Source organism: candidate division WOR-3 bacterium (assembly GCA_039803925.1).
Taxonomy (GTDB): Bacteria; Hydrothermota; Hydrothermia; order Hydrothermales; family JAJRUZ01; genus JBCNVI01.
This window is the reverse complement of record JBDRZL010000006.1, coordinates 1-57,671: the sequence shown is the minus strand read 5'-3', so window position 1 is coordinate 57,671 and position 57,671 is coordinate 1. Positions and strand designations below refer to the sequence as shown.

53 protein-coding genes and 2 tRNA genes (1 of these 55 running past the window's edge) are annotated in these 57,671 nt (G+C 30.2%); 21 read left to right on the top strand and 34 right to left on the bottom strand.

Going from position 1 to position 57,671, the window contains the following annotated elements:
- Nucleotides 1-597 carry the 3' portion of a hydrogenase expression/formation protein HypE gene (hypE, locus tag ABIN17_04185; GenBank protein MEO0284257.1) on the top strand. It extends 453 nt beyond the left edge of the window, so 597 of the gene's 1,050 nt are visible here — the last part of the coding sequence; the start codon falls outside the window, past its left edge; the stop codon is at nt 595-597.
- Nucleotides 598-736: 139 nt separating this feature from the next.
- Here the strand turns inward: hypE and ABIN17_04180 are convergent, their stop codons facing one another.
- The 6 genes from ABIN17_04180 to ABIN17_04155 all read right to left on the bottom strand — a co-directional run bounded on the left by ABIN17_04180 (nt 737) and on the right by ABIN17_04155 (nt 4,787).
- Nucleotides 737-2,005 carry a hypothetical protein gene (locus ABIN17_04180; GenBank protein MEO0284256.1) on the bottom strand — a complete coding sequence of 423 codons (1,269 nt, stop codon included), beginning with the start codon at nt 2,003-2,005 and terminating at the stop codon, nt 737-739.
- Entirely contained in the window at nt 2,002-2,466 is a 465-nt protein-coding gene (locus ABIN17_04175) for an energy transducer TonB (protein MEO0284255.1), read from the bottom strand. Before ABIN17_04175 ends, ABIN17_04180 begins: the two co-directional genes overlap by 4 nt.
- A 107-nt stretch (nt 2,467-2,573) precedes the next feature.
- Entirely contained in the window at nt 2,574-2,957 is a 384-nt protein-coding gene (locus ABIN17_04170; protein ID MEO0284254.1) for a biopolymer transporter ExbD, read from the bottom strand.
- Nucleotides 2,957-3,631, bottom strand: a complete 675-nt coding sequence (locus ABIN17_04165; protein ID MEO0284253.1) for a MotA/TolQ/ExbB proton channel family protein — start codon at nt 3,629-3,631, stop codon at nt 2,957-2,959. The genes ABIN17_04170 and ABIN17_04165 overlap by 1 nt, the downstream gene beginning before the upstream one ends.
- Entirely contained in the window at nt 3,624-4,175 is a 552-nt protein-coding gene (gene ybgF, locus ABIN17_04160; GenBank protein MEO0284252.1) for a tol-pal system protein YbgF, read from the bottom strand. Before ybgF ends, ABIN17_04165 begins: the two co-directional genes overlap by 8 nt.
- A gap of 132 nt (nt 4,176-4,307) precedes the next feature.
- A complete protein-coding gene (locus ABIN17_04155; protein ID MEO0284251.1) occupies nt 4,308-4,787 on the bottom strand; it encodes an OmpA family protein in 480 nt (159 codons plus the stop codon).
- A gap of 95 nt (nt 4,788-4,882) precedes the next feature.
- Between ABIN17_04155 and ABIN17_04150 the strand changes: the two genes are divergently transcribed.
- The 8 genes from ABIN17_04150 (at nt 4,883) to ABIN17_04115 (ending at nt 10,824) form a co-directional block, all read left to right on the top strand.
- Nucleotides 4,883-4,957: transfer RNA gene (locus ABIN17_04150), tRNA-Glu, on the top strand.
- Nucleotides 4,958-4,967: 10 nt separating this feature from the next.
- Nucleotides 4,968-5,039: transfer RNA gene (locus tag ABIN17_04145), tRNA-Gln, on the top strand.
- 86 nt (nt 5,040-5,125) lie between these two features.
- Nucleotides 5,126-6,622 carry a Do family serine endopeptidase gene (locus tag ABIN17_04140; protein MEO0284250.1) on the top strand — a complete coding sequence of 499 codons (1,497 nt, stop codon included), beginning with the start codon at nt 5,126-5,128 and terminating at the stop codon, nt 6,620-6,622.
- A gap of 1 nt (nt 6,623) precedes the next feature.
- Entirely contained in the window at nt 6,624-7,355 is a 732-nt protein-coding gene (gene lepB, locus ABIN17_04135; GenBank protein ID MEO0284249.1) for a signal peptidase I, read from the top strand.
- On the top strand, nt 7,336-8,271 hold the full coding sequence (locus tag ABIN17_04130; protein MEO0284248.1) for a TIGR00269 family protein: 936 nt from the start codon (nt 7,336-7,338) through the stop codon (nt 8,269-8,271). The genes lepB and ABIN17_04130 overlap by 20 nt, the downstream gene beginning before the upstream one ends.
- The gene (locus ABIN17_04125; GenBank protein ID MEO0284247.1) at nt 8,261-9,007 is read left to right on the top strand and encodes a glycosyltransferase family 2 protein; all 747 of its coding nucleotides are present in this window, start codon (nt 8,261-8,263) and stop codon (nt 9,005-9,007) included. The genes ABIN17_04130 and ABIN17_04125 overlap by 11 nt, the downstream gene beginning before the upstream one ends.
- On the top strand, nt 9,004-9,693 hold the full coding sequence (gene bshB1, locus ABIN17_04120; GenBank protein MEO0284246.1) for a bacillithiol biosynthesis deacetylase BshB1: 690 nt from the start codon (nt 9,004-9,006) through the stop codon (nt 9,691-9,693). The genes ABIN17_04125 and bshB1 overlap by 4 nt, the downstream gene beginning before the upstream one ends.
- 6 nt (nt 9,694-9,699) lie before the next feature.
- Nucleotides 9,700-10,824 (top strand): hypothetical protein, encoded by a 1,125-nt coding sequence (locus ABIN17_04115; protein ID MEO0284245.1) that lies wholly within the window; start codon nt 9,700-9,702, stop codon nt 10,822-10,824.
- On the opposite strand, the gene ABIN17_04110 is transcribed toward ABIN17_04115, so the two are convergent.
- Nucleotides 10,811-11,716 carry a CdaR family protein gene (locus ABIN17_04110; GenBank protein MEO0284244.1) on the bottom strand — a complete coding sequence of 302 codons (906 nt, stop codon included), beginning with the start codon at nt 11,714-11,716 and terminating at the stop codon, nt 10,811-10,813. The two genes, ABIN17_04115 and ABIN17_04110, sit on opposite strands and share 14 nt — an antisense overlap.
- Nucleotides 11,717-11,719: 3 nt before the next feature.
- Nucleotides 11,720-12,253: a macro domain-containing protein gene (locus tag ABIN17_04105; protein MEO0284243.1), complete on the bottom strand. Its 534-nt coding sequence runs from the start codon at nt 12,251-12,253 to the stop codon at nt 11,720-11,722.
- Nucleotides 12,254-12,292: 39 nt separating this feature from the next.
- On the opposite strand from ABIN17_04105, the gene ABIN17_04100 reads away from it, so the two are divergent.
- From ABIN17_04100 to pbpC, 9 genes are all read left to right on the top strand, one after another.
- Nucleotides 12,293-13,993 (top strand): hypothetical protein, encoded by a 1,701-nt coding sequence (locus ABIN17_04100; protein MEO0284242.1) that lies wholly within the window; start codon nt 12,293-12,295, stop codon nt 13,991-13,993.
- Nucleotides 13,994-13,998: 5 nt separating this feature from the next.
- Nucleotides 13,999-15,144 carry an ADP-forming succinate--CoA ligase subunit beta gene (sucC, locus tag ABIN17_04095; protein MEO0284241.1) on the top strand — a complete coding sequence of 382 codons (1,146 nt, stop codon included), beginning with the start codon at nt 13,999-14,001 and terminating at the stop codon, nt 15,142-15,144.
- Between the two features lie 9 nt (nt 15,145-15,153).
- A complete protein-coding gene (locus tag ABIN17_04090) occupies nt 15,154-16,089 on the top strand; it encodes an aspartate-semialdehyde dehydrogenase (GenBank protein MEO0284240.1) in 936 nt (311 codons plus the stop codon).
- On the top strand, nt 16,079-17,314 hold the full coding sequence (locus ABIN17_04085) for a sigma-70 family RNA polymerase sigma factor (GenBank protein ID MEO0284239.1): 1,236 nt from the start codon (nt 16,079-16,081) through the stop codon (nt 17,312-17,314). The genes ABIN17_04090 and ABIN17_04085 overlap by 11 nt, the downstream gene beginning before the upstream one ends.
- Nucleotides 17,311-18,108 carry a nitrilase-related carbon-nitrogen hydrolase gene (locus ABIN17_04080; GenBank protein ID MEO0284238.1) on the top strand — a complete coding sequence of 266 codons (798 nt, stop codon included), beginning with the start codon at nt 17,311-17,313 and terminating at the stop codon, nt 18,106-18,108. Before ABIN17_04085 ends, ABIN17_04080 begins: the two co-directional genes overlap by 4 nt.
- Nucleotides 18,109-18,686: 578 nt before the next feature.
- A complete protein-coding gene (locus tag ABIN17_04075; protein ID MEO0284237.1) occupies nt 18,687-18,896 on the top strand; it encodes a hypothetical protein in 210 nt (69 codons plus the stop codon).
- 207 nt (nt 18,897-19,103) lie between these two features.
- A complete protein-coding gene (locus tag ABIN17_04070) occupies nt 19,104-19,337 on the top strand; it encodes a hypothetical protein (protein ID MEO0284236.1) in 234 nt (77 codons plus the stop codon).
- Nucleotides 19,338-19,373: 36 nt separating this feature from the next.
- Nucleotides 19,374-24,719, top strand: a complete 5,346-nt coding sequence (locus ABIN17_04065) for an MG2 domain-containing protein (protein ID MEO0284235.1) — start codon at nt 19,374-19,376, stop codon at nt 24,717-24,719.
- Nucleotides 24,688-26,985, top strand: coding sequence for a penicillin-binding protein 1C (pbpC, locus tag ABIN17_04060; protein MEO0284234.1), 2,298 nt, complete (start codon nt 24,688-24,690; stop codon nt 26,983-26,985). Before ABIN17_04065 ends, pbpC begins: the two co-directional genes overlap by 32 nt.
- A 12-nt stretch (nt 26,986-26,997) precedes the next feature.
- Here pbpC and ABIN17_04055 read toward each other — a convergent pair whose 3' ends face one another.
- The 4 genes from ABIN17_04055 to gcvPB form a co-directional block, all read right to left on the bottom strand.
- On the bottom strand, nt 26,998-27,198 hold the full coding sequence (locus ABIN17_04055; protein ID MEO0284233.1) for a heavy metal-associated domain-containing protein: 201 nt from the start codon (nt 27,196-27,198) through the stop codon (nt 26,998-27,000).
- A 12-nt stretch (nt 27,199-27,210) separates the two neighbouring features.
- Nucleotides 27,211-29,031 (bottom strand): glutamate mutase L, encoded by a 1,821-nt coding sequence (locus ABIN17_04050; protein ID MEO0284232.1) that lies wholly within the window; start codon nt 29,029-29,031, stop codon nt 27,211-27,213.
- A 64-nt stretch (nt 29,032-29,095) separates the two neighbouring features.
- Complete coding sequence (locus tag ABIN17_04045) at nt 29,096-29,383, bottom strand: hypothetical protein (protein ID MEO0284231.1); 288 nt, start codon at nt 29,381-29,383, stop codon at nt 29,096-29,098.
- Nucleotides 29,376-30,803 carry an aminomethyl-transferring glycine dehydrogenase subunit GcvPB gene (gene gcvPB, locus ABIN17_04040; GenBank protein MEO0284230.1) on the bottom strand — a complete coding sequence of 476 codons (1,428 nt, stop codon included), beginning with the start codon at nt 30,801-30,803 and terminating at the stop codon, nt 29,376-29,378. The genes ABIN17_04045 and gcvPB overlap by 8 nt, the downstream gene beginning before the upstream one ends.
- A 39-nt stretch (nt 30,804-30,842) precedes the next feature.
- Here gcvPB and gltX point away from each other — a divergent pair, with 39 nt between their 5' ends.
- The 3 genes from gltX to ABIN17_04025 all read left to right on the top strand — a co-directional run bounded on the left by gltX (nt 30,843) and on the right by ABIN17_04025 (nt 34,952).
- The gene (gene gltX / locus ABIN17_04035; protein ID MEO0284229.1) at nt 30,843-32,306 is read left to right on the top strand and encodes a glutamate--tRNA ligase; all 1,464 of its coding nucleotides are present in this window, start codon (nt 30,843-30,845) and stop codon (nt 32,304-32,306) included.
- 90 nt (nt 32,307-32,396) lie between these two features.
- Nucleotides 32,397-32,945: a thioredoxin family protein gene (locus ABIN17_04030; GenBank protein ID MEO0284228.1), complete on the top strand. Its 549-nt coding sequence runs from the start codon at nt 32,397-32,399 to the stop codon at nt 32,943-32,945.
- 9 nt (nt 32,946-32,954) lie between these two features.
- Nucleotides 32,955-34,952, top strand: coding sequence for a thioredoxin domain-containing protein (locus ABIN17_04025; GenBank protein MEO0284227.1), 1,998 nt, complete (start codon nt 32,955-32,957; stop codon nt 34,950-34,952).
- Here the strand turns inward: ABIN17_04025 and priA are convergent.
- The 22 genes from priA to folK all read right to left on the bottom strand — a co-directional run bounded on the left by priA (nt 34,929) and on the right by folK (nt 57,492).
- Complete coding sequence (gene priA, locus ABIN17_04020) at nt 34,929-37,043, bottom strand: primosomal protein N' (GenBank protein ID MEO0284226.1); 2,115 nt, start codon at nt 37,041-37,043, stop codon at nt 34,929-34,931. The two genes, ABIN17_04025 and priA, sit on opposite strands and share 24 nt — an antisense overlap.
- A gap of 11 nt (nt 37,044-37,054) precedes the next feature.
- A complete protein-coding gene (locus tag ABIN17_04015; GenBank protein MEO0284225.1) occupies nt 37,055-37,546 on the bottom strand; it encodes a metallophosphoesterase in 492 nt (163 codons plus the stop codon).
- A gap of 127 nt (nt 37,547-37,673) precedes the next feature.
- On the bottom strand, nt 37,674-37,946 hold the full coding sequence (locus ABIN17_04010; protein ID MEO0284224.1) for an HU family DNA-binding protein: 273 nt from the start codon (nt 37,944-37,946) through the stop codon (nt 37,674-37,676).
- A gap of 57 nt (nt 37,947-38,003) precedes the next feature.
- Nucleotides 38,004-38,942, bottom strand: coding sequence for a GGDEF domain-containing protein (locus tag ABIN17_04005; GenBank protein MEO0284223.1), 939 nt, complete (start codon nt 38,940-38,942; stop codon nt 38,004-38,006).
- Nucleotides 38,926-41,010, bottom strand: a complete 2,085-nt coding sequence (locus tag ABIN17_04000) for a hypothetical protein (protein MEO0284222.1) — start codon at nt 41,008-41,010, stop codon at nt 38,926-38,928. The genes ABIN17_04005 and ABIN17_04000 overlap by 17 nt, the downstream gene beginning before the upstream one ends.
- 6 nt (nt 41,011-41,016) lie before the next feature.
- Nucleotides 41,017-42,081: a type IV pilus twitching motility protein PilT gene (locus ABIN17_03995; GenBank protein ID MEO0284221.1), complete on the bottom strand. Its 1,065-nt coding sequence runs from the start codon at nt 42,079-42,081 to the stop codon at nt 41,017-41,019.
- A 123-nt stretch (nt 42,082-42,204) separates the two neighbouring features.
- Nucleotides 42,205-43,959, bottom strand: coding sequence for a type IV-A pilus assembly ATPase PilB (gene pilB, locus ABIN17_03990; protein MEO0284220.1), 1,755 nt, complete (start codon nt 43,957-43,959; stop codon nt 42,205-42,207).
- 3 nt (nt 43,960-43,962) lie between these two features.
- The gene (locus ABIN17_03985; GenBank protein MEO0284219.1) at nt 43,963-45,807 is read right to left on the bottom strand and encodes an ATPase, T2SS/T4P/T4SS family; all 1,845 of its coding nucleotides are present in this window, start codon (nt 45,805-45,807) and stop codon (nt 43,963-43,965) included.
- Between the two features lie 27 nt (nt 45,808-45,834).
- On the bottom strand, nt 45,835-47,028 hold the full coding sequence (locus ABIN17_03980) for a nicotinamide-nucleotide amidohydrolase family protein (protein MEO0284218.1): 1,194 nt from the start codon (nt 47,026-47,028) through the stop codon (nt 45,835-45,837).
- Nucleotides 47,025-47,618: a GTPase domain-containing protein gene (locus ABIN17_03975; GenBank protein MEO0284217.1), complete on the bottom strand. Its 594-nt coding sequence runs from the start codon at nt 47,616-47,618 to the stop codon at nt 47,025-47,027. Before ABIN17_03975 ends, ABIN17_03980 begins: the two co-directional genes overlap by 4 nt.
- 6 nt (nt 47,619-47,624) lie before the next feature.
- A complete protein-coding gene (locus tag ABIN17_03970; GenBank protein ID MEO0284216.1) occupies nt 47,625-48,113 on the bottom strand; it encodes a roadblock/LC7 domain-containing protein in 489 nt (162 codons plus the stop codon).
- Nucleotides 48,110-48,706, bottom strand: a complete 597-nt coding sequence (recR, locus tag ABIN17_03965; protein ID MEO0284215.1) for a recombination mediator RecR — start codon at nt 48,704-48,706, stop codon at nt 48,110-48,112. The genes ABIN17_03970 and recR overlap by 4 nt, the downstream gene beginning before the upstream one ends.
- On the bottom strand, nt 48,699-50,717 hold the full coding sequence (ligA, locus tag ABIN17_03960; protein MEO0284214.1) for an NAD-dependent DNA ligase LigA: 2,019 nt from the start codon (nt 50,715-50,717) through the stop codon (nt 48,699-48,701). The genes recR and ligA overlap by 8 nt, the downstream gene beginning before the upstream one ends.
- Entirely contained in the window at nt 50,710-50,988 is a 279-nt protein-coding gene (locus ABIN17_03955; protein ID MEO0284213.1) for a hypothetical protein, read from the bottom strand. The genes ligA and ABIN17_03955 overlap by 8 nt, the downstream gene beginning before the upstream one ends.
- Nucleotides 50,985-51,635: a deoxyribose-phosphate aldolase gene (gene deoC / locus ABIN17_03950; protein MEO0284212.1), complete on the bottom strand. Its 651-nt coding sequence runs from the start codon at nt 51,633-51,635 to the stop codon at nt 50,985-50,987. Before deoC ends, ABIN17_03955 begins: the two co-directional genes overlap by 4 nt.
- Before the next feature lie 17 nt (nt 51,636-51,652).
- A complete protein-coding gene (locus ABIN17_03945; GenBank protein ID MEO0284211.1) occupies nt 51,653-52,258 on the bottom strand; it encodes a class I SAM-dependent methyltransferase in 606 nt (201 codons plus the stop codon).
- 1 nt (nt 52,259) lies between these two features.
- Nucleotides 52,260-52,979, bottom strand: coding sequence for a prepilin peptidase (locus ABIN17_03940; protein MEO0284210.1), 720 nt, complete (start codon nt 52,977-52,979; stop codon nt 52,260-52,262).
- A 22-nt stretch (nt 52,980-53,001) separates the two neighbouring features.
- Nucleotides 53,002-54,291 (bottom strand): sensor domain-containing diguanylate cyclase, encoded by a 1,290-nt coding sequence (locus tag ABIN17_03935; protein ID MEO0284209.1) that lies wholly within the window; start codon nt 54,289-54,291, stop codon nt 53,002-53,004.
- Nucleotides 54,288-55,538: an adenylosuccinate lyase gene (purB, locus tag ABIN17_03930; GenBank protein MEO0284208.1), complete on the bottom strand. Its 1,251-nt coding sequence runs from the start codon at nt 55,536-55,538 to the stop codon at nt 54,288-54,290. The genes ABIN17_03935 and purB overlap by 4 nt, the downstream gene beginning before the upstream one ends.
- A complete protein-coding gene (gene gmk, locus ABIN17_03925; protein ID MEO0284207.1) occupies nt 55,535-56,149 on the bottom strand; it encodes a guanylate kinase in 615 nt (204 codons plus the stop codon). Before gmk ends, purB begins: the two co-directional genes overlap by 4 nt.
- Nucleotides 56,142-56,993, bottom strand: a complete 852-nt coding sequence (gene panC / locus ABIN17_03920; GenBank protein ID MEO0284206.1) for a pantoate--beta-alanine ligase — start codon at nt 56,991-56,993, stop codon at nt 56,142-56,144. Before panC ends, gmk begins: the two co-directional genes overlap by 8 nt.
- On the bottom strand, nt 56,971-57,492 hold the full coding sequence (folK, locus tag ABIN17_03915; GenBank protein ID MEO0284205.1) for a 2-amino-4-hydroxy-6-hydroxymethyldihydropteridine diphosphokinase: 522 nt from the start codon (nt 57,490-57,492) through the stop codon (nt 56,971-56,973). The genes panC and folK overlap by 23 nt, the downstream gene beginning before the upstream one ends.
- Between the last annotated feature and the right edge of the window lie 179 nt (nt 57,493-57,671).

The window sequence follows — 57,671 nt, the reverse complement described above, 5'->3', positions numbered from 1 at the left end:
GTTAAAATTGGATACGAAAAAATTGAAGAGGGAGACCTTTTAATAGTAAATGGACCCATTGGACTTCATGGTTTTTCAATTCTTGTTTCACGGGAAAATATTGAAATTGAAAGTGAATTGAAAAGCGATACAGCACCTTTAAATGAATTATGGGAAAAATTATATGAAAATAAAATAGAGGTTCACTTTATGAGAGACCCAACAAGGGGAGGTGTTCAGGGAGTTTTAAATGAAATTGCAAGGGAATCAGGTTTTGATATAATTCTTTTTGAAGAAAAAATCCCTGTTACAGACGAAGTAAAAGGACTTTCTGAAATACTTGGGATAGATCCACTTTTAATGGCAAATGAGGGGAAAATGATATTCTTTGTAAAAAGAAAAGATGCAGAAAAGGCAGTTGAAATATTAAGGAAATGTGAGAAGGGAAGAGATAGTGAAATAATAGGTGAAGTAAAAGAAAAAAAACATAAAGGCATCCTTAAATTAAAAACAAAATTAGGTGTTACAAGAATTCTTGATATGCCCTACTCTGATCCTTACCAAGAATCTGCTGATTTTCATCTGTCCCATAAACCTGTCTCATTGAGACACTTTTAAATATAAAAAATCCTCTATTTTAAAGGTTTTTAATTCTGGAACAAAATTTGCATTTTATGAAAACTCTAAAAGGAGGTAAAGTTATGAAGGGATTAAGTAAAAAAACTGGGGCAGGAGGGGGCCCTGGTTTAGAAGGAAATTACTTTAGTATACCAGACCAGTAGGGAAAATGGCAATTTCCAAGATCTGTTAATTTTTTTACATTTGAACCATCTATATTCATTACATAAACATCATTTTTTCCCTCTCTATTAGAAACAAATACGATATGAAGACCATCAGGAGAAAAACAGGGGTCCTCATTTACCCCTTCATATGTTAATTTATAAACTTTTTCACCAAAATTATCAGTCAGATATATTTGATTTTTGCCTTCATCATCAAGTCCTACATATACAATATAATCACCTTTTGGAGAAAAATTGGGAGAAGTATTATAACTTGTCTCATAAGTGATTCTCCTTAAATTCAATCCGTCTCTATCCATAATAAAAATATGAGGAGAACCCAAACGATCTGATACAAAAGCTATCTCATTTCCATTTCCTGAAACAGAGGGAGATATATCTATAAAGGGGGAAAAAGTTAGTCTCTTTAACTTTTTATTTTCAATATTTAAAATGTATATTTCAGGGTCTCCATCTTTTGAAAGGGTTACACATAACTCTTTTGAATTTGGAAAAAATCCACCAGGGAGAAGAAGATTTTCACCTTGTAATAAAAGAGAACTTTTATTCTTTTCAAGATCTATTAAATAAATACCCATTAAATCCCTTTTTATATATGTGGAATAAACTATCTTCTTACCACAGAAAGAAACTCTTGGGAAAAGCTTTTTCTCACCAGAAGAATTTATCTTACTCAAATTATAACCATCATAATCCATAATATAAAGTTCCCTACTTCCATTTATATCACGGGTAAAAACAATATATGTTTCAAATATTCCCTTTTCACCTACTAATTTTTCCACAACAAAATTACTGATTTTATGAGCTAATTTTCTTTTTTCCAGGTTCAAAGAAAAATTCTCTGACGCTACTTTTTTCTCAAGAATAACATCTAAAAGCTCAATAATTAAACTGTTATTTCTTATATCTACCTTAGACCTTAAAAGAATATTTGTTCCAAGTGTTCTCCAGAAACCAAAATCAGAATAATGCTTTTTTTCTATAATATCCAGATTTAAAACAGTTAGAGTAAAATAAAGGGAAAATTCAAGATCACTTATTACAACTTTCTCTATCTCCCTTAAATTCATCTTAAGTTCATCAGAAATTTCTTCAAAAAAACCAAAGGGGAAAATACCTATATCAAGTTTCTTAAATTCTCCACCTTTTAATTTCAAATAAACTTCACCTTGTGAAAATACAAGAACTGGTAAAATAAAAATTATTAATTTTTTCATGGAACTTCAAATTCAAGATAAACTCTTAAAAATTCCATATTCATCTCTATAGGTAATGGGGGAACTTTTTTTGTCAGAACAACTGCTCTGTATGCTGATTGGTCAAAAATTGTGTTACCTGAAGTTTTTTCTATCTTTATATCCTTTATACTTCCATCCTTTAAAATAACAAAGAAAATTGTTGTTCTTAAAGTATCTCTGTTTACATATCCATAACTCCAATTTTCACCTATTTTCCTTAAAAGAATATCAAAATAATAGGAATAAGGCATATCTAAATTTATCTTTGCTTTCCCCCCACCTTTCAATGGAAGTTCTTTCAAAGATTCCTTTTTTACTTTTTTCTTTTGCTCTTTCTTCTTTGATACCTTTTTAAATTCTTTTACTTTTTCAACAACCTGAGGTTCTTCAGGAGCTTTCTCAATAAATTTACTTTCACCTTCTATTTCCTTAAATTCCATATAAAAAACTGTGGGAGATAAAGAAAATTTTTCTCTTTCCTTTTTTAATAAAAGAAAATTAAAAAAAATAATATGTAAAAAAAAGGAAATTAAAAACTCCCTTAACATTATCTTCTTGGTTCAATTATAAATCCGAGTTTTTCAAAACCCTTTTCTCTTAACTCACCAACAAACTCCATAACAAAGCCGTAAGATAAATCCTTATCAGCCTTTATAAAAACTCTTTTTTTACCCTTCTTTTTAAGAAGTTCAAGATATAAAGGGAGTTTTGAAAATTCAACCTCTTCTTCTCCTACAAATATTTTTTTATCATTCCTTATTGTTATTGTAATTTCCTCATCCTTTATTTCTTCCACTTTTTTTGACTTAGGTAAATTTACCTCAAAACCTGTTTGAAGAAGTGGACTTGTTATCAAAAATATAACAAGTAATGTTATACTAACATCGGCAAGGGAGGTTATATTTATTTCTGAAATATATTTTCTATTCATTAACTAAAATATATGTATTTTTTAAATTTTATTTTCATCTCAGCAAGAAAATTATTGCATAGTGAATCATATTTCTCTATCTGATTTATAAAATAATTGTGAAAGATAAGTGATGGTATAGCAACAAGTAAACCTGCTATTGTTGTTACAAGAGCATCAGCAATTCCAGGAGCAAGAACACTTATATGGGCAGAACCGGTTCTCTTTATCTCAAGAAAGGATTCCATAATTCCCCATACAGTTCCAAGTAGTCCAAGGAAGGGGCTTACACTTGTTATTGTTGCTAAAATTGGGACATATTTTTCAAATTTTTTTATTTCCCTTTTATAAATATTATCAATGTTATCAAAAATAATTGAAAGGTAATTATTTTTTTCGTCATTTTCTTTAATTTTATTAGCTTCATTTTTAAGTTCTTTAAAAATTAAAGAGGGTAAAATCTCTTCTCCCAAAAAGAGAGGGTTTTTTTCCATTAACTCTTTAAAACTATAATTTTTTAAATTATTAATAAATTTTTTTGTTTTATTTTTCAAAAATAAAAATTCAAAAAATTTTTTAAAAAATATTGCCCAGGAAATAACTGAAAGAAAAAAAAGTATTATAAGGATTAATTTTGCAAAGGGACTTGCGGTCTTAAATCCCCTTACAATAATATCAAGATTTAAATTACTCATTTTCTAAAAACTTTAACCTTTCACCTGCCCTCAATGCCTCTTCAGAATCAGGAAACTTTTTTATAATCTCCTTGTAATAAAATTTAGCCTTTTTTATATTTCCTTCCTTTTCCTCTAAATCTGCGAGTTTCAAAAGAGATTCTTTAGACCTTTGAGAATTTGGATAGCTTCTAACAATTTCTTCAAAATTTAACCTTGCCTTTTCTCTGTCACCGAGTAAAAGGTAGGAATCACCAAGAAAATACTTCGCATCTATAAGAAGATCACTTTCAGGAAATTTCCTTATAAACTCCTCAAATTCATCTTTTGCCAAATTATATTCACCAAGGGTATAATCTCTTAAAGCTTGAGAATAAAGAAAGGATTCTTCATAAGACCGAGATTTTTCCTCACTTTCAATCACTTTACTTCTTGATTTTCTGATAGAGTTTTCTATATCAGAAAGTCTTGTTTCAAGGGATAAGAGCTTCCTTTCAAGAATTTCAAGTCTATATGTTATATCTGCCTTTAATTCTTTTATTTCCTTATATTCCCTTCTCTGCAAAGTATCAATTTTCTGAGTTCTTACATAAATTTCATCAATTTCATCCCTAACTCTATTAAGTTCGTTTCTGAAATTCCTTATAGAAGCACATTGATTTAAAACTAAAAATAAAAAAATTAATCTTTTAATTTTTTATTCTTTTACCTTAAATTCAGCTCTTCTGTTAATTGGTTTATTATTCGGGTCTATAAGCCTTGTTTCACCATAACTGACGGTTGAAAGCCTTTTGGGATCTATTCCAAGTTTTATTAGGTAATCTCTTGCAGATTTTGCTCTTTTTTCACCAAGACCCATATTGTATTCCTCAGTTCCTATATCACAGGTATGTCCTTCAATTATTACATTAACCTCAGGATAAGCCTTTAAGATTTCAGCATTCTTTTTAAGAATTTCAGCATCAAGAGGTCTAATATCATATTTATCAAAATCAAAATGTATTGTTTCAAGAATAAAAGGAGGTCTTTGAGGTGTTTCTTCTTTAATTTCTTCTTTTACTTCTTCAACCGGTTTAGGAAATTCTTCTTTAACAGGTTCAGGCTTAACCGTTTTTCTTGGTGCACACATAAATAAAATTGATATAGCACCAGCTAAAAATAAGAATTTCTTTGTCATAGTTCCTCCTTTGTTGTTTTTTATTATAACATTTCAAAATTCAATTTTCAAGCCAATTGATTTTTTAAAAGAGAAACTTTATAATTAATAAAAAAGGCGCCATCGTCTAGCAAGGTCAAGGACACCTGGTTCTCAGCCAGGAAACCCGGGTTCAAATCCCGGTGGCGCCAGTTTATAAACTGGGGGATCGTCTAATTGGCAGGACGTCTGGCTCTGGACCAGATAATCGGGGTTCGAGTCCCTGTCCCCCAGTTTTTAATTGGAACCTAAATTTAATTTTTAACGTCTTAAAGACAAGTATAGTTAAAGGTTCAAATCCTCTAAAAATTTTAATTAAAATGAAAAAGATTTTTATTGCTTCAATAATATCCCTTTTTGCAGGCTTTGTTATTGCAAGTATTTTACTTTTTAAACTTGAAAAAGCAAATAAACTGGAAGCAGAAGTAAAAACATCTGAATCAGAAAAAAACCAAAATATAGAAATTTCAACAAGTTCAAATTTTTCTTTTTCTGAACTCGCAAAAGATGTTATACCAGGTGTTGTTAATATAAGGGCTACAAAAAAAGTAAAACTCCCTACATTCCATTTTGAAGACCCATTTTTCAGGGAATTCTTTAAAGATTTCTTTAAATTTCAGCCACCAAGAGAGCAGGAATATGAAACAGATATTTTAGGTTCTGGTTTTATTTTCAGGAAAAATGGAAATAAATATTACATTATGACAAACTACCATGTAATCAGAGAAGTTGACAAAATAAAAATAATATTATGGGATAAAAGAGAATTTGACCCTGAGGAAGTAAAAATTGTAGGAAAGGATAAATTAACAGATATTGCAGTTCTTGAAGTGGAGTCAAAAGATGAATTAACTGTTTTAAAACTGGGAAATTCCGATGAAATTGAAATCGGTGACTGGGTGATCGCAGTTGGAAACCCATTTGGATTAAACGGAACAGTAACCTTCGGTGTAGTTTCAGCTAAACACAGATCAGGAATAAACTTACCCGGCGGAGAAATTTATCAGGACTTCATACAAACTGATGCTGCTATAAACCCTGGTAATTCAGGCGGACCTCTTATAAATATGAAAGGAGAAGTGATAGGTGTAAACACAGCTATAACCTCTCCGACTGCTGGAAATGTGGGTATAGGCTTTGCTATTCCCATAAATATTGCTAAAAAAACTGCAGAACAGCTTATAGAAAAAGGTGTTGTAAAAAGAGGTTATCTTGGTGTAAGGATACAGGAAGTAAGTTCAAGTATTGCTGAAAGGTACAAATTAAAAAAGCCTATGGGAGCACTTGTAACAAATGTGGAAAAGGGAACACCTGCTGAAAAGGCAAAAATAAATGAAGGTGACATAATTATTGAAGTGGATGGAGAACCTGTAAAGGATGTAGAAGATTTAAGGCTCAAAATCGGTTCCCATTTCCCTGGAGATAAAGTAAAAATTAAACTTATAAATAAAGAAGGAAAAGAAAGGGAAGTAACAGTTACCCTTGCTGAACTTAAAGAAGAAAAAATAGCAAAAACTCAAGAAGAAAGAGAAGAATATACCTGGCTTGGAATGAAGGTTGAAACAATTGATGAAAGATTAAAGGATAAATATGGAATTGAAGAAGATGAAGGTGTTGTTGTAGTTGATATTGAACCTGATTCTCCTGCTTATGATTCTGGAATTAGAGAAGGTGACCTAATTGTAAAAGTTGAAGATATGAGAATAAAAGATTATGAAGATTTTGAAAAAGCAAAAGAAAAATACGAAAAGCAAAAGGTAATTTTATTCACTGTGATGAGAAAGGGAATTAAAACTATTATAGCAGTTAAAAAGTAATTTGGATAAAAAACCTTTAAAAAAACATATTGAAGAATGGTTATGGGCTTTTATTGTTGTATTCTTTGTAATTAGACCCTTTTTTCTTCAAGCTTACAGAATACCATCCGGCTCAATGGAAGATACCCTTTTACCAGGTGATTTTCTTTTTGTTTTTAAACCAATATTCGGATTTGAAATTCCTTATACAGAAATAAAGTTTTTTCAATTTATAAAACCTAAAAGGGGTGATATTGTTGTTTTTAGATACCCACTTGACATATCAAAAGATTTTGTTAAAAGAGTAATAGGTTTAGAGGGTGACACAATAATGATAAGGGATAAAAGAGTATATGTTAACGGTAAATTACTTATTGAAGAATATGCAATTCACAAGGATGAAAGAATAATACAGTCCCCTTACAAGTTAGATAACAAAGTATTTATTGAATATTTCCAAAAAGAATGGGAAAGAAGAGTTTTTATTGATGATATAAATCTAAGGGATAATTTTGGACCTATTGTTGTTCCACCCAAAACATATTTTGTTATGGGGGATAATAGAGATTTTTCTTCTGATTCAAGATTTTTTGGACCTGTTCCTGAAAAATATTTAAAAGGTATCCCATTTTTTATTTATTTTTCCTGGGATGGAAGTGTTCCTTTTTATAACATATTTAAAAGTATAAGATGGAATAGATTGTTCCAGTTCCCTTTTCTATGGAGAAAAAGATATGAGATGCAGAATATGTAAGGAAAGAGCTGTCATAAATATAAGAACACATAACTTACCGCTCTGTAAAGAACACTTTTTAGAAAGATTTGAGTCTGAAACTAAAAGAATAATTAAAAAATACAAAATGATAAAAAATGAAGATAAGGTAGCAGTTGCAGTTTCAGGAGGTAAAGATTCCCTCTCCCTTTTATATGTTCTTCATAAACTAAAATACAATGTACTTGGAATACATTTAAACCTTGGTATATATAGTGAAAATTATTCTTTAAATTCTGAGAAATTTGTTAGAAATTTTCAAGATAAATTTAATATACCAATTTTAATTTATGATATAAAGAAAAATCAGGAAAAGGGAATTGAAGACCTTATTAAAAATAGATGGAAAGAAAAACCCTGTTCAGTTTGTGGTATGGTTAAAAGATATTTAATGAACATTCTTGCACTCAAAAATAACTGTAATGTTTTAGCTACAGGACACAACCTTGATGATGAATCAGCAAGACTCTTCGGAAATATTCTCTACTGGCAGGAAGAACATATCGAACATCAGGAATTGGTTTTAAAAGAAGAAGAAGGTTTACTCAAAAAAATTAAACCCTTTATTTTTTTCAGTGAAAAGGAAATTGCCTTATATGCTATTTTAAAAGGAATTCCATACATAAGGGATGAATGTCCTTACTCAATTGGTGCCAAAACTTTAAAATATAAAAGTATTCTAAATAATCTTGAAAATGATTCACCGGGAACAAAATTGAGATTTCTTAAGGGATTTTATGAATTTAAAAGCAAAATAAATAAAAATGATTTAAAAAGTTTTAAGGGAACAAAAAAATGCAGGGAGTGTGGAATGCCTACAAAAAGAGATATATGCACCTTTTGCACAACCTTTGAAAAACACCCTTTTAAAATTGAATTAAAGGTAAATGAAAGATAAAAAAATTTTTGTGGTAATACCTGTTTTCAATGAAGGTGAAACTCTTTATAGAATTATCGCAGAAACAAAGGACATTCTACCTGAAGCAAATATAGTTATAGTTGACGATGGATCAGATCCACCCGTAAGACTTATAAAAAACCCTAAATTGATTCTTATAAGGCATGATGAAAATAAAGGTTATGGCTATACTTTAATAAATGGCATAAATTTTTCAATCTCAGAGGGGGCTGAAATAATTCTAACAATAGATTCAGACGGACAGCACTTTCCAAAAAGAATACCTGAATTTTTGAAAAAAATTGAAAAAAATGATATTGTCTCAGGAACAAGATATCATCCCCTTTCCCTTAAATTATCAGAACCTCCATTTGAAAGGAAAATAATAAATAAAATAATAACAGAAATTTTAAATGAATTAACAGGTTACAGAATCACTGATTCCTTCTGTGGTTACAGGTGTTATAGAAGTTTTATATTTGAAGGATTTTACCCTGAGGATAAAGGTTACGGATTTCCACTTGAATTATGGTATCACATTTACAAACACAAATTTAAATATGATGAAATTCCAGTTGAACTTTATTATCCTGTCAAAAGGGATTTTCCAAATGAAATAAAAGACTCTGAAGTTAGATTAAAATACTACTTAAAAATAATAGAAAAAAAATTTAACAAAAAAATTATTAAAAAGGGAATTGAGCTTTTTAAAAAATATTTAAAAGAAAAAGTATGAAAAAAACTATAATTGCCTTTGGTGCCCATCCTGATGATGTGGAACTCTCCATAGGTGGTTTTATTGCAAAACTTTCAAGAAAAGGGTATAAAGTTATAATATGTGATTTAACAAATGGTGAACCAACACCCTTTGGAAATCCCGAAATAAGAAAAAGAGAATCAGAGGAAGCAGCAAAAATTCTTGAAGCAGAAAGAATAACCCTTGACCTGCCAAACAGGTTCTTGATGGATTCTGTGGAAGCAAGAATAAAAGTTGCAGAGGTTATGAGAGAATTTAAACCTGAAATAATATTAACTCATCATGGAGAGGATCAGCATCCTGATCATATTGAAACAAGGAAAATTGTTCAGGCTGCAAGATTTTATTCAAAATTAACAAAAGTGGACTGGAAGGGAGAGCCCTTTTATCCGCCAAAACTTCTATTCTTTCACGCCTCCCATAAAAGAAAAATTTTTCATCCTCATTTAGTTATAGATATAACAGATACTTTTGAAATAAAAATGAAAGCATGCGATGCCTATAAATCCCAATTTGGTTTTTATGAAGAAAAAAGAAAGGAGTTTTTAAACATAATAGAAATATTTAATAGATTTTATGGAAGACTAATAGGTGTAAAATACGGTGAAATTCTTTTTATTGAAGAACCTCTTCCTATTAAGAGTTTTGATTTTCTCTTTGAGTAATAAAAAATGGAATTATATAAAATACCTGAAAAATCTGGTGAATTTATAATTGAACCTTTAAATATTGAGAAAATTTTAAAATTATGTGATGAAAATAGAAAAAAAAGAGAGAAATTTAAAAAATTTTTTGATTTTGAAATTAAAGGTGAGTTTATTGTTTCATCCTCCCATCAAACAGTTTTTTATCATCCAGGAATATGGATAAAACCCCTCTTTATGACTGAATTAAGAAAAAGAGGAATAAAAACAAGATTTTATGAAAATGACATAGACGGGACTGATAGAATTTTTTTTTATTATCCTGATAAAGAATTTAATATAAAAAGAGAATTTTTATTTTACAGTCCTTTTAAAATTGCCCTTGAATATATTGAAAGTAAAGAAATTGAAAAAAATAAAAGTCTAATCAAAAATTTTCTTGAGAAACTCCCTGTAAATCTAAAAATAAGAGCTGAAAAATTTTTTCAAATTTTTTTAAAAAATCTTGAAACAAAAAAATTTTTTTCAGAAGCCTTTTCAAATTCAAGAATTCAATTTGAACAAGAAGCACTATATGAAAACTTTTTTCTTTCAGATATCTTAAATTCAAAAGAATTTTTTTCCCTTTTTTCCTATTTTTTTATTAACGCCGATAAAGTTTATGAATGTTATAATGAAGCAATAATTGAGTATAGGAAAAAATTTAATATAAAGAATAAAACTGAACCAGCCCTTCTTTTAGAAAAAAAGAATGATTTAATAGAACTCCCCTTTTTCTTAAATTTAAAAGAAAGATTTAGAATTTTTAAAAAGAAGGATAATCTATACACTGAAAAATTTGAAATTTATCTTGGTAGGGAAAAAGAAGATGTATTATTTAACTCAATTACATTACCAATAAGACCAAGAAGTTTAATTTTATCAATGTATTATAAAATCTTTGAATCTGACCTTTTTTATCATGGCATTTCAGGTAAAAATTATGATAGGGCAACGGATATTTTTATAGAAAAACTTTTTGGAATTTCCGCACCTGTTACAGGAGTTATAAGCTTAACCCTTTTCTTAGAAAATATAGAGAGAAGGGATTTCCCTTTTTTCTTTTTTGAAAAAGAAAAAATATTAGATTTAATAAACTCTACTTTTTCTTAAAAAGTTTAACCCTAACATTTTCTGGTTCCAGTTTTATTACACTCACATTATCTGGAAGCCTCAATTTGGGTTTAAGAAAAAATTCACCTTCTGAAAAATTCAAAGCATTTACAATTACACTAATATCCTCTCTATTTAAATTTCTCAAAACAGATTCAGGTCCCTTTAATCTTAAAAACAATTTTGAAGGTTCAGTTTCAATCATATACTCTTTTGGAGCTAAAACTATATAAGGGATATTTGTAAAATCTCTTTCTTCAAGTCTTTCTATTTCTACATAAACATCTATTGAATCAGGTGAGATATTTATAACTTCTGAGGGTTTTAAAAGACTAACCTTTTCTCTAAAACTTTTTTCTCTTTTTTCCACTGACACATAATTGGTTTTTATACTATCTATATTTTTTAAAATTGAAAGAGGACCTGTTATTCTTACATAACCTTCAGCTTTTTTTAACTTAATAGTAAAACCAGATCTTGGATTTCCTGTTATCATTGCGCTTACAGGAACTTCCTTCTCGGATTTTTTATCAAATCTTAAATTTAAAAAATCCTGTTTGAATTTTATTTCGTTTATTTTTACAAAATGAGGTATTACGAATTTTATATCAGAAGTTTTATAGATATTTTTACCCCTTTTGGGATTCTCAAGATTAATTAAAAATTTGGGTCTGAAAAAATTAGTAAAGATAAGAGACCTACCATCTGCTACTACTTCCACCTTTATTTTTTTAGGGGGAGGTTCAAGAAAAGTAAGAGAATCAGGAATACCTTCATAAATTACTTCAAAATCTCTTTCCACCTTATAAGTTTTACTGGTAACAGAAAAAAACCAGATAAAAATTCCAAAAACAAGAGAAATTAAAATTTCTAATATATCTCTTTTTTTCATTAATTATAAAAACTCTTCAAAATACTTACAGGTTTCTAAGTTTATATCACAGAGATAAACTTCTTTAATTGAATCTACATCCCTGATGAGAAAATCCTTAACTTCCTCAACTATTATTTTAGTTCCCTTTTCTTTTGGAAAACCGAAAATACCTGTTGAAATAGCAGGAAAAGCAATACTTTTTATTTTTTTATCTTCACCAAGTTTTAATGCGCTTCTAACAGCACTTTTTAACTTTTTTTCCTCATCACCCTCACCCCACTTTGGACCAACGGCATGTATTACATATTTAGCCTTCAGTTTTCCTGCACTTGTTACAACAGCACTTCCTACAGGACAATATCCAATTTTGTTACTTTCTTCCTGTATAATTTTTCCACCTTTTTTCACAATAACTCCTGCAAGTCCTCCCCCATGTTTCAAGTACTCATTCGCAGCATTTACTATTGCATCAACTTCAAGTTCAGTAATATCACCATGAAAAACATATACTTTTCTTTTATTTATTTCTTTCTCCTTTAAAATTTCAGGGGTCATTTTTTAATTATATACCATTTTTAAGTTAAAATTAAAAATATGGAAAAAAGACTTTTACAAGATGAAAAAGAATATTTGAATAAGATGATTAGAATTGCTAATAAAAAGGGGGTTTGTTTAAAAATTATAGAAGATGATGAAAGAGGTAGAATATTTATAGTTGCAAAAGATTGGCCTGGTCTTCAGGATGCAATTTCAACAGCAATACATGAAAGGGGGTTTAATCTTAAGTTCTTTATGGGATTTGTTCTTGAGAAGGATTTAGCCGGTATAATTGCAGAGGTAGATATAAGAGATAAAAAAATAAGAGAAAAGTTTAACAAAGAAAAGGAATTTTTAAAGCATTACTTACCTGATATTGCTAAATTTGACCCATGGATGAAAAGTTTAATTGATTCAACAGCTTCAAAATTGAGAATTTTCAGAGAGGTTTTAAGAATATTAAGAAAAGAGGTTAAAAAGAAAAAATTGATAAAGGAAATGGTCCTTGAAACTGAAAAATTCTTTTCTTCAAGATCCTGGGCTTATATAGGAGACAGAAAACCTCAGGATTTAGCTCAACAGATTTTAATGCAGATTGAACTTAGAAACTTAGTCAAGGAAAAAGGGGGTATTCATGTTCATATTAAAAATTTCAGAACAGTTTCAGAGGAGTTAACTGGTATTTTCATAGCAGGTCCAGCAAGAGAACTTTTTTTAGATCAGGTTTTGGATGTTTTAAGGGATATAATACCTGATTTTAGAAGGAAGTTTGAAAAAGTCTTCACAGAAGAGGGAGTTACTGTTATAAGACTTGAAATTCAAACACCAGAGGAAACATGGTATCCTGAAGAAAAACATCTTTTAATTGAAAACTACTTAATTGAACATCTTAAATTAAGAAGAAGAAAAATATTGAGTGAAAGAATGAGAATAAGTCCTGAAATTATCGGAAGAATAATAATTCCATCTCTTATTCAAGAAGCAAGAAATACAAAAATACCACAGATTTATATTTCTTTAACGGGTATAACTGAAGAAAACTACTACTTTAAAATAATGGGAGTTGTGCCAAGAAAAGAGGAAGGTTCATACACCGATGATATTATAAAGTTCCTTGATAAAGAAGAAGGCATAAGGGTTTTATCTTCAAAAGCCCCGACCTTTTCCCATGAATTCGAAATAATAATTATTAATATATGTTCTGAAACAATTATATATGATACACCGGAGGATGTTTATAAGAGGTTAAATGAAATTTTAAGGGAATTAATAGGATCTTTCAGGGATTTTGATCAAGGATTAAGAAATATAGAACAGACAAAATTTAATCAACTTGAAGAAAAAATGGCAGGTTCTGGTATTGAATCCCATCTTTTAAGGAGACTCTTTTATTCCTTAGATGAATTTTTCAGAGTTCAAGCGGAAATAGATGATCTTTTCGTAGGTTTTAAAATATTCTGGGACAATATTAATAAATATATTAGTAAACATGAATTTATATGCAATTTGAAAAATGCAAAAAAAACCTCAATAATAACTTTCTGTGGAGAGCATTCAGAAAAGATATTTGAAAAGATTCTTGATGAATTCAGAGGAAAAGAAATTTCTGCTTTGAGATTTGATGACCTTGGTTTTATTGCTTATTTAATATTTTTATCTTATAATCAAAAACCTTTAGAATATGAAGAAATCTACAAAAAACTGAAAAAAATCTGCGAAAATCTTTTAATAAAGGTTCAAATCCCTGAAAAAGTGTAAAAGAAATGAAACTACTTGAATATCAAGGAAGGATTTTATTTGAAAAGTATGGAATCCCTGTTAAAAAGGGAGATGTGGCAAAAACACCTGAAGAGGCATACGAAATTCACAAAAAAATAGGAGGGGAAGTGGTTATAAAAGCCCAGGTTCCGGTTGGTGGAAGAGGAAAAGCGGGTGGAATAAAAATTTCCGATTCACCCGAAAAGACCAAGGAACTTACAGAAAAAATACTTTCCTTAACTATAAAATCATATCCAGTAAAAAAGGTTCTTGTGGCTGAAAGTGCAAAAATTAAAAAGGAAATGTACTTATCTCTTACACTTGACAGAAAAAGTTCTAAAATTCTTTTAATGGCAATTAGGGAAGGTGGAATTGAAGTTGAAGAAATTGCAAGAGAAAGACCCGAAAGTATTTACACAGATTTTATACCAGTATTAAGAGGGATATCACCATATCAATTAAGAAAGTTTTCAAGTTTTCTTTTTCCTGATAACAGTAATTTAAGGAAAGAGGCTGAATCAATACTTTTAAAAATGTATAAATTATTTAGAGAATGTAATGTAAACCTTGTGGAAATCAATCCTCTTGCTCTCTGTGATGATGGGAAACTGTGGGCTATTGATTCAAAAATAATCTTAGATGATAATGCTTATTATAAATATCCTGATTTTGTTCCAGAAAGGGACATGGATTACGAAAACTTGAAAGAATTTGAGGCAAAGGAATACGGATTATCCTATGTTAAACTTAACGGGAAAGTTGGTTGTGTTGTAAATGGTGCTGGTCTTGCAATGGCAACCATGGATACCCTTAAAAAATTTGGGGGTGAACCCGCTAATTTCCTTGATATAGGCGGTTCATCATCCCCTGAAAAAGTAAAGGCTGCTATGAGAATTCTTCTTTCTGACACAAATGTAAAATCTGTATTTTTAAATATATTTGGAGGTATAACAAGATGTGATGATGTAGCAAATGGTCTTGTTAGTGCTTTTAAAGAGTTAAAACCCAATGTACCCATTGTAATAAGACTTACAGGAACAAATGAAGAGGAAGGAAGAAAAATAATTGAAAATTCAGGACTTAAACTTTTTACTGCAAAAAGCATGGATGAAGGAGCAAAATTAGCAGTTGAAATGGCTGAGAAGATGTAAAACTTATTTATGAAAATCTGTGTCCTTGGTGCAAGTGGACTTGTTGGAAAAACTCTTTTAAAAGTTTTAGACGAGAGAAAATTCCCCTTTAAAGAAATCATTCTTTTTGGAGGAGAAGAAAAAGAAATAAAAATAAATGGAAAAGAATTTAAAATAGAAAAATTTGAAGGAAAATTACCTGAATGTGAACTTTTTTTCTCCTGTCTTGATACAGATGAAGCAACTCAAATTGTTCCCCAAATAGTAAAAATGAGAAAAAGAGTTATTGATAATTCTTCAGCCTTCAGACTAAAAGAGAATGTCCCCCTTGTGATACCTGAAATAAATATAAATGTGCTGAAAAAGGAAGACCTTCTAATTGCAAATCCCAATTGCTCCACAATTCAACTTTTACTTTCAATTTCCCCATTTTTTAAATTCGGAATTAAAAAAATTTTTGTATCAACATATCAATCGGTGTCAGGGGCAGGTAAAAAGGGGCTTTTATCTTATAATTATGAAAAAAAAGGTGAAATATATAAGGAAAGCCCTTTCCCTTATAGGATTTTTGAAAACCTATTTCCTTACATAGGAGAAATAAAAGAAGGTGAAACTGTTGAAGAAAGAAAAATAAAAGAAGAAAGTAAAAAAATTTTAAACAGAAGGGATATAGAAATTTACCCCTTATGTGTAAGAGTTCCTGTTCCCTATGTTCATTCCCAGTCTGTTTTCCTTGAAATTTCAAAAAGTTTAAAAGAAGAGGAAATAATAGATGAAATTAATAGTAAAAGTTATTTAAAATATGAGGAAATTCCCTCCCCAATTAATTATATAGATAAAGATATTGTTGGAATAGGAAGGATAAAAGTAAATGGTAAAATTGTTAAATTTTTCTCCTGTATGGATAATTTAAGAAAAGGGGCTGCAACCAACGCAATACAAATAGGAGAGTATTATGTCAGATAAAAAATCATACGGAGATAAGGTTCTTGAAATATATTTCAAAGAAATATCAAGGTATCCGATTCTCCCTCCTGATGAAATAGATGAACTTGTGATAAAAGCACAGAAAGGAGATAAAATTGCAAAAGAAAAAGTTGTTCATTCTCTTTTGAGAATGGTTGTCAGTATAGCAATGAAGTATAGAGACTTTGGAGTACCTGTTCAGGACTTAATAAATGAAGGTAACCTTGGTCTTTTAAGAGCAATTGAGAAATTTGACCCAACTAAAAAAGTTCACTTTATAGGTTATGCTCCTTACTGGATAAAACAAGCAATAACAAGGGCTCTTGATGAACAATCCACAACTGTTAGAATTCCCTCAGAACATAGGACAGCAATAAGAAAAATAAAAAGAGCCGAAGAGGAACTGGGTTTTAAAAGAGGGGAAATAACAGATGAGGAAATAGCGAAACTAACAGGTTTACCTCTGGAGGAAATAAAATTTGCAAAATCTATAATCAGTCAGGAATTTTCCCTTGACCAACTGACAATTGAAGGTGAAGAAAAATCTTCATGGGAAGAGATAGTAGAGCAAAAATCCCTTCCATCACCTGAAGTGGAATTTGCTGAAGAAAAGAGAAAATTGAAAATAAGAAGAATATTAAATAATTTACCTTTAAGAGAAAGACTTATAATTTATCTTTATACAGGCACTGAATTTTCCTGCTACGAGATACTGAAAATAGTTAAGGAATATATGAAAATGATGGGTTATGACTTTAATCCAAAAGAATTAATAATTGATACAGTCCACAAAGTTATAAATGATTCTCTAAATGAGCTTAATAAATTAGGTGAGAGATGTTATGATTTCCTTAATAACCTTAAAAAAACAGGTGATCTTGAATTATGGAAAAAAATTGCTAAAAATAAATCTCTTATTGAAAAAATATTTCAATCAGATAAAATTGATATAAAAGAAGCTGTTCTTATTCACAGGTTCTGGAAATATATAGAGGATGATATAGAAAGAAAAAAGATCTTCCTAAAATGGACAAAAGAGGTTTTACCAGAAAAAGATAAAAGAAACGTATTTTTACTTTACTTTGCTCTTGATTCAGGTTATCCACAGATACTTGAATTTATAGGAGACTTATTAAACATCTCAAGAGAAAGGGTGAGACAGATAAAAGAAAGAACAATGAAAGAACTTAAGGAAAAATTTAAAAAGGAAAAAGTCGAAATTTGAAAATAGGATTTTTTCAGTTTAAACCTTATTATGGAAATAAAGAAAAAAATTTTGAAATAATAAAAGAAATAATAAGAAAAAGTAAAGCTGAACTAATTGTTTTTCCGGAACTTGCTACATCAGGATATCTTGTTCCTGATAAAAATTTTTTAGAAAAAAACTCCTTTTCTGTTCCTGAAAGCAAGGAATTTGAAGTTCTTTTAAAAACTGTCAAAGAAACAAGAACAGGTTTAGTAACAGGTTTTCCTGAAAAAAATAATGGAAAATTTTATAACTCTGCCTTATATATTTTACCTGATGGTAAATATGGTGTTTATAGAAAAATACATTTATTTTATAAAGAAAAATTATATTTTGAAAGGGGAAATAATCCTCTCGATGGTGTATTTGAATATAAGGGATTTAAATTTGGAATAATTATATGTTTTGATTGGTTTTTTCCTGAACAGATAAGGTATTTGACACTTAAAGGTGTAAATATGATTTTACATTGCGCAAATCTTGTTTTACCATGGTCACAGAGGGCAATGAGAATTTATTCTGTTATCAATAGAATTTTTACTTTGACATGTAACAGGATTGGAGAGGAAAGTTGCGGGAAGGAAAAGTATATCTTCACAGGAAAAAGTCAGATTGTTTCACCCTCGGGTAAAATAATAGCAAGAGCAAACTCTAATAATGAAGTTTTAAGGGTAAAAGAAATAAATTTAAAGGAGTCAGAAGACAAAAATATAAATGAATACAACAACATATTTGAAGATATAAAAAATTTCTTCCCCTATAACATATTTTAAAAAAACTTTTAAATGAAAAATTTTAAAAAGATATTAGATAATTTGAAAAGTAGATTAAAAATACTTAAAGATTAAAATATGAGAAAGAAAAAAAGTTTAAAAAATAATGATAGAGAGGAAAAATTGAGGGAAATTATCAAATTTTTTGAAAAATATGGCGACAAGGCAACAAAGGATGCTTTTGGAGTTTAGAAGGATTGCTGTATATTTATGGAAAAAGAAATTTAGGGAATCGCAAAGGTAAAATAGAATCCCTTATTCCTAAATCAAAAGCACCTATAAGGAGAAGACAAAGACTTTTTATCCTGAAATAGTTGAATTTATAAAAAGGAAAAGGTGGAAAGTGTACCAGAATGGGGCAGGATACTTTGAAAGTGCTTCTTGATGAATTTTGTAAGGAAAGAAAAATAAAATCTCTTTCTGCATCAACTATTAAAATACCAAATCCAAAAGCAAAAATATCTTTTTATGGAAAAACGGGTAAAGTAAAGGTATATTTTCTGTGCAGCTCTTTTAAAGACGAATTTTGGTTTTGCTTATGCTTACAAATCTTTTAGAGGTGAAATGCAAAAGATTTTATGAAGAAATTTTTAAAGGTTCTCCCTTTTAAAGTAAAAAGGGTTCAGAAGGGTAACGGAAGTGAGTTTGCTGGAAGCTTTGAAAAATTCTTGCGGAGTAAGGGAATTATACATTTCTATAATTACCCAAAAGACCCACAAAGTAATGCTTATGTTGAAAGATTTAAAGAGGACTATACAAGAACATTTTGTAGGAGGCACTCCTTATAATCTTATTGAGCCAGAAAAATTCAATGTAAACCCCATAAATCTTTAAATAATTTTTCTCCCCTTGATTATTTTTTAAAAACATATATTAATAATCCTTATCAGTCTAAAATGTTATGGTATTCTACATTATCTTGACAAAAACTTTTTTTTTAATATAATATAAAAATTATTTCAAAATTAAAATTAAAACAAAAAGGAGGTTATAAAATGAAAAAAATGGTAGCAATGCTATTAGCGATAATAGGGCTTTATGCCCTTGAAGGTAATCAATCTGGTATTCCGGAAAAAATGGTGAAAAGCTGGACGAATGATTATATAGGATTTGAAAAAAATCTTGGGCAGATTCAGAATTTTAAAGGAGAATTTGCAAAAGAGGTTCTTTTAAGGGCAAAACTTCCTGGACTTGGTATATTCATAACAGAAAATGGTATTCTACATTAAATTGAAAAAATTTAATTAAGAATTGTAAAATTTACTATGAAGGATAAAAAAATTTTTTTTATTTTATTATCGTCATTTTTTATTTTAATAATTTTGGGTATATCGCTTTCGATTATCCTCTCAAAACCTGGAAAAGAAAAAAAAATAAAGGAAAGTTTAATAAAGGTTCAAATTGAAACTCAGGGGGAACTGGATTATATTCCTAATGAAATACCTGTTCAATTTTCCAGAAAATTCTTAGGGGCTGAGGGAATAGTTATTGAAGAGGAAGAAATTAATAATTTTATCCAAATTGAACCCTTTATAAAGTCCTATGGAAAGTGGGTATCTGAAAATACATTTATAATTTATTTTTCAGAAAGACCTGAACTTGATAGAGATTATACTTTAAAAGTATTAAAAATCCCTCTAAAAACTGAGGTAGAATCAATAACTCCCATTAAAATAAGTTTTAAAACACCACCTTTTAAAGTTTTAAATGCCTCTCTTCTCTCAGTTGAAAATAAAAAGGCAAGTGTAAAACTTGAATTTAATGAATCTCTAAATATTAAAGAAATACTCAATAAAGAGATAAAAAAATTTTTAAAAGTTATTGATTCAAAAAATAATGAGGTTGAGATTGTTGATATACAAAGAGTTCAACATAACCTTGAAGAAATCCTCTTAACCTTTTCTATCACAAAGGCACCAGAAAAGTATAGATTAGTTGTTTTAAAAGGACTTAAAAGCACAAGAGGTTTCCCTTTAAAGGAAGATTACGAGTTTGAGATTCCAATTGGATTTCATGAAAATCCAATAAGTGTCTTGTCTTACAATGTAGAAGAAATAGAAGAGGGATTTATGATTACCTTTAATCTTTCAGCTCCAGGAGAAGAAAAATTTAAAATTATTAATAAAAACCTTTCGGCACTAATAAGAATTAATCCGCCAATTTCTTTTAAAGCACAAACTTCTCAAAATTACATATACATTTTAGGGAATTTCAGCCCTGATAGGGAATATGAAGTAATTCTTAAATCAGGAATAAAGAGCGAAAAAAGTGCTCTTTTATCTGATTATAAAGTTAAAATAAAAATTCCCGAGAAAAAGGAGGTTCTTCAATTTCTTTACAGGGGAAGGTATTTTGGGAAAAAAGGAGATTGGAAGCTACCTTTAAAAATTTCACAAATAGATTCTTTAAAAATGGATATAGTTTATGTGCCACCCCAGAATGTTCTTTTCTGGTATTCAAGAGACTGGGGAGAAATTTATTCTTTTAGAAGCTACGGAGAGGAAGTAGTAAAAAATTATAAATTAGAGGTAGAGGAAAATAAAAAATTGTTATGGATTGACCTTAAAGATTTTTTAAAGGAAATTGAAAAGGGAATTTATTTAGTTGAAGTTTTTGGAAAAACAAAGAAAAATAGATTCTTAAGTGATAGAATTGTTGTATGCATATCTGATATTTCCCTTATAGTAAAGTGGAGTGATAAATACATATATGTATGGGCACTTTCATCCTCAACCCTTGAACCTGAACAGAATGTTAATATTGAAATAAGATCAAGTAAAAATTTCTTAACAGGTAAAGGTATAACAGATATTAATGGTTTTTGTAAAATACCTATTTTAAAAAAGGAAAGAGAACCCTATATAGTTTTTGCAGAAAAGGATAAGGAATGGACATACATGCATATTCCTTCCCTTAGGTTAAAGAAAGAAGAGTTTGAAATATACGGAGAAGACCCTTATATTCCTTATCTTGCCTATATTTATCCTGAAAGAAATCTTTATAGACCAGGTGAAGAAATTCATTTCGCAGTAATTGTAAGAGAACCAAAAACCTTTAAAGGAGTTTCAATTCCCCTTAAAGTTATTATCAGGGATCCGAGAGGTAAAAATGCACTTTCCTTAACCGGTAATACAGATCAATCGGGTATTGCTGAATTTTCTTTCCCAACAACTCCTGCATCACCAACTGGAAAGTATATGATTGACCTTCAAATTGGTGATAGAATCCTTACCAACAGTTATGTTTTTGTTGAAACTTTTGTTCCAGAAAAAATGAGTATAGATATTAAGATTCCTGAAAAGATAAATATTTACGAAAAATTCCCTGTAAATATAAAAGCAGAATATCTCTTCGGGGCTCCTGCTTCTAATGAAAGTTATTCAATCTGGATAAAGGCAAGTGAAATTGAATTTAAACCTTCAGGATATTACGGATACTCCTTTGGAACTATAAAAACACAAGATAAGGCTTTACCCTATTATCAATCAGAAAGAATTTATGGAAAACTTGATGAAAAAGGTGAAGCTGAAGTTTTTATGCAAATCCCAAAGGATATTATCTTTTACGAACCTATCAATTTAGATATCAGTGTGGAAGTTACAGAAGGGGGAAGCGGCAGGGTAAGTTCAAAAAGTTTAAGTAAAATAATTCATCAGAGACCCTTTTATATAGGGCTTATTTCAGATGTAAAAAGAATAAGAGAAGGTATCCCTGTAAAAATAAAGGGGGTTCTTTTAAAACCTGATGGCTCCTTTTATACAAATAGAACAAAACTTACTTACAGAGTTTATATGTTAAAATGGTCTTACAGCTATTATTACTACGAGGAAGAATATGAATACTATGAGGGTGATGGTTACTGGGAATCGAGATTTCTCAAAATACCTGTTTCAGAAGAAAAGGAAATAATTGCTGAGGATGGAAAATTTTCTTTTACCTTTACTCCACAAGCATCCTATTATGATTATCTTATTGAGGTTTCTGATGAAAAAAATCTTGCCTTTAGTGAATTAAAAATATCAGGGTGGGGTTGGTGGTATGAGGAAAGGGAGGTTGTGGAATCACCTGAAATAATTCCTATAAGCGTCGATAAAAAGGAATATGATGAAGGTGAAATTGTTAATGTTGAAGCACTTTTACCCTTTGAGGGAAAAATTTTATGGACAGTGGAACTTGATTCTATTTATATTAGGGAAGTTAAAGAATATAAGGGAGAACTTGCAAAGTGGTCATTTAAGGCTCCCCGGGGAGTTTCAAATGTTTATGTAAGTGCCCTTCTCATAAGATCAGGAGAAAATTATCTCGTTCAAAGGGCTTATGGAATTCAGAAAATAAGAATAAGACCTAAAAAAATTCATCTTGATTTAAAAGTAGAAGTTCCGGAAAAGATAAAACCAGGAGAAGAACTTTTAATCAAAGTTAAAGGGGGTGAAAAATTTAAAGGAACTATTTCAATTGTGGATGAGGGAATTCTCCAGATTACTTCCTTTAAGACACCTGACCCTTATAATGGTATTTTGAAAGATTTAAGATTAATTTTAAATACAGCAGAATCTTTTGGATGGATTATAAAGAAATTTTTAGAAAAAACAGGAGGTGGACTTACTGAAAGAGAAGAAGAATTTGTATCACCAAGATTTACAAAACTTGTTTCCTACTGGAGCGGAATAATTGAAAGCTCCCCTGATGGAAAAATTGAATATAAAGTTAAAATTCCTCAATATAATGGAAAATTGAGAATAATGATTTCAGGAGTTAATGAGAATAAACTTGGAAATGCTGAAAAGGAAGTAATAGTAAAAAGTGATGTTATTGTTTCTCCAACAATTCCAAGATTCATGTGCACAAAGGATGAGTTCAGTTTCCCAGTTACAATTATAAATACAACTAAATTAATTAAAAAAACGGAAATTAAAGTTTTTCTTGAAGGAGCAAAAGCTGAAGAAGATAAATTTATTGTTACAACTCCGGCTGAGGAAAAAAATATTATATGGATAAATTGCAAGGCAGATAATATGCCAGGTTCAATTAAAATAAAAATTGAAGGAAATAGTGAGGGAGAAAGGTACTATGAAGATTTTGAAATTCCACTTTATCCAAATACGCCTTATATAACTAAAACAGAGTATGTAAAGGTTACTCCTGATAAAAATGATTTATCACAATATTTTGAGGAATTTTATCCAAAAGCCCATGAAGTAAATCTAATACTTGCTCCAATACCAGGTCTTACAAGACTAAATCATTTAAAATATGTTATTTCCTATCCTTACGGCTGTATAGAGCAAACATCAACAAAAACCTTTCTCCTAATTAAACTTAAAAATCTTTTACCCTTTATAAACCCTGAAATCACACAAGATAAATATACGGATATGGTAAATTCAGGAATAAGAAGGATAATATCAATGCAAACTCCTTCAGGTGGTTTTGCCTTCTGGCCTGGAGGAGGAGATCCAGAACCTTGGGCAAGTGCTTATGCTACACTTGTTTTAATTGAAAGCGAAAAAGAAGGATTTTTTGTTCCTGAAGGAGTTATAGAAGCTGCGCTTAATTACCTTGATGCAATTCAAGATAAAAACGGGCTTACATACTATGTTCTTGCAAGAGGTGGTTATCTTTCTAAAAAGAAAGAATATTTAGATAGAATTATAGCTCTTTCAAGAAAGGAAAAATTTGATGTTCCAAGCGGAATTTTTGTTTGTGGAGCAATAAATGAAGCAGGTAAAAAAGAAGAGGCAAAAAATCTCCTTGAAAAGGTTTTAAAGGAAGAAGAACCAAAAACAAGAAGATATTCCCAAGATTTTTATAGTCCCCTTCAATACAAAGGAATGAAATTATTTATTACACAGACTATTGACCCTTCTAATTCTGAAATAGAAAGACTATTAATAGAAATTGGAGAAGCTCTTTCCAAAAAAAGTTTTTACTATACAACACAAGAACTTGCATGGTGTTTGGCAGGATTAGGAATGTATATGGAAAGATTTGAAAGAGAAAAGTATGAAGCTCAAATTTCAATTGATAGCAAAAAATATAAACCCTATGAGAAAAAGGGTGTTTATTCATGGTTCTTAAAAAATATAGGTGGTAAAAAAGTTTTTCTTGAGATAAAATCAAAGGAAAACTTATATCTATGTATTGAAAACTCTGGATTTTCTAAAAGAGAAGAAGATTTCAAAGAGGAAATAAAGGGTCTTCATTTAAAGAGAAAAATTTTTACCTTTAAAGGAGAAAAAACTGAAACCGCAGAACAGGGTGATTTACTTGTTATAAAAATTTTAGTTAAATCAACAGGATATTATGAAAATGTTGCAATAGAATCACCCATTCCGGCAGGTCTTGAAATTGTAAATCCAAGAATTGAGGAAACAAGCTTACCTTTCTGGGTAAAAAGAAGAAATATAATGACACCTACATATGTGGATATAAGGGATGACAGAATAATTTTATTTGGAAGTGTTACAAGTGACACTCTCTGTTATTACTACTTAGCTCGTGCTGTAACACCTGGAAAATTCTATACCTCTCCTGTTAGAGGATTTGTTATGTATAATCCAGAAATAATGGGTAACTCCGATGCCTTTTATTTTAAAGTTAACAAAAAATAAATATTTAATTTTTTTAATTTTTGTTTCTATTTTCCTTCTTTTAATTTATGCTATTCCCTTACCTGAAAATATAAATCCTGAATGGTCAAAAATTGTTAGGTTCAGAGATGGTTCCCCAATGAGGGTTTATATAACCTCTGATGAAAAATGGAGAATCTTTATACCCCTTGAAAAAATTGATCCACTCTTTGTTAAAACAACAATACTCTATGAGGATAAATATTTTTATTATCATCCTGGTTTTAATCCCTTTTCCCTTTTAAGGGCACTCATTCAGAACATAAAGGAAAGGAAAATTGTTTCAGGTGGTTCAACAATAACAATGCAATTAGCAAGGATTCTTGAACCAAAGGAAAGAACAATAATAAACAAATTGATTGAAATTTTTAGAGCAATTCAATTTGAATTAAGGCTCGGTAAAAGGAAAATACTTGAACTATACCTAAATATTGCACCTTATGGAGGAAACATTGAAGGTATAGGTGCTGCAATGCTTTTCTATTATGGAAGATTACCTATTAATATGACACCTGAGGAGGTTGCTTTTTTAGTTTCACTCCCCCAGTCTCCTTCAATAAGATTTCAAAAGGAAAAAGATAAAATTACAGGAAGAAACAGGGTTTTAAAAATTATGTTTGATAAGGGTCTAATAAGTGAAAGTGATTATCTTGAAGGAATAAAAGCACAAATACCTGAATTAAAAAAGACTCCCTTTTATGCTCCACATATAAGTGATTTTCTTGTTTTGAATTATTCTCAAAACGATATAAAAAGCACTATTGATAAGGAAATCCAACAAAAAATTGAAAATATTGCAAAATCTTACAAAAAGAGAATAAGGGATATGGGGGCGACAAATTTAAGTGTAGTTGTAATTGAAAATAAAACAAGAAAAGTAAGGGGGGTTATAGGTTCTCTTGATTATTTTGATAAGGAAAATCAGGGTGAGGTGAGAGGTTTTTATGCTTACAGGTCCCCTGGTTCTACTTTAAAACCTTTTCTTTATATTCTTGCAATAGAAGATGGACTAATAAACCCTTTATCACTTATTGAAGATGCACCTTACAAATTTGGTGATTTTGAACCTGTAAATTTTTTGAAAGATTTTAAAGGTCTTGTAAAAGCTGAGGAAGCCCTTTCTAATTCTTTAAATATCCCCTTTATATTAATTTTAAAAAGATACGGCTACTCAAGATTTGTTAAAAAATTAATGGAAGCTGGTTTAGAAGGCCCTCTAAGTTTTGAAAAATACGGGCTTCCAATAATAACAGGTGGTATGGATGTTAGACTTTTAGATTTAACAAATTTATATGTAACAATTGCAAAAGGTGGTATGCATGGTAAATATGTTTTAATTGAGGATGAAAATACAGAAGAAAAGGAACTATTTAACAAAGGGGCATGTTTTTTAGCATTAAAATCATTATCAAAAAGAGAAAGACCTGAGGCTCCAAATTTAAAAAGATTTGTCATGCCGTCAGGAAGGGTATGCTGGAAAACAGGAACCTCTTTTGGTAGAAGGGATGCATGGTCAATTGGATTTGAGAAAGACTTCACAGTTGGTGTATGGGTTGGAAATTTTAGTGGTGAAGGTTCTGACAGTATTATTGGAGTAAAATTAGCTGCACCGATAATGTTTGATATAATAAAAGCAATAGAAAAACCTTTTAATGGATTCTTTGAATGGGAATATGAAGCAATTAATGAAATAGATTCAGTTGAGGTATGTGCCTTTTCAGGATATAAAAAAGGAAATGCTTGCAGTGAAACAAAACTTGCACCAATGTTAAGGAATGCTCACACTTATATAGAATGTCCATTTCATAAGAAGTTTATTATAGAGAAGAAAACAGGATACAGAGCAAATCCTTATAAAAATTATAAGGAAAATGAAATTGTTGAAAAAACCTTTATTGTATTTCCTCCACCGGTTCAGAAAATTTTAGGTGGTAAGGGTAAACCCCCTGAATTTCCCCCTGATTTTAAAATTGTTGAAAAAAAGGAAAAATTGAAAATAGTAAGTCCTATTGATAATGCCTTATATTTAATTCCAAAGGGGATAAAAAGGGCATCAAAAATTCCCTTAATGGGTTTTACCTCATCAAAAAAAGATACTATATTCTGGTTTTTAAATGGAAAATTTATTGGCAGGACAAGGTCAGGAGAAGTTCTTGAAATAGAACCCAATGAAGAAGAAATTGTAATTGCAGGTCAGGATGGGATTGGTAATACTGAAGTAGTTCGTATTCAGGTTATAAGAGAATAAATTATAGATTTTTTAATTTACCAAATATCCGATCAATTCTATTTCTTTTTTGATTCTTTCAATTTTCTCTATGTCATCAATAATAAATTCTGCTTCACTTTTTTCAAGGGATACATTTATTTCCTTTGCTCCCATTCTTTCAAGAACTTTTGTTATACTTCTCACACATCCCTGACAGGTCATTCCCTCAATTTTTATCTTAATTTTTTCCATTTTAAAACCTCCTTATCTTTTTAAAAGTTCAATGAAACTTTCTTTTGGATAAACATCAAGGGATAAAATCCATTCTGAAAACATATTAACCCTTTCCCCTTCATCTTTCGGAATTTCAAGAGGTCTTCCCCTTCCATCAAGTATAATTCCAACCACCCCACCCCTTATCTCTCTTTCCACTTTCTTTCCAGGACCTTCTCCAAGATCAAACCCTTTCTCTGGTTCTGCTATCACCTTAGCCTTTTCACCTATTCCAAGTGGAACTCTTTTTAATCCACCAAATTTAATTTCTATATCTATTTCTTCTCCATTTTCTTTTATTATCTTTAAATAACATGTTTTTTTATCCTTTTTACCTATCCCCTTTGGTGCTATACAGGTTCCAAGCCATATGAGACAATCCTTTTCAAAAACTTCCATAGCTGATTTTTCATGAACTGTTGAAAGAACACCGAGATGGGGCATCATAAAGATTGAATCCACTGTTAAATAAGTGAAACCTTCTGGTTGAAAGGCATCTATCATCATTAAAGCAGCCTGATTTCTTCTCGGAGCATGAGAAAGAACTCCTCCTGAACCGATAATCATACCCAAAGTCATCATATTCACAAGTGTTTCTCCTGTCATTGTCTGAGCAAAAACATCAGAAATTGTTCTTTCCTGCTGAATACCTTTTAAACCAACAGCCATTTGCTTGTGCTGTAAAAGAGCAAGCCTTAAAGCCTCTCTTGCTATTGCCTGTTCAACTATGAGATCTTCAAGAGTTTGAGGTATTGTTGTTGGTCTTATCATCTTATTTCTTATTCTGTTTCTTAATTCACTTTCCTTTATTTTAAATGGAATCCATCTAAGTATATTTTCCATACCAGCCTCAACCATTACATTTGAAATCGAATAACTCATTCCAAGATTAGCACTTACAGTTCTATTAAATATTCCCTGAAATACACTGAATACATCAGTAGTTGCACCACCTATATCAACTCCCAGAACTTCTATACCTTCCATTTCAGCTATTTTCTGCATTAAAAGTCCAACTGCCCCAGGTGTTGGCATTATTGGAACATCAGTCCAACTCATAAGTTTTGGATAACCTGGAGCATGAGCCATAACATGTTCAAGAAAAAGGTCATGAATTTTATCTCTTGCTGGCTTTAAATTTTCAACCTCAAGAACAGGTCTTATATTATCAACAAGAGAAAGAGCTGTTTTATCATCTAAAATTTTTTTTATATCTTCCCTTGCATCCTTATTTCCTGCATAAATTACAGGTAACTTGTAGCTTATTCCAAATCTTGGTTTTGGTTCAGCAGCTCTTATTAACTCTGCAAGTTCAATTACATGTTTTTTTGTTCCTCCGTCAATTCCACCTGCAAGAAGTATCATATCAGGTCTTAGCTCTCTTATAAGTTCAACCCTTTTATAAGGCAATCTTCCATCATTTGAAGCAATTGTTTCCATTACAATAGCACCTGCACCGAGAGCTGCTCTTGCTGCAGATTCAGCTGTCATACTCTTTACAACCCCTGCAACCATCATCTGAAGTCCCCCACCTGCTGAAGAAGTTGAAACATATAAATCAACACCCCTTTTTTCTTCTGCTCCTTTTATTATTTTCTCTCCATCCAGAATCTGAATTCCTGTTAGTTCTTCAAGTTCCCTAAAAGCATTTAAAGCTCCCTTTGTAACATCCTCAAAAGGTTTTTCTACTGTAGTAGGTGCCTCACCTCTTGCAACAAGACAATATCTATCACCTCTTTTTTCAATTAAAATAGCCTTTGTCGTGGTACTCCCACAATCAGTTGCAAGGATCCGTCTGAGTTCTCTCTCCATATTAAATTAATATTTTTAAAAGGGTTTGAACCCTTTTTATTTTAAAATTTATTATATTATTATTTCAATTTTTCACTTTTTTTTCTGAAAGCTCCTCAATTTTTCTTATGAGTTTCTCAATATTTTCTCTATCCTCAAGCATTCTGTAAAACCTTTCGTAATCCTTAAAAGAAAAAATTGAATTTATTATCGGTTCAAAAGCAACAAGAGCACTTGAAGCAATAAAGGAAAGAGGTTTTATTGACTCAAATATAATTATAAAAATTGTCTCTAATCTTAAATCACAAATTCTCCTTGCAATTTTTTCTATAAGGTCATCATAAATTTCTTTATTATTTAAATTATTACTCACTAAAAGTATACCTTACATCAAGATCCTTATTTGCTTTTGCCTCATCTAACCTTTTTACCGGAGCATTATGAGGAGCATTTTTTACAAGGTCAGGATTTTCCTCAATCTCCTTCATTATCTTTTCAATCACTTCAGCAAAAGCATCAAGAGTTTCAAGGGATTCTGTTTCAGTGGGTTCAATCATTAAAGCTTCTTTAACAATTAAAGGAAAATACATAGTTGGAGCATGAAATCCATAATCAAGGAGTCTTTTAGCAATATCAAGTGCTTTAACACCGTATTTTCTTTTAATGTTTTCAGCAGATAAAACAAACTCATGCATTGATGGTCTATCAGAATAAGGATTTTCAAAATATTTTTCAAGTTTCCTTCTTAAATAATTGGCATTTAAAATTGCAAATTCAGCAATTTTTCTTAAATTTTCCCTGCCTATTCTTAAAATATAGGCAAAGGCTCTTATCCATATAAGTGGATGACCGTAAAAAGCATGAACTTTACCTATTGAATGGGGAAAATCATAGGAAAGTTCAAAATTACCTTTTCTTTCAACAATTCTTGGAACTGGAAGATATTTTTCAAGAAACTTTTTAACACCTATTGGACCTGAACCAGGACCTCCTGCTCCATGAGGTGTAGAAAAAGTTTTGTGTAAATTAAAGTGCAAAATATCAACTCCTGAATCTCCTGGTCTTGTTATACCAAGCAGTGCGTTTAAATTTGCTCCATCCATATAAAGGAGAATATCCTTTTCATGTAAAATCTCAGATATAAGTTTTATATTGGATTCAAACAAACCAAGGGTATTTGGATTTGTTATCATAAAGGCAGCAACATCTTCATTTACCTTTTTTCTTAGCTCATCAATATCAACAAGACCTTGAGAATTTGACTTTATTTCTAAAGCTGTGTAACCTGCAAGAGTCACTGAGGCTGGATTTGTTCCATGTGCTGAATCCGGAATTAAAACAAATTTTCTCGGATTACCTTTTTCTGTATGATATTTCCTTACAATTAACATTCCTACAAGCTCGCCATGAGCACCTGCAGCAGGTTGTAATGTAATTGCATCCATACCTGAAATTAAAGAGAGAAAATTTTCAAGTTCTTTAGCTATTTTCAAAATTCCCTGAACTGTAAAAGCAGGCTGAAGGGGATGAAGTTCTGTAAAATTTGGGATACTTGCAAGCTCCTCATTTAACCTTGGATTATATTTCATTGTACAGGAACCAAGAGGATAAAACCCGTAATCTACAGAATAATTTTTTCTTCCAAGTCTATCAAAGTGTCTTATAACTTCATTTTCCTTTAAATCAGGAATACGAGGGGGTCTTTTTCTTTTAAGGTATTCAGGAATTGTAGAAGGAATCTCAAAATCCCCCTCCCTGATTCTATTTTTAAATTGTGAAAATATATTTCCCATAATTTAATTTTAAGATTTTTATAACTTATAATCAAAATTATGAGTGTAAGACTACGATTTGCCCCTTCACCAACAGGTGTTCTTCATGTAGGAGGAGTTAGAACTGCTATATATAATTACCTATATGCAAAAAATAGAGGAGGAAAATTTTTATTAAGAATAGAAGATACAGATGTTGAAAGATCAAAAGAAGAATGGACTCTTATAATACTTGATGGTCTTAGGTGGCTTGGAATTGAATGGGACGAAGAAATAGTATTTCAAAGTAAAAGGATTAATATTTATAAAGAATACGCAGAAAAACTTGTAAAAGAAGGGAAAGCCTACTTTTGTTTCTGCACAGAAAAAGAACTTGAAGAAGAAAGAAATTTGCAGAAACTTGAAAAAAAACCAATTAAATATTCAAGAAAATGTTTAAAAAGGGAAAAGGAAGAAATTGAAAAATTTTTAAAGGAAGGAAAAGAAAAAACTATTAGATTTTATATACCTGAAGGTGAAACAAAATTTATTGATTTAATTCACGGAGAAATTGTCTTTAAAAATGAGGAAATTGAAGATTTCATAATATTAAGAAGCGATGGAACCCCCACTTACAATTTTGCCTGTGTAATAGATGATAACTATATGGGCATAACCCATGTTATAAGAGGTGATGACCATATTTCAAATACGCCCAAGCAAATACTTTTATACAATGCCCTTGGTTTTAAGATTCCAGAATTTGCACATTTACCAATGATTTTAGGACCTGACAGAAAAAAATTATCAAAAAGGCACGGGGCAACTTCTGTTCTTGAATATAAGGAAGAAGGATTTTTACCCGAAGCTTTATTTAACTTTCTTGCACTCCTTGGCTGGTCTCCTGGTGAGGACAGAGAAATAATATCAAAGGAAGAAATGATAAAAATATTTGATATAAAAGATTGCAGAAAAAGTGCAAGTATTTTTGATAGGAATAAATTATTGTGGCTTAATTCAGAATATATAAAAAGAAAGGATCTGGATGAACTTATAAAAATTTCTATTGAATTTTTAAGAAAAGAAAAATGGTGGAAAAAGGAATTTGAAAAAGATACAGATTATTTAAAAAAAGCAATAGAACTCACAAGGGAAAGGGCAAAAGTTTTAAAAGATATACCTTATTTAATCGAATACTTTTATAAAGATGAATTTGGATACGATATTGAAGCAGTTGAAAGATACTTCGGAAATCCAAAGGTATTCGAAGGTCTTGAGGAAATAAAAAGTGAATTTGCAAAACTCTCAGAATGGAATGAAAAGATAATAGAAGAAGTGGTAAGAAAAGTGGCTGATAATCTTGGAGAGAAACATGCCTTTTTAATCCATCCACTTAGACTTGCAATGACAGGTAGAAAAGTTGGACCCTCTCTTTTCAAATTGATGGAGCTTCTGGGAAAAGAAAGATGCATTGAAAGAATAAGGAAAATAATAAAGGAACTCTGGGGGTATATTCCAGGTAAAACGGAAATAAAAAAAGAATAAACTTTTAAACCTTGAAACATAAAAATATTTCCATTATATTTATAAATTGGTTCAATTCCATATTCTTTAAAAATTTAAAAGGAGTTTAAAATGGCAGTAGAATCTTATATAATTCCAATAGGAACAGAAATGCCTGATTTTGAATTAAAGGACCCTTTTGGAAAAAAATTTTCCTCAAAAGAACTAATGGGAGAAAAGGGATTACTAATTGTTTTTACCTGTAATCACTGTCCATACGCAAGGGCTATATGGCCAAGACTTTTAAAACTTGGAAGAGAAATAAAAAGTAAAGGGATAAACACAGTAGCAATAAATCCTAACTCAAAAAATTCTGAATATCCCGAGGATTCTGTTGAAGAAATGAAAAATAAAATAAAAGAATGGGGAATTTTTTTTCCCTACCTTGTTGATGAAACTCAGGAAATAGCAAAAAGTTATAAAGCTCAATGCACCCCTGATATATATTTAGTTGATAAAAACATGAGACTTTTTTACCACGGAAGATTTGATGACAACTGGAAGGATGAAAATCTTGTAACAAGAGAAGAATTAAAAGAAGCCTGTTTCAAACTCATTAATGATGAAAAACCCCCTGAGATTCAAAAACCCTCAATAGGTTGTTCTATAAAATGGGTTTAAATTAAAAATTTGAAGCTAAATAAATTAAAAAAAGAAAAAAGTCCCTACCTAAGGTCTTACGCTGATTCACCTGTTAATTTCTATCCTTGGTCTTATGAAGCCTTTGAAAAAGCTTTAAAAGAAGATAAACCAATTTTTTTATCCATAGGGTATTCCTCCTGTCACTTTTGTCATGTCATGAAAGAGGAAAGTTTTTATGATGAAGAAGTTGCAAAAATATTGAATGAAAACTTTATATCAATTTTAGTTGATAGAGAAGAAAGACCAGATATTGATAACTTTTATATGAATTTATCCTTCTACCTGACAAATAAAGGCGGATGGCCACTCACAATTATTATGACTCCTGATAAAAAACCCTTTTTTATCTCTACCTATATTCCTAAAACTCAGAAATTCGGATTAAGAGGAATTATTGATATTTTAGAAGAAATAATAAAATTATGGGAAGAAAAAAAAGAGGAAATAAAAACCTATGCTGATAACATAATAAAAAATTTTGAAAGGCAAGAAAAATTATTTCCACTTGAAATTGAAATAAAAAAAGAAGAGTTTAAGTGTATTTTTGACAGATTATTTTTATATTATGAAGAAAATTTTGATGAAGTAAATGGTGGATTTGGATATTCACCTAAATTTCCCACACCACAAAATAACTATTTTCTTTTAAGGTATTATAAAGTTAAAGGAGAAAAAAAGGCAATTTTAATGGTAGAAGAAACCCTTAAAAATATGAGGAAAGGGGGAATATTTGACCAGATAGGCTTTGGTTTTTTCAGATACTCAGTGGACAAGGAATGGAGAGTCCCACATTTTGAAAAAATGTTATACGACCAAGCACTTTTAATTTTATCTTACATTGAAACATACCAAGTTACAAAAAATAATTTTTATTTAAATACAGCTCTTGAGATCTTTGAATTTCTTGAAAGGGAAATGAAAAATAAGGATGGAGCTTATTTTACAAGTATTGATGCAGATTCAGAGGGAATTGAAGGAAAATATTACTTATGGAATTATGAAGAATTAGAAAAGAATTTAGATAAAGAAGAATTTGATTTTATAAAAAAATACTTTGAAATAAATAATGAAGGAAATTTTGAAAATAAAATTATTTTTCATTCAAAAAAATTAATTGAGGAAGAAAATCAAAAAAAATGGATAAATATAAGAAAAAAACTTTTAAAAATAAGGGAAAAAAGAATAAGACCTTTTACCGATTATAAAATTCTAACTGACTGGAACTCTCTTTTAATGATTTCACTTTTGAAATTATACAAGGTTACAGATAAAGAAAAATTTTTAAATTCTGCACTTAACATCTATAACTTCATAAAAAACAATTTAATCAAAAATAAAAAAATATTTCATGAAAACATAGAGGGAGAAACAAATTTAGAAGGATTCTTAGATGACTATTCCTTTTTCATATGGGCACTTATTGAATTATATGAAACAATTTTTGATGATAAACTAATTGATGAGATTGTTTATTATACAGATTATGTTATTGAAAAATTCTTAAATAAAGAAAATTACATATTTAATTTTACAGAAACAGAAAAAAATGATTTGCCTTTTGAAAATAAATCAATTTTTGAATCTTCTTACCCTTCCGGAAACTCTGTTATGCTCTCCAATTTAATAAAACTATATTTCATAACAGGTGAAGAAAAATATTACAATTTCTCTCATAAAACATTAAAAACACTATTCAATTTTTTAAAAGAAGCCCCCTATGCTTTTTCTTTTCTTTTAAGTAACATTTTTTATTTTAATGAAAATACTCAACTTGTGATATTAGGTAATAAAGAAGATGCAATTGAATTAAATTTAAAAATCAATAAGATATTTGAGCCTTTTATACTCTTAATTTTGAAACAAAAAGAGGATGAAATTTATAAAAAAATAGATGAGAAAACAACCTATTTTTTATGTAAAAACTTTAGTTGTGATTTAAAAACTTTTGATAAAAATTTAATCTTAAAGAAAATCATAGGGGTTTAAATCCAGCTTAATTTTTGAATTTAAAGGAACAAGGTCTAAAACCTTTTTAATTAAATTTTTATCTTCCACTTTCAATATCAATCTATTCCTGTAAAAGCCTTTGATTTTTGCTATCGGGGGTACAGAAGGACCTAAAATTTCAAGGGGAAGGGAACTTTTTTTAATTTTCTCTTTTATATATCTCAATATATCCTCACCATCCTCAGGAATTTTTGTATTTGTTTCTATTAAAATGAGATTTGAAAAGGGTGGGTATTTGAATTTTTTCCTTTCTTCAAGTTCCTCTTTATAAAAACCTTCAATATCAAAATTCAAAACCTTTTCAAAAATTTTTTCATCAGGATTATAGGTTTGAATAATTGTTTTACCTTCCTTTCTGACTCTACCCATTAATTGAATTAATCTGTGAAACATCCTTTCCCTTGCTCTGAAATCAGGAAAATTCAAATCTTCATCTGCACATAAAAAGGCAGCAAGTCCGACACTTGGATTATCAAGCCCCTTTATAACCATCTGGGTTCCTACAAGTATATCAATATTTCCTTTAATAAAATCATCAAAAACTTCAAATACTTTTTTTCTTCCAGATATTGCATCCCTATCCATTCTTTTAATAATTCTTTTGGGAAATAAAGATCTTAATTCCTCTTCAATTTTCTCAGTTCCAAAAGAAGAAGTTTTTAAATTTATAGATTTACAATTTGGACAAACCTGCGGAGCCTCCTCTTTCCATGAACAAAAGTGACACAAAAGTAAATTTTTCCTTTTATAGTAGGTAAGTGAAATGGAACAATTCGGGCAAAAAGGTATAAATCCACATGTTTTACATTGCATAAAATGAGCAAATCCCTTTTTATTTATAAATAAAATCACCCTTTTATTCTCGCTTAAAACTTCCTCAATATCTTGAAGTAATTTACCTGTTAAATAAAAACGACCTGGTTCAGCTCTTAAGGAGATAATCTCTACCTTAGGATTTCTATAGCCGGATATTCTTTCAGGTATAAAAAAATATTTTCCTTCAACTTTTGATTTATTATAAATTTCTAATGAAGGAGTTGCCGTTCCAAAAATTATAGGTATATCTTCAAGCTCTGACCTTTTTATTAAAATATCTCTTGTATGATAAAATGGTTCTCTTTCCTTTTCTTTATAGCTTTCTTCCTGTTCCTCATCTACTATAATAACACCGAGATCTTTAAAAGGGAGAAAACTTGCTGACCTTGCTCCAACAACTACACAGGGTTCATCAGAAAGTATATGATGTAAAACATCCCATTTTTCATCAGGATTAAGAATAAAGGCATAGAGAAAAAGCTTAAAATCTTTAAATAAAAAGTAAGGAGCAATCTGAGGTAAAAGGGAAATTTCAGGCACAAGGATAAGTGCCTTTTTACCTTCCTTTAAAAATCTTTTTACTATTTCTCTATAGATGAAAGTCTTTCCGCTTCCTGTTACACCATGGATTAAAAAAATTTTTTTATCCTTCTCCTCAAAAAATTCATCTATTATTCTTTTCTGAATTTCAGTTGGTTTATCTGGTAAATTTATTTCACTTAATTTAAAATCAAAAAATTTTTGTTTTTTGTTCTTGAATAAAAATTCCCTTTCAATTAAATTTTTCTTTTCTAATTTTTTGAGATAACTTATAACACCACTTTTGAATTTTTTAATTAAATTTTTCCTTGAAACTCTTTTTTTAATTTTTATAAATTCAAGGATAATTTTTTCTTTTTCCTCAAGATTTTTTTCAAATTTTTTGAAAACATAAAATTCCCTTTCAATAAAACTCGATGAAGAAGGTATAAAAAATTGAAGCACCTTATCAAAACTTGTTCTGTAATAATCTTTACACCATAAAATAAAATCAACTACTTTTTCTGGATAGGTAAAACCAAAATAATCCTCTTCTTTAACATCTATGATTTTACTAAAGTCAATACTCGGATTTTTATTTTCTTTAAGAGTAATTCCGATTCTCTTTTTACCCTTTACTTTTAAATAAAATAATGAACCCTTAGTTAGTTTTTTTTCACTTTTATAAGTTAAAGGTGTGGGTATTCCTGTAACAAGAAAATCGTAAAATATCATCAAAATTTATTTTAGAGCTTTATTAACTTTATATCAAATTTTTTTCCTTCAACCTCAATTATACCATATGTATTTACAAAAGAAAAAAATTTATCACAAACTGAACCTGGGTTAAAAAGATGAATATTTCCCATTTTTTTATTAAAAACTCGGTGGGAGTGTCCGAATATAATAAGGTCAACATTATCTCCCTCGAACTTTTTTAAAACTCTTTTCTCTATTCCAAAAGGTGCACCTGTTCCGTGATAAAGCCCAACCTTCAAGTTTTCAATTTCAAAAATTTTTTTTTCGGGTAAAATTTTAAATAAAAAGGGTTCATCCATGTTTCCAAAAACCGCATGGAGTAAAAAATTTTTTTCGAGAAACCTATAAAATTCTTCTGAAACAAAATCTCCTGCATGAATAACCCCTTCACTTTTTTCAATTTCTTTCAAAACTTCTTTTGGCAATTCCTTTGCTCTCTTAGGTATATGAGTATCTGAAATTATTACAAATTTCTTCACTTTTTCTTTTTATGTCTCATCTTTTTTCTTCTTTTTTTTAGTTTATGTTTTTTTATTTTTTTAAGTTTCCTTTTTCTTCCGCAAGGCATATTTTTTTATTTATTATTAAAAAGGGAATTAAACCCTTTCATTCTTCAGGTATTTTCATTTTAGGTGAAGGTTCAAAAACTATTCTCCACCTTGCAGGAATTGGAACTTTTTCTTTTGTAGCAGGATTCCTTCCTGTTCTTGGTTTTCTCCATTTAACCTTAAATATACCAAATCCCTTTAAGGATACTTTTTCCTTTGATAAAAGGGAATTTTTTATTATATCTATACACTTTTCAACCACAATCTTTACATCTTTTCTCGGGAGACCAGTTTCTTTATGTATTATCTGTATAATTTGATGCTTTGTCATTATTTTTTTCCAAATTTTTAAGGAATTGAACCCAATAATAATATAATTTTAAACTTGTTATTTTTCAACTGGTGGTATAGAAAAAACGGAATTTTTTCCCATCTTTTTAGCTTCAAAAAGAGCCCTATCTGCAAGAACAAGAAGTTTTTCAGGTTTATCAGTAGAAACAGGAAAACTTGAAACACCGAAACTTGCTTTAATATTGAATGAAAGATCTTCCCTCACATAAATTTTATTTTCCTCAAGTTCCCTTCGTATAGTATTAGCAATAACAACACCCTCCTCAAGGGAAGTTTTTGGAAAAATAAAAGAAAATTCATCACCACCATATCTTGAAATTATTGCATAAGAATAATCACTGGAAATGAAAAAGTTCTTTAAAAATTCCCCCACCTTCTGCAAAACCCTTCCACCCACAAAATGACCGTGTAAATCGTTTATCTCCTTAAAATTATCAAGGTCCATAAAGATAACCGTTACTGGAAAATTACTCCTATCACTTAAAAGTGTTCTTAAAGAGACAAGAAAAAACTTTGAATTGCTTAAATCTGTAAGATCATCCTTGGTAACAAGGTTCTCTATTTTTTCCTGAAAATCAATTAATTCGTATAAAAGTGAAAGGAAATAAAAAAACAAAATTTCATCATCTTTCAAATCCTTTTCCCTTGTTCCTATAAAACCTATTGTTTTGTCGTAACTAAAAAAGGGAAAAATTATTGAATCCTTTAACTCTTCAAAAATTAAAGAAGAAACATAAGGAACTTCCTTAAAATGTATATCCCTGTATTCAATCTCTTCGGGCAGAAGACTTTTATCTAAATTCATACACTCAATCAGAACATATTTGTCTTTAATTTTTTTATAAAGAAAAAAACTCTTTTTATTAGAATTTAATATTTCTTTAAGTATCAATTTTGTTTTATTCTTATTCCACAAAAAATTCAAAATATAAGGGAAATTACCGAGTAAAATTTTCAATTTATCTTCTTCCGCCATAAATTGGAATCCCTTTTTTATTTTCAATTACAAATAAATCATTTAAAAAATCAATTTCTTTGATTTCTTCCATCTTAAAAATTTTATCCTTATTTCCTTCTTCAAGATCAATATACCCCAGATTACTTATTAAAAAATTTTTATTCTTTATTTTAAAAGTTTTACCCTCTAAAAGTAAATCTTTTAAATCAATTTCTTTAATATCCTCCTCTACTTCAATTATATTTGAATTAATAAGAACATTGGCCAAAGTCCCAATATCAAAAAGAATGCTTGAAAATTCAGGAAATCTTATCTCTGAGAGAATTGAAGCAAGGTTTGGAACTGGTCCCTGAATATCAAAATCACCATATGAATTAAAAGATAAATAAATATCCTTTTCCAGTTTACCGGAAAAAATTCCGACTCCGAGTCTAAATAGGCTCTTCAAGGGTTTATCTATACCGAGAGCATCGGGGAAAAATCCCCTGTATTCAGAATAATTTTTTCTTATAAATTCCTCTGATTTTTCAAGAAGTTCAAGGGCACATAAAAGAGCTCTTTCACCTGAATTTTCGCCAGGCTTTATGAGCACCTGTTCTGAAACAGCCTTTTGGAATCTCATTCTATGTCCGCTCAAAACACTTTCCTCAAAAACTTCCTTATATAATTTTCCTGAGTTTTCAGAAAAAAAGGCAATACCTCCATCACCTGTTTCCTTAACTGGAAATCCCCCATAAGAAATTATAGAGTTTTTCATTATTTCTTGAAATTTCTTTTTTAGTGATAGTTCTTTTTCAGCATTAAAGAGAGTCAGAGACATAAATGTTGAACCCCTTATATCATATACTAAAACTGAAATTACATTTTTATATTTCTTTAAAAAATCTTTAAATTTTTTAGGTTCCTCAATTTTTACTTTTATTCTTTTTAAATTTTTAAGTTTTATAAAAGCTCCTCTTGGAATCAAAGAAAAATAAACAAAAGAATCACTTTTTTTAGCATCTTCATAAGGATTTTCAAGAGGTCTTATTAAAATTTTTTTCTCCATCAGTTTCAATTCAAAAATTTTTTGAAGAATATCCTTTACAAAATGAACATTTTTTGAATAAAATTCTGTTAGATTAATATCTATTCCAAGAATTTTTCTTTCCAAAAATCTATCAAAAAAAGGAGAAGATTCTCCTTTAAAAAATTTATACCCCTCAACAAATAATAATTTTAAATCTTTTTCGAAATCCTTAAAATCAAGATGTAATTTTTCAAAAGCTCTAAAAAATTTCAAAATATAGAATATATGATTCTCAGGAATTAGGGGTAAGGGATTTTCTTTTTTAATTAAATCCTTTAACCTATCCTTTAAAGTGATAGATGTAAATCTAAGAATTTTTGTAAATTCTCGGCTTAATTTATCTGAAAGTTCAAATATATTTTCTTTTTCAAGGTCATCTTTAATCTCCTTTATCTTTTCATCAAAAAATTTCAATAACTCTCTTTTTGTCTCCAAAATTTTATCATCTTTTTCATTTTTATTAATTTCTGGTTCAAGTAATTTAAAAACTCTCTGATTCCATTTTACAATTTTTTTACATACTTCCTTTTCTTGTACACTTAACCTATCTATAATTTCATATCTTTGTAATTCATAAATAATAAAGGTAATAAATAGGGTAAAAAGACTAATTGAAAGTTCTTCTTTAGTCAATATTTCACTTAAGGAAGTTATATCAAGAAGTTCAAAACTTTGACTTAATTCTAAAAATTCATCCCATTTTGTTCCAAATTTTCTCTTACCATTAAAAAGTTTTCTTGATATTTTATAAAAAAGATATTCCAGCAATTCCTTCCAAAAACCTTTCAATTCTTTTTTATATTCATCATAAATCTTCTTTAAAGTATCATAATCTGAAATCTTCTCTACATCAAAAATTACAAGAGGAGAATCAAATTCCCTTTTGAAATTACTAATTAAACTTTTTAATTCCTCTGACAAGACTTCATAAACAAAATCTTCAATATCATAAATAATCTTATAGGGTTTTAATAAAGACTCTGAGTAGAGTAAGGATTCAAAAAGTCCTTTCTCCAAAAAATTTTATCTCACTGATGGCAATTTTTCTTTTATCATCTGCTCAAGTTCTTCAGGGTTGGGCGAAAAAGATAGTGCTGTCTCTAATGTAATTTTTCTTTCCATATAAAGTTTAAATATAGACTGATTCATTGTCTGCATTCCAAATTTCTGAGAAGCCTGAATTACTCCATAAATCTGATGCAATTTATTATCCCTTATTAAAGCCCTAACTGCAGGTGTTGCCACAAGAACTTCACAGGCAAGAACTCTTCCACCTCCAATTTTTGGTAAAAGAGCCTGAGTAACAACACCGAGCAAAACAAAGGCAAGTTGAGCTCTTACTTGCTGTTGTTGATGTGGTGGAAAAACATCGATAATCCTGTTAACAGATTCAACAGCTGAATTAGTATGTAATGTAGCGAGTGTTAAGTGTCCTGTTTCTGCAATAGTTAATGCAGCAGCTATTGTTTCATAATCTCTCATCTCACCTATCATAACAACATCTGGATCCTGTCTTAAAGCATACTTTAAAGCAGCTTTAAAAGATTTTGTATCACTTTCAACCTGTCTCTGTGAGATTAAAGCTTTTTTATTTGCAAAAAGATATTCTATAGGGTCTTCAATTGTAATAATATGACATCTTCTTTCTGAATTAATTTTGTCTATTAGTGCTGCAAGGGTTGTTGATTTACCACAACCTGTTGGACCTGTTACAAGAATAAGTCCCTTTGGTCTTGTTGCAAGTTCTGGAATAACAGGTGGTATTCCAAGTTCCTCAAAACTTCTGATTCTGAAAGGTATAGTTCTTATAGCAATTGAAACTGTTCCTCTCTGTTTGTATACATTCGCCCTGAATCTTGAAAGTCCTGAAATTCCAAAAGAAAAATCACATTCCCATTCCTCCTCAAATTTTTTCTTGTGCTCATCTCTCATAACTGAATAAGCAAGAGCCTGTGCCTGTTCAGGAGTAACAGGTGGGTACGAAGAAGGAATAAGAACACCATCAATTCTAAACATAGGTGGTGCACCAGCAGAAATATGAAGGTCGGTTGCCCCTCTCTGAACCATCTCCTGTAAAAGAGAAAGCATTTGAACCTTTGTTTTTTTATCCTCAGCCTCCGGTGTTACTTCAGGTTTTTTAACTTCCGCTCTTTTGGGTACATTTTCAGCCATTTTTTATTCCTTTCTTTAATAAAGGGTTTGAACCCATTTTTATTCTTCTCCTCCTGCTGTAACTCTCAAAACTTCTTCAAGAGTTGTTATACCCTTTAAAATTTTTCTTATTCCATCCTCCCTCAAAGTATGCATACCTTCTTCTCTTGCAACCTCCCTTATCTGGTCCGATGTCGCACGATTTAAAATCATCTCTCTTATTCTTGGTGATATTGTCATAACCTCGTATATACCTATCCTTCCTTTATAACCTGTATTATTGCAGACTTCACAACCTTCCCCTTTATAAAATTTCATATTTGGAATCTCTTTTTCCGATATTCCAAGTTCTTTTATAAGTTCAGGATCATAAGTAACTTCTCTTTTACATTTCTGACAGATTCTTCTTACAAGTCTTTGAGCCTGAATTAATATCACAGAAGAGGCAATCAAATAAGGTTGAATACCTAAATCAACTAACCTGTCAATCGTTGTTGGAGCATCATTTGTATGTATTGTTGAAAAAACAAGATGACCTGTTAGTGCAGCTCTTATTGCTATTTCAGCTGTTTCTGAATCTCTTATCTCTCCCACAAGAATAACATCAGGAGACTGTCTTAAAAAAGCCCTTAAAGCATTTGCAAAATCAAGATCAACTTCTCTATTAACCTGAACCTGATTTATCCCTTCTATGTTATATTCAACAGGGTCCTCTATCGTTATAATTTGTCTATCAGGGGTATTAATGGTAGAAAGAGCTGAATATAGAGTTGTTGTTTTGCCACTTCCTGTAGGACCTGTTACAAGTATTATTCCATAAGGTGAATGAATTGCTTTTAAAAATCTTTGAAGATCATCTTCCTCAAACCCAAGCACCTTAAGATCAAGACTAAGCCCTGATTTATCAAGAATCCTCATTACCACCTTTTCACCAAAAACCGTAGGAACAACTGAAACACGAAAATCAATCATTCTCTCATTACCATTATCATCCTTTAATTTTAATTGAATTCTCCCATCTTGTGGCTTTCTTCTTTCCGATATGTCAAGATTAGGACTGCACATAAGCTTTATCCTTGAAACAACTCCTGTTTTCAATCTCTGGGGGAGATCTGCATAAACCTGCAAAACACCGTCTATTCTCAACCTAACTCTTAAAACCTTTTCAAAAGGTTCAATATGAATATCAGAGGCTCTTTTTGTAACAGCATCTTTTATTATTTTATTAACAATTTTCGTTATCTGGGTATCTTTACTTAACTTTAAAATCTCTTTTTCATCAAGATTTTCCTCATAATCCTCTACTTCCACATCTTCTAAATCAAATCCTATGAGTTCCTCTTCTTTTTCTTTTTTCTTCAATTCTTCTATCTTTGCTATTTCCTTTTTATAAGCCGGGAAAAACTTTTCAAGAGATCTTCTAAGAGCTGATTCTGCAGCAATAACTGGTTCTACATCTAGTCCTGTTATAAATTTAACATTCTCAAGAGCCTGAATATTTGAGGGATCAACCATAGCGAGAAATAGAATATTTGCTTTTCTTGCAAGGGGAAGAACCTCATACTGAAAACAGATATCAGGAGGTAAAAGTTTTAAAACTTCATCAGGAATTTTTATATCAGAAAGATCAATGGCAGGGACACCAAGCTGTTTTGCAAGAACCTCAACAAGCTGTTTTTCAGTAATATAACCAAGTTCTACAAGGGTTGAACCGAGCCTTTTACCAAGTTCTTTTTGTTTTTTTAATGCCTCTTCAAGTTGCTCCTTTGTTATAAGACCGTGTTTTATTAAAAGTTCTCCAATTTTTAGAGCCATAATTTATTCAATTTTTGTTTCTTTTAAAACTTCTTCCGGTGTCGTTATACCTCTCAAAACTTTCCTTATTCCTGCCTCTCTTAGAGTAATCATACCTTCCTCCACTGCAGCTTTTTCAATTTCAAAGGTAGGAGCCTTTTTTAATATAAGTTCCCTTATTCTCCTTGTTATTGGCATCACTTCATAGAGTCCAGTTCTTCCTTTATATCCTGTTTTAAAACATTTCTCACACCCTTTTCCCCTGTAAAATTTAGCCCCTTTTAATCTATCTGGGTTTTCAGGAGATAAATCTAAAACTATATCTTCTGGTTTATATTCCTCCTTGCAATTCTCACAAATTTTTCTGATAAGTCTCTGAGAAACCACAACTAAAAGAGTTGAGGCAATTAAGAAAGGTTCAATATTCATATTTACAAGACGGGTAACAGTTGCAGCAGCTGTGTTTGTATGAACAGTGGATAAAACAAGGTGACCTGTTAAAGATGCCCTTATAGCGATTTCTGCTGTCTCAAGATCACGAATTTCTCCTACCATTATTATATCAGGGTCCTGTCTTAAAAAAGCTTTTAGACCAGCAGCAAAAGTCATACCTACCTCTTCCTTTACCTGAACCTGATTTATACCATGAAGTGTAAACTCAACAGGATCTTCCACAGTGGAAATATTAACATCTATTGAGTTGAGTTCCTGAAGAGCAGAATATAGGGTGGTTGTTTTTCCACTTCCAGTAGGTCCTGTAACAAGAATTATTCCATTGGGATTTTTAAGAGCTTTTCTGAAAATTTTTAAGGATTCTTCCTCAAATCCAAGAGCATCTAAATTTAACTCTATTGCAGACCTATCCAAGATTCTCATAGCAACTTTTTCTCCATAAACCGTTGGAACAGTAGCAACGCGAACATCAATCCTCTTATCTCCCAACTTTAGCCTTATTCTTCCATCCTGTGGTCTTCTCTTTTCTTCCAGTTTCATTTTCGCCATTGCTTTTATTCTTGCTACAATAGGTCTTATTAATTTTACATCCCTCTTTAAAACCTCCTGCAATACACCGTCAATCCTATATCTAACCCTTAAATCTTTTTCGTAGGGTTCAATATGTATATCAGAAGCTTTTCTTCTTATTCCCTCAAGAAGAATAGCATTTACAAGTTTTACAACAGGTGATGTTTCATCCTTTATGCTCGTAATATCTTCTGCTTCATCCTCTACTTTATCATGAGTCAAACTTTTATCATCATCAGAAGTTAAAAGAACTTCTTCTATACTTAAATCAAGATTTTTACCAGTTAAATTATCAAATGATTCTTCTATTGCTCCAGAACCTGTTCTCTTTTCTATCCCGGATCCTCCACTAATTACCTCTATTCCCATATCCTCACTTTCAATCTTAACTATCTGATCCATCATATCTTCAACCTTATAATATTTTTTAATTGCATCTTTAATGTAATCTTCAAGACTAATAAGAGGAACAATTTCAAGCTTTGTTAAAAACCTGACATCCTCAATTGCAAAATGATCATCCGGATTAGCCATTGCAAGGAATAACTTATTCCCCTTTTTTGCAAGTGGTATAACATCATACCTTGCAGCCACATGAGGAGGAATAAGTTTTATCACATCCTCTGGAATGTTTTCAAAATGCTTGGCTTTTGCTACCGGAACATTCCCATACTGCTCTGCTAAAACTTTTAAAATATCATCCTCAGAAGCATATCCAAGTTCAAGTAAAATAGAACCAAGCCTCTTACCATTTTTTTTCTGCATCTCAAGAGCTTTTTTTAACTGTTCCTCATTGATAACTCCTGCATCTATAAGCATTTCACCGATTCTTTTTATCCTTTTCATTTTTCTTTACTACTTTATATATAAATATTAAAGTTTTAAAAGCAATTTTCTCAACTCATTCAATATAAAATGAGAACTCTGAAATTTAATCTCTCCCCTTGTTCCTTTAAATAACTTTTTAAAAACTAAATTCTCTTTTTCATAGGAAATTGAAAAATAAACTGTTCCCACTGGTTTTTCCTTTGTTCCCCCGGTAGGACCTGCTATACCTGAAATAGAAAGCCCAAAATCTGAATTAAAAATTTCTCTTACATTCTTTGCCATATCCCTTACAACAGGCTCAGAAACAGCACCAAATTTTAAAAGATCTTCTTCTTTAACTTTCAAAATTTTTTTCTTTATTTCATTTGAATAAGCAACCACCCCACCTATAAAATATTCTGAACTTCCTGGAACATCTGTAATCCTTGAAGCTAAAAGACCACCTGTACAACTTTCTGCTACACTTATAGTTTTACTTTTTTCCTTTAATAATTTTCCAACAACTTCCTCCAACATAAGGGGACCTTCTGAAGAAATCTCCTCTTTAAATTCATCCTTAATAATCTCTTTAATTTTTAATACCTCTTCTTTAATTCCCTTGATTCCAAGAATAACACCACCTGTATAGGGAAGGAAAAAAAGAAAATTTAAATCTATTTTATCCTTTAATCTATCTTGAATCTCAATCTCTTTTTTAAAAGGTAAATCAAAATACAAAACCAAATAACTTTCATCAACTTCAAAATCTTTCAAAATTTTATTCAGAGTATACTCAAATTCATTTTTTGGACCTGGTAAAGCAAATATTTTTTTTCCATCTTTTTCTATAAGAAAAGCATGAGCAAGACCTACTTCGTTTATATATAATTTAGAACCCCCAGGAAAAAGACCATACTTTCTGTGTTCCTTTTCAGATAAACTTTCTTCTCTCTTTTTTAGTTCTCTAAAAACATCTTCGTTAAAAATAAGAGGAATTTCTAAAAGTTCAGAAATACTTTCTCTTGTCAAGTCATCTACAGTTGGACCAAGACCACCAATTATAAAAACTATATCACTCTTTTTTAAACAAATAGAAAGAGCCTCTTTTATTTCCTCTTTTGAATCAGGAACAGTTAAATGAAAACTAATTTCTTTTCCTATTTCCCCAAGTTTTTTTGCAAGATAATAAAAGTCTGAATCAACTCTAAAACCTCTTAAAATTTCACTTCCTGTTGTAATACAGGAAATTTTAAAATTCACGCAGGAGTTTTACTTGATAAGTGTCTTATAACCATCTTTGCTATTTCTTTTAAAGTTTCAAAAACACCTTTTCCAACTGTTGCGACTGCTTCATAATAGGGAACACTATCTTTATTTAAATTCTTTTGAAGTTCTTCAATTGAAGCAGCATTGGGTAAATCTCTTTTGTTGTATTGAATTACATAGGGTATATCCTCTAATTTTAACCCATAGGTCTCAAGATTTTCTATCATATTTTCAAAACTTTCAATATTTTCATCCATCCTTTCTATCTGAGAATCTGCCACAAAAACTATACCATCAACACCCTTTAAAATAAGCTTTCTTGAAGCATTATAAAAAACCTGTCCTGGAACTGTATATAGGTGAAATCTTGTTTTAAATCCTCTAACATTTCCAAGATCTATAGGAAGAAAATCAAAAAACAAGGTTCTTTCCTGTTCTGTTGCAACAGAAACTAATTGCCCTTTAAGATCAGGTGAAAGTTTTTCATATATGTATTTTATATTTGTCGTCTTCCCGGATAGCCCAGGTCCATAATACACTATTTTAACATTAATTTCTCTTGCAGCGTAATTTATAAGAGCCATTTTTTCTTAAGGTCCAAAAAGTTTATCAAGTTCTTCTTCTGCTTCTTTTATAAAACTTTTATCAAAAACTTCCTTTGTAGGTGCCACCTTAAGTTTCTCAAATAGTTCATCAAGAACTTTTTCCAGTTCTTCAGAAGCATGTTTGGTTCTAACTTTTACAAGTCCCAGTGTTGTCTTGGAATCAAAAAGAACAGCAAGAATAACTCTATTTGCTACAAGAGAAATAAACAAGGAGTTTTTTTCACCCTGATGGTAAAGGGAAGAAAAACTTTTTTCTCCTATAAGTTCTGCCAGCTGACTTGTTGCACCAAAATCAGCAGCTGAAAGAGTAGCAAAAGAAACTAAATCAAAACCACTTATATCACCTATAGAGGTAATTAATTGTCCTGCTTTATCAATAAGTAAAACAGCATTTGAATTTGAAGTTTCTTTTAATTTTTTCAAAATTGTCTCTACTTTCTTAAAGCTTTCCTCAATATATTTATATTCACTCATTTAAGTTCTATCACCTCCCTGTTTTTTAAAACTTCTCTCAAAGTATAATTATCAAGATAATCAAAAGTTGTTCCAAGTGGAATTCCTGAACGAAATTTTGTCATTTTAAGATTATAACCTTTAAGTTTATCAATTAAAAAATAGATTGTGACTTCACCTTCAGGTAAAGGCGGAAAAGCAAAAATTATTTCTTCCACTTTTTTCTCCTTTAAAATCTTAAAAAGTGAATTTAATTTTAAATCCTCAGGATATATGTTTTCAAGAGGAGAAATAAGTCCACCGAGGACAAAATATCTACCATTAAACTCTCCTGTTTTTTCAAAGGTCCAGACTTCCTTAGGAGTTGGCACTATCATCAAAACATTTTCCCTTCTTTCATCTCTGCATATTTTACATGGGTCCTCCTCATCAAAATTATTACACAGAGAGCATATTTTTATTTTCTCCCTCAGCTCTTTAAATCTCTCTATAAAATAAGAAAGCCTCTCTTCTGGTTTATCAAGAAGATAAAAAACTATTCTCTCTGCAGATTTTTCACCTATTCCCGGCAATTCATTAAAAGCTTCTATAAGCTTTTTTATAAGTTCATTCATATGATTCCTTTAACTTATCTATAAATTGCTCCTCATTAAGTATAGGAATCTTATATTCAAGAGCTTTTCTGTATTTTGAACCTGGTTCTTCCCCAACAATCACAAAGTCCGTGCTCCTTGAAACAGTATTTGAAACCCTTCCACCCTGTTCTTCCACAAGTTTTGACGCCTCCTCCCTTGTAAAATTCTTGAGTGTCCCAGTAAATACAACTGTTTTTCCACTAAAAAACCCCTTCTTTAATTTCTTTTCCTCAAAGGTTATTCCTGCATTAAGTAATTTATTTATAGTTTCAATATTTTTCTCATTCCTGAAAAAAGAAACAATTGATTCTGCCATTTCAGGTCCTATTTCAGGTATGCTTCTAAGTTCAACATATTTTGCATTTTTCAATCTTTCAATTGAACCAAATCTTCTTGCAAGAAGCTTACCACCCCTTTCACCAATCAAAGGTATTCCAAGAGCATAAATGAACCTCTCAAGAGTTGTTTTTTTACTCTTCTCGATAGCTTCCATTATATTCTTTACTGACTTATCAGCCATTCTCTCCAACCTAATCCAGTCACTGTATTTGAGATAATAAATATCGGCAATACTTTTAACCATTTTTCTTTCAACCAGCTGATCTATGAGTTTTGTTCCTATGCCTTCTATATCCATTGCTTTCTTACTTACAAAATGTTTAAGAGAACCTTTCAATTTTTCGGGACAATCAATTGAAATACATTTTAAATAGGCACCTTCCTTCATAACACTACCCTTACAAACAGGACATTTATCAGGTGGCACTATTTCCCTTTCCTCACCTGTCCTTCTTTCCTTTACAACTTTCACAACTTCGGGAATTACATCACCTGCTCTTCTCAAAAAAACATAATCACCAATTCTAACATCCATTCTTTTTATTTCATCAAAATTATGAAGAGTTGCCCTCTGAACCACAACTCCCCCAACCGGTGTGGGATCAAATACAGCAACTGGTGTTATTATTCCCGTTCTCCCCACCTGGAATATAACCTCCTTTATTCTTGTTGTAACTTCCTTCGCAGGAAACTTCCCAGCAATTGCCCACCTCGGTGACCTTATTGTAAAACCAAGTTCCTCCTGCATTCTTATAGAATTTACCTTTACAACAATTCCATCAATCTCATAGGGTAAATTGTCCCTTTCATCCTTCATTCTGTTATAGTAATCAATTACTTCCTTGATATTTTTACACTTCTTAATTAAGGGATTTACTGGGAGACCAAATTTTTTAAGAGCATTTAATACCTCCTCCTGTGTCTCAAACTTTATTCCTTCATAATAACCTACTCCCCAGGCAAAAAATTTAAGTTTTCTCTGGGCTGTTATTTTGGGGTCAAGCTGTCTCAATGAACCCGAAGCAGCATTCCTTGGATTTGCAAAAGTTTTTTCTCCCTTTTTTAGATTTTCATCATTTAATTTTTTAAAATCTTCTATAAGCATATAAACTTCACCTCTTACATCTATTCTGTCAGGAATTCTAAAGTCTTCATTTTCAATTAAATATAGAGGAACTTCTTTTATTGTTTTTACATTCAAAGTAACATCCTCCCCAACTGAACCATCTCCTCTTGTCCCGGAAGCTTTAAATACACCTTTTTCATAAACAATTTCCAAGGAGAGCCCGTCAATTTTTAGTTCTGCCATATATTCTATATCCTTATCCATAGGTAAGTTCAAAAACCTCTTTATCCTTTCATCAAATTCAAGTAGTTCCTCCTCATTTCTCGCATCCTGAAGGGAAAACATTGATTCTTTATGATTAAAAGGTTTGAATTCCTCCTGTGGCTTTTCACCTATACGTCTCGTTGGTGAATCAGGTGATTGAAACTCAGGGTATTTCTCTTCCAATTCTAAAAGTTCCCTGAATAATTTATCATATTCTTCATCAGAAATAACAGGATCATTTAAAACATAATACCTGTAATTATGATAATTAATTTCTTTTCTTAATTCTAATATTCTTTTTTTAATTTCCTCCTTATTCATCCTTCCTTTCTTTTTGCAAAATACTCTTAAGGGTTTCAATTATTATCTCTGCTGATTCCTCTTCAGATTTTCCTTCAGTATCTATAATTTTTGTACCCCAGAATCCCTTGAAACTTTCTGGAATAGGACCTTTAACATAAAAAACCTTATATCCTAACCTATCTTCAAAATCTCTTATTCTTTTTCCAAGCCAGAAACAAGTTAAGGGTGAAAGGGGTGGCTCGGTAAAAAATCTTATTGTTGATTCCTTTTTTGTTATTACAATCTTCATTCTTTTCCCTCCTTTATAATATTAAAGGGATCTGATGTTCCGATTCTCTCAACACCCATTTCTATTAAAATTTTTGCAAATCCATAAGTTCTTATTCCTCCTGATGCCTTTATCCTTACATCATTTTTTAAAGATTTTTTAATTATTCTTATATCAGAAAGTTTTACACCTCTTGAAAGAAAACCTGTTGAAGTTTTAACAAAATTTGCACCTGATTCACAGACAATTTTTGTTGCAAGTGAAATTTCCTCTGGCGTTAAAAGACCACACTCTATAATAACTTTTATAGGTTTACCTGATGCAACCTTTACTACCTCTTCTATTTCCTTTCTTACATCTTCGTAATTCCCATCCTTGAACTTCTGTATATTCATTACCATATCAACCTCATCACATCCTTTTTCAATAAGTTTTTCTGTTTCCCTTTTTTTTATATCACTATTTCCATACCCAAAGGGAAAATCACATACTGAGATTAACTTTAAATTGGTATTTTTCAAAATTTCCTTTGCCTGAATAACCCTTGTGGGAGGCACACAAACTCCAAACACTCCAATTTCAATAGATTTTTCAATAAACTCTTTGTATTCTTTCCATGTTTTTTCAGGTCTTAGAAGAGTTGCTTCAATATACTTTCTGATTTCCATAACATAATTATTATAAATTAAACCCTAAATAAATAGAAAATTGTACCGAATATGTTAATAGACTCTCTAATTTCAAATTTTTTTACAAAATCTTTTGCTTTGAAAGACAAAATACTTTCCCTTAAAAAATTATATTCTGGATAAAAAATTGAGAGAAATTTTGTAAAAATATAAATATAGGGAATAAAAATTAAAGAATAGGGGAAAAGTGGTCTTGTCATATCAAGAATATATATATTTCCGCCATCTTTCAAAACCCTTTTAATTTCATTAAAAAAGGCACCACTAATTCCTATATTTCTTAAAACAAAACTATTTACAACAAAATCAAATTTTCTTTCCTTAAAGGGCAAAAAGAAGGCATTAGCTCTTAAATAAAATATTTTTTCATTTAATTTTCTCTTTTCAAGCATATCCTTAGATATATCAATAGCAAAAATCCTTTTTACCTTTTTTCTTTTGCTTAAATATAAAGCAAGTTCACCCTTACCTGTTCCTATATCACAGATAATCCCTTTTACTTTTCTTGATAAATACCATCTTGAAAAATGGTCTATTCCAAAAGAAAAAATAAAATTAACATAATCATAGATTTTCTTTATCCTTTTGAACCTGTCTTCCATGTTATAGATAAAAAAGTTTAAAGATTATTTTATTTGGAAAAGGATAGATTATATAGTAAAGAAAGGTGCCAGTAAAGAGAAAGGGTAAAAGAGGTAAATATTTTTCTTTTTTTCTTAAAATTAAAATAAAACCTAAAATAGAACCTATTAAAAAAGAAAGGAAAAAAACAAAAAATAGATCAAAACCTCTTATATATATTGCAATTAAAGCAAATACATAGGGATCTCCCTCACCAAGTGCTTCCTTTTTAAAAATTCTTCCAAAAATTAACCTTAAAAAAAGACCAAAGAAAAATGCAAAAAGGGCATAGAAAATTGAAGAAATCAAATGATTATTCAAAAAAGAAATAATAAAACCTGTATAAAGGGAAGGAAAAAGTAAAACATCGTATATATACCCAGTTTCATAATCTATAAAAGCCATTATCATTAAAAAATAGTTAAGAAATATCATTTCAAACATTAAAGGAGAAAATTTAAATTTAATATAGGATAAAAGAAATAAAACTCCTGTTAAAAATTCTACAAAAGGGTATCTAAAACTTATTTTTTCTCCACAGAATCTGCATTTTCCCTTTAATAAGAGAAAACTTATTAGAGGAATATTATCATAAAACTTTATTTTATTTTTACATGAAGGACAGAAAGAAGAAGGATAAACTATTGAAAGATTTTTTGGTACCCTATAGATAATAACATTTGCAAAACTTCCTAAACACAAACCCAGAATAAAAAAAATTATTTCAACCAGCTGCCAATACCCTGTTTTTACCGCTTTCTTTAGCTTTATAAAGAGCTTTATCTGCTTTATCAATTAAAGTCTTCTCATCCTGGGCATCATCAGGAAAAACAGCCACACCACCTGATATTGTGAGTTTACCACCCGGTTGTTTTTCTTCCTTAGGAAATCTTGTTTTTTCAATTATTTTTCTTACTTGATCACCATAGGTCATTGTTTCAAACTTATTCCTTCCAGGTAAAAGCACTACAAACTCTTCTCCTCCGTATCTTGCAGGTATTCCATTAAGTGTTTCTGCTGTTTTTTTCAAAATCTTTGCAATACTTCTTAAAAGTTTATCACCCATAGGGTGTCCATTTGTGTCATTGTATTTTTTGAAAAAGTCTATATCAAGCATAAAGATACCCACCTTATAACCATCCTGTTTTGCCTTTAAAAGCTCTCTTGAAAGCCTTTCCATAAAATATCTTTTGTTATAAATTCCAGTTAAACCATCAGTATCAGCCATTGTCTGAATCTTCTCAAGGAGCATAGCTGAGTTTAGAGCAAGAGAAGTAAGTTCAGAAATCATTTGAAGGGCTTCCATGGATGTTCTTAATGCCTCCTCTTTTGTTTCCCTATATGAGACCCCCTCTATCTTTTCCTCCTTTATTCCTGAAACAGCAATAACTCCAAAATTTGTTGCCTGGTAAGTAAGAGGTGAAATTATCTCATAATCCATTCCAAAGGGATCAGCAAGATAAGTTTCAGGTAACCCATCAACAAGGGCATCCTGAAACATGGTATCTTTATCCATTATATACCTTTTTTTTGCAACATAACCTATTGGACCTTCCCCTAAATTATAAACAAGTTCACCTCTCTTTAAAGTTCCCTTATCACTTAACGTCCTGTGCTCAAAAAGCACATATTTTAAACCTTCGTCCTGCGGGATAAAATAATAAACATCTGTAACATTTAATATATTTTTTGTTTGCTCAAGAACGAGATATATAATCTCTTTCTCCTCTCTGAGTTCACTCAAAGCTCTTGCTAGATTAATAACAGATTGAGTTATTCTTTTTCTTTTCGAAAACATAACATTAAGTTCATCAATTCTTGCAGTAAGTTCTTTAACCATAAATTCATGTGTTTCTCTTAACCCCTTCAATCTCCTTTCGTACTCTTTTATCTTTTTGTCCCTTTCCCTTAATTTTCCCCTCAACTCAAAGATTACAATCATAAGGATAATAATAAAAGCAAGAAAAAAACTTAAAACTAAATATACATTATCCTTTAGAAATTCATCAATCATAATAGCCTCTCAATCAATTTTTCTTCTATTTCTATAAGTTTATTATAAAGTTCTTCTTTTAATTTTTCAAAATCTTTTTCATCCACTGGAATTTTCCCTTCAAATATTTTTTTCTGAACATGGTCATAAGCCTCAGAACGTTTTTTACCTTTTTTTAAGAGAAAATAGAGAAATTCCTGAGAAAAAAGTTCTTTTTCATATTTTTTGAAATTTTCTTTTATTTTTTCTTTATTTATTAATAAATTTTCCAAAATAAAAATCATCTTATCAAGCATATAAACAGTTAAATGGGAAGCATCTGGTAAAACAATTCTTTCAGTAGAAGAGTGGGATATATCCCTTTCGTGCCATAAATTAGTGTTTTCAAGAATAGAAATAAGATAACCCCTTAAAAGCCTTGCAAGACCACATATTCTCTCTGAAATAACTGGATTTTTCTTATGGGGCATACTTGATGAACCTTTCTGACCTTCACTAAAAGGCTCACTTAATTCACCAACTTCTGTTCTTGAAAGAAGCCTTATCTCAGTTGCTAACCTTTCAAGAAAATTCCCTATTAAAACAAGACCGAAAAGGAATAAAACATGTCTATCCCTCGGAACTATCTGTGTAGAAACTGGTTCTGGTTTTAAATTAAGTTTTTTTAATACATAAAACTCAACTTCAGGTGGAACATGGAGATAATTTCCAAGAGATCCAGAAATTTTTCCAAAGGAAACCTCTTTAATTATTTCCCTTAATCTTTTCTCATTTCTCTTCGCCTCTGAAAGATAAGAAAGAAATTTATGGGAAAGAGTCATTGGCTCGGCAAACATTCCATGTGTTCTACCTGCTATTAAAATTCCCCTGTTTTCCTTTATTTTATTCTCCAGAACCTTTTCTAAAATTTTTAGTCTATTCAAAACAATTTTTAATGTATCCCTCATCTGAATGGCAATTGTAGTATCAAGAAGATCCGAGGAGGTTAAACCAAAATGAACAAAAGGCGCAATATCTTCACCTACTTTTTTTTCAAGAACATCGACAAAAGCAGCAACATCATGATTTGTTATTTTTTCTCTCTCTTTAACCTCTAAGGGTGTTATTATAATATTTTTCTTTTTAATTCTATCTGATATCCCCTTTGGCAAAATCCCATTTTTCTCAAATCCTTCTATTGTCAGGATCTCAATTTTAAGCCATAATTTCAGTTTATTTTCTTCACTCCATATTTCTTCAATCTCTTTTATTTTGTACCTTTCAATCATATTTTCTCCTCAACAATTAAATCCGTTAACCTTGATTTAAATTTTTCTGCTTGATAAATTTTTTCAACCATTTTAACTGTAAAATCTATATCACTATTTACGAGAACATAATCAAAAAATTTCCACATTTTGCTTTCTTCTTTAGCCTCCTTCAATCTTCTTTTTACAAGTTCTTTTTCCTTTGGGTGTCTTTTAGTTAATCTTTTTTCTAACTCTTCCCATGAGGGAGGGAAAAGAAATATAGAGACAACATCATCAAAGTATTTTTTTAAATTAAAAAGACCTTTTGAATCCATATCAAATAAAACATAAAAACCTTCCTTGAGCCATTTAAGAACAGGCTCTTTTGGTGTTCCATAGTAATTACCATAGGCAAAAGTCCATTCTATCATTTCACCTCTTTCAATCTTTTTTTTAAATTCCTCTTCTGTTATATAATAATAATCCACACCTTCAATTTCTCCCCCTCTCTTTTCTCGGGTAGTGTAGGATACTGAATACTTAAGTTCATTACCAAATTTTTCCATTAACCTCCTCACAATTGTGGTTTTTCCAGTTCCTGAGGGACCTGAAATTAAAAATATAAAGGGTTTCCTTTTTAAATTAATCAACTTTAATTCTTATATTATCTATTAATCTTGCCCTTCCAAGGAAACAGGCTATTCCAATAAGAATCTCACCTTTTATTTCCTTAAGTGGTGATAGATTATTTATATCTACAATCTCAATATACTGTATTTTTATTAATCTTGAATTTTCTTTAATGAATTTTTCCATTTCTTTTATAACTTTTTCAGAATCCCTTTCTCCTTCCTCTATTATTTTTTTTGCAAGTAAAAGAGATTTATATATAACCGGTGATTCTTTTCTTTCCTCAGGGGTTAAATAAATATTTCTTGAACTCATCGCAAGCCCATCTTTTTCTCTAACAGTTTCAACGGGTAATATTTCTATATCCATATTTAAGTCTTCTACCATTCTTTTTATAACAATCAATTGCTGTGCATCTTTCCATCCAAAGGCTGCTATATGGGGTTTTACTATATTAAAAAGTTTTGTAACAACTGTAGTAACACCCCTGAAATGACCAGGTCTATACCTGCCACAAAGAGTTTCAGTTAGTTTTTCAACCTCAACATATGTAGAAAAATCTTCAGGATACATTTCCTTTTCCTTAGGATAAAATATTATATCAACTCCTTCTCTTTCACATAAATTTCTATCCTTTTCAAATACTCTTGGATATTCCCTATAATCTTCTTTTGGTCCAAACTGTATCGGATTAACAAAAATTGAAACAACAAGAACATCACATTTTCTTCTTACTTGTCTCATAAGTTCAAGATGCCCTTCATGTAGAGCTCCCATTGTTGGAACAAAACCTATTATTTTACCATTTTTTCTTAATTCTTCTGATCTTTTCTGCATTTCTTTAATTGATTTTATTATTTCCATAGTCAATTACCCCTTTTATTGAATTTTTATCAATAATTTTATAAACTCCCTTTTTATTTTCAATAAATTCTTTTATTTTTTTATTGAAAACAGGGTGAATAAAAAAAGGAGCAATTTCAGATAAGGGAATTAAAATAAAATTTCTTTTATGTAAAAGTGGATGGGGGATTATAAGTTTATCATTTTTCATTATTAATTTTTCATAAAAAAGTATATCAATGTCAAGTGTTCGTGCTTCATATTTTCTTTTTCTCACTCTTCCAAATTTTTTTTCAATCTCCTGATTTTTTATTAAAAGTTCATAAGGGGATAATTCTGTATAACCTCTTATAACCATATTAAGAAAATTTCCACCTTCTGCATTTCCCCATGGTTCTGTTAAGTAAATAGATGAGAAATCCTTTATCTTAAAATATTTTTTTATTTCAAAAAGAGAAAAAAGAATATTTTTCAATCTATCTCCTTTGTTTGAACCAAGAGAAAGGAAAACTTCATTCATATTAAGAGTAACATTTCAATAAAACTTTCCTTGTTTTTTAATCACATTATTAATTATAATCAAAAAATGCCAGTATTTATTATAAAATGTCCAGGATGTGAAACTAAATATAAAGTAAGTACTGAAAAAATTAAACCAAACTCTAAAATTCGATGTCCAAAATGTCAAACTGTATTTAT

What these genes read in the sequence shown, in the direction of transcription:
- ABIN17_04180 (MEO0284256.1), bottom strand. Translation starts at nt 2,005, where the DNA reads ATGAAAAAATTAATAATTTTTATTTTACCAGTTCTTGTATTTTCACAA.
- ABIN17_04175 (MEO0284255.1), bottom strand. Translation starts at nt 2,466, where the DNA reads ATGGAATTTAAGGAAATAGAAGGTGAAAGTAAATTTATTGAGAAAGCT.
- ABIN17_04170 (MEO0284254.1), bottom strand. Translation starts at nt 2,957, where the DNA reads ATGAATAGAAAATATATTTCAGAAATAAATATAACCTCCCTTGCCGAT.
- ABIN17_04165 (MEO0284253.1), bottom strand. Translation starts at nt 3,631, where the DNA reads ATGAGTAATTTAAATCTTGATATTATTGTAAGGGGATTTAAGACCGCA.
- ABIN17_04155 (MEO0284251.1), bottom strand. Translation starts at nt 4,787, where the DNA reads ATGACAAAGAAATTCTTATTTTTAGCTGGTGCTATATCAATTTTATTT.
- ABIN17_04140 (MEO0284250.1), top strand. Translation starts at nt 5,126, where the DNA reads ATGAAAAAGATTTTTATTGCTTCAATAATATCCCTTTTTGCAGGCTTT.
- ABIN17_04130 (MEO0284248.1), top strand. Translation starts at nt 7,336, where the DNA reads ATGAGATGCAGAATATGTAAGGAAAGAGCTGTCATAAATATAAGAACA.
- ABIN17_04125 (MEO0284247.1), top strand. Translation starts at nt 8,261, where the DNA reads ATGAAAGATAAAAAAATTTTTGTGGTAATACCTGTTTTCAATGAAGGT.
- bshB1 (MEO0284246.1), top strand. Translation starts at nt 9,004, where the DNA reads ATGAAAAAAACTATAATTGCCTTTGGTGCCCATCCTGATGATGTGGAA.
- ABIN17_04115 (MEO0284245.1), top strand. Translation starts at nt 9,700, where the DNA reads ATGGAATTATATAAAATACCTGAAAAATCTGGTGAATTTATAATTGAA.
- ABIN17_04110 (MEO0284244.1), bottom strand. Translation starts at nt 11,716, where the DNA reads ATGAAAAAAAGAGATATATTAGAAATTTTAATTTCTCTTGTTTTTGGA.
- ABIN17_04105 (MEO0284243.1), bottom strand. Translation starts at nt 12,253, where the DNA reads ATGACCCCTGAAATTTTAAAGGAGAAAGAAATAAATAAAAGAAAAGTA.
- ABIN17_04100 (MEO0284242.1), top strand. Translation starts at nt 12,293, where the DNA reads ATGGAAAAAAGACTTTTACAAGATGAAAAAGAATATTTGAATAAGATG.
- sucC (MEO0284241.1), top strand. Translation starts at nt 13,999, where the DNA reads ATGAAACTACTTGAATATCAAGGAAGGATTTTATTTGAAAAGTATGGA.
- ABIN17_04090 (MEO0284240.1), top strand. Translation starts at nt 15,154, where the DNA reads ATGAAAATCTGTGTCCTTGGTGCAAGTGGACTTGTTGGAAAAACTCTT.
- ABIN17_04085 (MEO0284239.1), top strand. Translation starts at nt 16,079, where the DNA reads ATGTCAGATAAAAAATCATACGGAGATAAGGTTCTTGAAATATATTTC.
- ABIN17_04075 (MEO0284237.1), top strand. Translation starts at nt 18,687, where the DNA reads ATGAAGAAATTTTTAAAGGTTCTCCCTTTTAAAGTAAAAAGGGTTCAG.
- ABIN17_04070 (MEO0284236.1), top strand. Translation starts at nt 19,104, where the DNA reads ATGAAAAAAATGGTAGCAATGCTATTAGCGATAATAGGGCTTTATGCC.
- ABIN17_04065 (MEO0284235.1), top strand. Translation starts at nt 19,374, where the DNA reads ATGAAGGATAAAAAAATTTTTTTTATTTTATTATCGTCATTTTTTATT.
- pbpC (MEO0284234.1), top strand. Translation starts at nt 24,688, where the DNA reads ATGCCTTTTATTTTAAAGTTAACAAAAAATAAATATTTAATTTTTTTA.
- ABIN17_04055 (MEO0284233.1), bottom strand. Translation starts at nt 27,198, where the DNA reads ATGGAAAAAATTAAGATAAAAATTGAGGGAATGACCTGTCAGGGATGT.
- ABIN17_04050 (MEO0284232.1), bottom strand. Translation starts at nt 29,031, where the DNA reads ATGGAGAGAGAACTCAGACGGATCCTTGCAACTGATTGTGGGAGTACC.
- gcvPB (MEO0284230.1), bottom strand. Translation starts at nt 30,803, where the DNA reads ATGGGAAATATATTTTCACAATTTAAAAATAGAATCAGGGAGGGGGAT.
- gltX (MEO0284229.1), top strand. Translation starts at nt 30,843, where the DNA reads ATGAGTGTAAGACTACGATTTGCCCCTTCACCAACAGGTGTTCTTCAT.
- ABIN17_04030 (MEO0284228.1), top strand. Translation starts at nt 32,397, where the DNA reads ATGGCAGTAGAATCTTATATAATTCCAATAGGAACAGAAATGCCTGAT.
- priA (MEO0284226.1), bottom strand. Translation starts at nt 37,043, where the DNA reads ATGATATTTTACGATTTTCTTGTTACAGGAATACCCACACCTTTAACT.
- ABIN17_04010 (MEO0284224.1), bottom strand. Translation starts at nt 37,946, where the DNA reads ATGACAAAGCATCAAATTATACAGATAATACATAAAGAAACTGGTCTC.
- ABIN17_04005 (MEO0284223.1), bottom strand. Translation starts at nt 38,942, where the DNA reads ATGGCGGAAGAAGATAAATTGAAAATTTTACTCGGTAATTTCCCTTAT.
- ABIN17_03995 (MEO0284221.1), bottom strand. Translation starts at nt 42,081, where the DNA reads ATGCTTTCTCTTTTACAGGAGATGGTTCAGAGAGGGGCAACCGACCTT.
- pilB (MEO0284220.1), bottom strand. Translation starts at nt 43,959, where the DNA reads ATGGCTCTAAAAATTGGAGAACTTTTAATAAAACACGGTCTTATAACA.
- ABIN17_03985 (MEO0284219.1), bottom strand. Translation starts at nt 45,807, where the DNA reads ATGAAAAGGATAAAAAGAATCGGTGAAATGCTTATAGATGCAGGAGTT.
- ABIN17_03975 (MEO0284217.1), bottom strand. Translation starts at nt 47,618, where the DNA reads ATGGCTCTTATAAATTACGCTGCAAGAGAAATTAATGTTAAAATAGTG.
- ABIN17_03970 (MEO0284216.1), bottom strand. Translation starts at nt 48,113, where the DNA reads ATGAGTGAATATAAATATATTGAGGAAAGCTTTAAGAAAGTAGAGACA.
- recR (MEO0284215.1), bottom strand. Translation starts at nt 48,706, where the DNA reads ATGAATGAACTTATAAAAAAGCTTATAGAAGCTTTTAATGAATTGCCG.
- ligA (MEO0284214.1), bottom strand. Translation starts at nt 50,717, where the DNA reads ATGAATAAGGAGGAAATTAAAAAAAGAATATTAGAATTAAGAAAAGAA.
- ABIN17_03955 (MEO0284213.1), bottom strand. Translation starts at nt 50,988, where the DNA reads ATGAAGATTGTAATAACAAAAAAGGAATCAACAATAAGATTTTTTACC.
- deoC (MEO0284212.1), bottom strand. Translation starts at nt 51,635, where the DNA reads ATGGAAATCAGAAAGTATATTGAAGCAACTCTTCTAAGACCTGAAAAA.
- ABIN17_03945 (MEO0284211.1), bottom strand. Translation starts at nt 52,258, where the DNA reads ATGGAAGACAGGTTCAAAAGGATAAAGAAAATCTATGATTATGTTAAT.
- ABIN17_03935 (MEO0284209.1), bottom strand. Translation starts at nt 54,291, where the DNA reads ATGATTGATGAATTTCTAAAGGATAATGTATATTTAGTTTTAAGTTTT.
- purB (MEO0284208.1), bottom strand. Translation starts at nt 55,538, where the DNA reads ATGATTGAAAGGTACAAAATAAAAGAGATTGAAGAAATATGGAGTGAA.
- panC (MEO0284206.1), bottom strand. Translation starts at nt 56,993, where the DNA reads ATGGAAATAATAAAATCAATTAAAGAAATGCAGAAAAGATCAGAAGAA.
- folK (MEO0284205.1), bottom strand. Translation starts at nt 57,492, where the DNA reads ATGAATGAAGTTTTCCTTTCTCTTGGTTCAAACAAAGGAGATAGATTG.